Origin of the sequence: Aeromonas sp. S2(2024) (assembly GCF_041402505.1) — a bacterium.
In the GTDB taxonomy this organism is placed as follows: Bacteria; Pseudomonadota; Gammaproteobacteria; order Enterobacterales; family Aeromonadaceae; genus Aeromonas; species Aeromonas media.
This window is the reverse complement of sequence record NZ_JBGLRL010000023.1, coordinates 1-56,190: the sequence shown is the minus strand read 5'-3', so window position 1 is coordinate 56,190 and position 56,190 is coordinate 1. Positions and strand designations below refer to the sequence as shown.

The following is a 56,190-nucleotide window of genomic DNA, read 5'->3' as shown; positions in this document are numbered from 1 at the left end:
GACCGAATGGGGCAGGCGGGCTGCCCTCAGCTTCCGCTGACCCTCTGCCTATATGACAAGGAGAGTTCCCGCAAGATATCAGACAGGCTCGCCACCCTGACCCCATAGTGACTGTCTCCACAGTTCAGGTTTCACCGCTCCGTTTGTTAGGTCTTTTATTTATATAAAAGACCTTTTTTTCTATTTATCGCTCTAAAAGCCCTGGTTTGCCGTTGTTAGATAAAAAAGTGCTTAGCAAAGGCGTTATTGGTGTTTGTTGTCACTGGCGGTCGTGAGCAGAATCAGCGTATCGAAAGTTTTTATAACAAACGGATGTGTTATGCGATTAAGTTCTTATTCCGTCCTCCCTGGTCTGGGACCGACCCTGGGCTTCAGTCTGCTCTATCTGAGCATACTGGTACTGTTGCCCCTCTCGGCACTGGTGCTGTTCGCGGTCAACAACCTGACGGCCGCCGAGTTCTGGCAGGTGATAGGCTCCCCCCGGGTGCTCGCCTCCTTTCGCCTCAGCTTCGGGGCCGCTTTTATCGCCGCCTTGCTCAACAGCCTGTTCGGGCTGATCCTGGCCTGGGTGCTGGTGCGTTACAGTTTCCCCGGTCGCCGTTTGGTGGATGCGCTCATCGACTTGCCGTTCGCCATGCCGACTGCCGTCTCCGGCATTGCCCTGTGCGCCATCTTCGCCCCCAACGGCTGGATAGGTCAGTGGGTTGCCCCCTTTGGTATCGAGCTCGCCTACAACCCCATAGGGGTGGTGATCGCCCTCACTTTCATCGGCTTGCCCTTCGTGGTGCGCACCCTGCAGCCCGTGCTGCGGGAGGCTGAGACCGAACAGGAGGAGGCCGCCGCCAGCCTTGGCGCCAATCGCTGGCAGACCTTCGCGCGAGTGTTGTGGCCTACCCTGATCCCGGCGCTGCTCACCGGCTTCGCCCTGGCGTTTGCCCGCGGGGTAGGGGAGTACGGCTCCGTCATCTTTATCGCCGGAAATTTGCCGATGGTGTCGGAAATCGCGCCGCTGATGATCATGAGCCATCTGGAGGAGTATGACTACGCCGGGGCCTCGGCCATCGCCTCCGTCATGCTGCTGATCTCGTTTGTTTTGCTGTTGATCATCAACAAGTTGCAGGCCTGGAGCTGGGCACGAATCGGAGGACGCCGCATATGAACGCATCCAACGCAAGCCTGGATCTGGCCCTCGATGGAGTGCCTGCCACTCAAGTGCGCCAGCCTGCCGTGACCCGTGAGCCCGTCTGGGTGAAGTGGCTGTTGATCAGCGTCGGACTGGGCTGGTTCGCCGCCCTGCTGTTGCTGCCGCTTGCCACCGTCTTTATCCAGGCACTGAGCCCGGGTCTTGCCTTCTTCTGGCATGCCATCAGCGAGCCGGATGCCCTGAGCGCCCTCGGCCTGACGGCCCTGGTGACCCTCTGCTCCGTGCCCCTCAACCTGCTGTTCGGGCTGGCGGCCGCCTGGGCCATAGCCCGCTTCCGTTTCCCGGGCCGGCAACTGCTCATTACCCTCATCGATCTGCCGTTCTCGGTCTCGCCCGTGATAGCAGGCCTGATGTTCGTGCTGATATTCGGTAGTCGCGGCTGGTTTGGCGACTGGCTGAGCGAGCACGACATCAAGATCATCTTCGCCACCCCGGGGATCATATTGGCGACCACCTTCATTACCGTGCCCTTCGTGGTGCGTGAGCTGTTGCCGCAGATGGAGGCCCGCGGACCGGAAGAAGAAGAGGCCGCCATCATGCTGGGGGCGAACGGCTTGCAGATGTTCTGGCGGGTCACCCTGCCCGGCATCCGCTGGAGCCTGATGTACGGTCTGCTGCTATGTACCGCCCGGGCAGTGGGGGAGTTTGGTGCCGTCTCCGTGGTCTCCGGCCATATTCGCGGTCAGACCAACACCCTGCCGCTGCACATCGAGATCCTCTACAACGAGTACCAGACCGGCGCCGCCTTCGCGGTGGCGAGCCTGCTGGCCCTGTTCGGGATCTTCACCCTGTTGGGAGAGACCCTGCTGGCCCGGCTGCGCGCTCAGCCCACCCAGTCCCATTGATATGGCCTGGTCTGCCTGCTGGCAGGCCAGCCCGGATAACCATGAATCCGGTTTAACGGTTTAGAGAGGCAGCCATGAGCATTCAGGTTCAACGACTCAACAAGCATTTCAATCAGTACGCGGCCCTGGCCGACATCAACCTCGATTTTCACGACGGTGAACTGGTGGCGCTGCTCGGCCCCTCCGGTTGCGGCAAGACCACACTGCTGCGGATCATCGCCGGGCTGGAGCAGGCCGACAGCGGCAACGTCATCATCCGCGGCGAGGATGCCTCGGATCTCCACGTGCGCGAGCGCAACGTCGGATTCGTGTTCCAGCACTATGCCCTGTTCAGGCACATGACGGTGTTCGAGAACGTGGCGTTTGGCCTCAGGGTCAAGCCGCGTTCCGATCGGCCGAATGAAGCCAGCATCCGCGCCCGGGTCAAGGAGTTGCTGGATCTGGTGCAGCTCAGCCACGTGGCCGGACGCTATCCGACCCAGCTTTCCGGTGGTCAGCGCCAAAGGGTCGCCCTGGCGCGTGCTCTGGCAGTGCAGCCCAAGGTACTGCTGCTGGACGAGCCTTTCGGCGCCCTCGACGCCCAGGTGCGCAAGGAGCTGCGCCGCTGGCTGCGGGAGCTGCACGACGAGCTGCACGTCACCAGCCTGTTCGTGACCCACGATCAGGAGGAGGCCCTGGAGGTGGCGGATCGGGTGGTGCTGATGAACGCAGGGCGGGTCGAGCAGATCGGCACCCCGGCCGAGGTCTATGACCAGCCCGCCACCGCCTTCGTGCACAGCTTCCTCGGCAGCGTGAACCTGTTTCGCGGTCGGGTGGCCGGGCAGGGGCTTGGCATAGGTGAGCAGCAGCTGGGCGGCCCCATCAGCTCCCAGCTGGCACAGGGCAGTGCGGCCATCGCCTATGTGCGCCCCCACGAGCTGGAGATACTGCCGGCGGATGCACCGGGTGGCATCAGCGCCACCATCACCCGTCTGCTGCCCATGGGGCCGCGGATCCGGGTGGAGTTGCGCGGGGATGGCGAGACCAGGGGGGCTCACTACGAGGCCGAGCTGAGCAAGGAGGCCGCCCGTGCCTTCGCTCCCGGCCAGGGGGTGCGTCTGGTGGCCCGACATGCGCAGCTCTATCCCGACTACCAGATTTGAGGGCGAGGGCCCAAGACGAGACTCTTTTCAGGCTTGCAGCCGGATCCTGATCCGGCCATCCAATAATAAGAGGACGGTGGCAGCATCCACCGCCACTCAGCGCAGGAGGCGATGAGGTGAATTTTCAGCAATTACGCATTATCCGGGAGGCATCGCGGCGGGATTACAACCTGACCGAGGTGGCCAATGCCCTCTTTACCTCCCAGTCCGGGGTCAGCCGCCATATCCGCGAGCTGGAGGAGGAGCTGGGGCTCGCACTCTTCATCCGTTACGGCAAGCGGCTGCTCGGCATGACGGAGCCGGGCAAGGAGCTGCTGGTGATCGCCGAGCGCATCCTGGGGGACGCCGACAATATCCGCAAATTGGCCAGCACCTTCGCCAACCGGGATTCGGGGCGGCTGCTGGTAGCGACCACTCACACCCAGGCGCGCTATGCCCTGCCCCGTGTGGTGAAGGCGTTTCGCGAGCAGTTCCCCCTGGTGCAGCTGGAGCTGCGCCAGGGCAGCCCGGAGGAGATAGTGCGGCTGGTGCAGACCGGCGAGGTGGACATCGGCATCAGCAGCGAACAGCTCGACAAGAGCGAAGGCGTGGTGGCCTTTCCCTACTACCGCTGGCACCACAATATAGTGGTGCCGGAGCAGCACCCCCTCACCGCCGAGCGGGAGCTCACCCTGGCGGCCCTGGCCCACTGGCCCATAGTGACCTATCAGGCCGGTCTGACTGGGCGGGTGCGGGTGGATGAGGCCTTCGCCGAGGCGGGGATACATCCGCAGATCCTGCTGACCGCCCAGGACTCCGACGTCATCAAGACCTATGTCGAGCTGGAGATGGGGGTGGGCATACTGGCTGACATGGCGTTCGATCCCCAGCGGGACAAGGGGCTGGTGCAGCTCGACGGCAGCCGGTTGTTTGCGCCGCACACCGCCTGGATAGGCCTCAAGCAGGGGCAGTTCCAGCACAACTTCACCTGGCAGTTCATCCAGCTCTGCAACCCCGAGCTGGCGCTGGCGGAGATCCAGGCCAGGGCCATGAGCAACGAGCCGCTGCTCGATTACCAGATCTGAATGTGGCGCATGGTCTGAAAAAACAGGGAGCCGATGGCTCCCTGTTGCTTATTCGGCTCTTCAGCCAGGCCCAGAGCCTCACTCATTGGTTAGCGCCCGCTCTGGGGACCCAACATGCGATACAGGGTGCGATCCCCCTTGATCCTGTGATAGTAGAGGGCGGCGGCCACGTGCAGCAGGACCAGCGCCGCCAGTAACAGGCAGCCGAGGCGATGCACGCCGAAGAAGAAGGCGTTGACCTCAGGTACATCGATGGGGTTGCCGACCGGGTAGAGCCAAAACAGGGAATAACCCTGCTCCAGCATCAGGAAGCCGCTCAACAGCACGATGCACATCAGGCCGTAGAGCAGGGCGTGAGCCAGCCTGGCGGCGGGATGGTGAGGCTCGGCCTTATCTTCGGGCAGGGGTGTGCGCCAGTGCCGCCAGCCCCAGCGTAGCAGGAAGAGCGGGGTGATCAGGGTCGCCATCGACATGTTCAACACCGACAGAAACTGAAACAGCCTGGGGTGGCTGTCGATCACCAGGTGCATCAGGTAGCCCGCCAGGGTGGCGTAGAGGATGACGGCGGCCATCAACCAGTGCAGCAGGCGGCTCAGGGGGTCATAGTAGTCTTTCGTCATGGGATTTTTCCGACTGGGGTCCAGGGTGCTGCAAGGCACCGGGAACCCGGATGACAGGCACAAAAAAGAGGCCGCTCGGGCCTCTTCTGATTGCGGGGATCAGTTCACCAGGGTCCAGGCATCCTGCCAGTTGGTGCCCACACCGGGCTCATACTGGGTCGCAGTGCTCGTCCAGATGGTGCACCAGCCGCTGTAGGGGTAGGGCTTGCACTGATAGATCTTGCCATCTTTCGGCTGCAGTACCTTGGTGCCTGCCGCATAGGATTTGAGCCCCTCCGGGAAACTGTACTGGTAGTCACCGCCGCTGGCCGGATCCTTGAACATCAGATCCACGGTCTGCTGCAGAGGGGCGCCGCCCGCCTTCGGCTTGCCCTCGATCACCAGTTGGTGGTGACCGGCGCTCAGACCGCTGACCTCCATGGTGAAGCTCTGGCTGCTGTCCTTGATGTCGGCACTGGTTTGACCCTTGGCGGCGCCACCGTGGTCATACAGGGTGTTGGTGACCGCGAGATCCCCCTCGGCCGTGACGGTGAAGTTGAGGGTGACCTTGCCGTTGTCGAGCAGGTATTCGTTCTCCAGCCCGCTCACGCTGATGCCGTCATTCACCGGGGGTTGCTGCTGCTCGAGCTGGACCTCGACCCGCTGCAGGTTGCTGCCTGCCTTCAGGTAGACGGGATTCTGGCCGTAGACCGGGTTGAACTGGCCATCGGAGCCTTGCTGACCAGCGCGGATCTGGCTCTGCTCGGCGTTGATCTTGGCGGCCAGATCGTGGGCCCAGTTGTTCTTTTGACCCTGCTCGGCGGAACCTATGGTCAGCACTGTCTGGAGATCGGTGCGCTCGCCGTTGGCGTCGAATACCCGGGTCTTGGCCTTGTCGCCGGCAACCAGATCGGTGGAGGGGTAGATGGTCCCGCCCTGGCTCCAGGTCAGCGGTGGCTGGGTGCCGCCGTCGAACTGGACATCGATCAGGTTGTAGAAGCTGTTGGCGGTATCTCCCACTTCCCAGACGCCGAGGATGACCTGATGACCGGTGCGCGCCGGCAGAGTGCACTGATGGGTGACCTGTTTGGGCGGTTGCACCATGCCCCCGTCGATGACACAGAACGGATTGAGATCGAAGGAGTCCCTGGTCAGCGGCTGGTTCGGATTCCACTCCTGCTTGGTGAGGTAGTAGCGCCAGTTGCGGGTGACATGGTTGGCGGTGAAGGTCCAGCCGATGGCGAAGGGGCCGGCCTGCACCTGTCGCTTGGTCCAGCGATCGCTGGTCTGGGCGTTGAGCTCAGCGAATTGTGGATGACCGGCCGAGGCGATCTGGCCGTCGGCGGGGCCGCCATTGGGGAAGCCAGACGGCGCCTCCAGGCTCTGTGGCTCCCATTGAATGGCGCCGCACTGGCTGTTGCCGCCGGTCTTGCACAGATAGTTGCGCCCTTCCGGCTGGCTGATGTAGCCGTGGGCGAGCACGCCGCCACTGGCGAGCAGCGCCAGCGCGGTGGCCACATGATTGAGTTTGAATTTTGCTGCCATACATTCCTCTGTTCGGTGATGTGGGCAGTCAAGTTGGCAGGGGAATTCCCCGTGACACACCTGAGTGTGGCAACCCCGCTATCCTGGACGACATGTCTTTAGACCGGAGGCTTTGCGTCCTGGCCTTTCAACCAGTTTGCCAAATGACTACATAAAGGGTCAGGGTGCCGCCTTTGATGACGACACAGTCATGATGGCTTTTTTTGATTAAATTATTAAGTATGAATCTTTGCAACTTGATCTCATCGGAGTAGAGCAATAACTTAACTCATTGTTTTTAAATTTATATTTAATCCATCAAGTTGGGGTTAGTTCGCCCATTTTGTTGAAAAGATGCGAGGTGGTGACATTTTTCATTGATGAAAAAATCCCCTGTCGGCGGGGCCGGCAGGGAATGGGACTGGGTCAGGTGGTCAGTGGTGCGGGTTCTGGTCTGTGCGGCGGGAGGGCGAGGGGCGCGGAGCCTGACCGGGCGACAGATCCCGGGATAGGCCATTATCGAGCCTGAACACCGCCAGCCGCTCGTCCAGGCTGCGGGAGAGTCCGGCCAGCAGCTCGCTCTCCCGGGCCAGCTGGGACGCGGCCTGGGACATCTCCAGGGCCGAGTCATTGATGCCGCTGACGTTGCGGTTCATGTCCTCGGCCACCATGCTCTGCTGCTCCGCCGCAGTGGCGATTTGGGTCGCCATGTCGCTCACGTGCTGGATGTGATTGACGATGAGGGAGAGATCCTGCCCCGCCTTTTCGGACTGGCCGACGCTGCTCTCCGCCAGCTTGCGGCTGGCGTCCATGGCGCTGGCGGCGGTCATCGCCCGCTGCTGCAACTGGGTGATGGTGCTCTGGATCTCCTCGGTGGAGTGGCGGGTGCGGCTGGCCAGCTGGCGCACCTCGTCGGCCACCACGGCGAAGCCGCGACCCTGCTCGCCGGCGCGGGCCGCCTCGATGGCGGCGTTGAGGGCCAGCAGATTGGTCTGATCCGAGATGGCGCTGATGACGGCCGTCACCTCGCCTATCTGCATCACCCCCTCCTTGAGCCGATTGACCTGATGGGTGGCCTGCTCCACCTCGGTGGCGAGTGCCTGGATGCCGTGCACGCTGGCGTGGACGTCTTCGTTGCCGAGTCCGGCCTCGCTGGTGGCGTCCTGGGTGTCGCGAGCCGTGTTCTCGGCGTGACCCGCCACATCCGAGATGGTGGCGCTCATCTCGTTCATGGCGGTGGCGAGCTGGGCCAGCTGATCCCGCTGGCTGTTGACCGCCTGGTTGGTCTGCTCGGCGGAGGCGGCGATGCGCAGGGCGGCATCCGCCACGTTGCGGGCTCCCTGGCTGGCTTCCAGCAGGGCGCGGCGAATGGCGTCCAGCCCCTTATTGGTGCTGGTGGCGACGGCCCCCAGCTCATCCTTGCCATGCACCGGGATGCTCACCACCAGATCCCCGGCCGCCACCTGGGCCATGGCCCCCTTGATCTCGGCCAGTGGCTTGACGATGGAGCGGCTGATGGCCATCCCCAGCCATCCCATCAGCAGGATCACCAGCAGGGTGGCCCCTCCCATCAGCTCATACTGGGACCAGATGGTGGCCTCGATGTCTTGCAGCAAGAGACCGGAGCCCAGGATCCAGCCCCAGGGCTGGTAGCCAGCCACCAGTGACATCTTCTGGGCCACCTCGCCGGAGGGGGAGATCCATTGGTATTCAAGACGACCCTGATGGCCTCCCTTGCCCAGATCCACCATGCGTTGCCAGTGGGCGTCGGCGGGGGCGGCGTCGGGCGCGCCCATCTGCTGGCCGACCAGCTCGGGCTTGGCAGGGTGCACCACCACACGGCGATTCTCATCCAGTACGAACAGATAGTTGTCGCCATCGAAGCGCATGCTGTCGAGCATGGCCTTGGCCTCGGCCTGCGCCTCTGGGGCGGGCAGGGTGGCGGCGAGGGTCTGGATCCGGCTCATGGCGAGATCCAGCACCGCCTGTAATCGGGCTTCCCGCTCACTCATCAGGTTGCGATGCAGGGCACTGGCCGAGATGAGCAGCAGTGCGATGAAGCCGACCAGCGCCACCGAGAGCAGCAGCATCAGTTTGCGACTCACGGCGATATCACCGAGCTTGAACATAGTCTTTTCCTTCTTTCCCGTGCGGATCTGGTGAGGGCCAGTCAGTTGGCTGGCCTCGACTGTTTTTGATTAACATTTATTTAACTTTCAATGGGTTGTGATGATTGACCACCAATTGAGTTTTTTGGCAACCAGTATAGCCAGCAGACAGGAACCCTCGCTTTTGATAGCGTGGTCTGGCGCATCCCGGCGCACCATTTGCCGGCCCTATTTGCAGGAAGTGTGAATGAGTTGGCATTTCACCAAAAAGGAGTGGGCACCCCTGTGGGTGACCCCATAACAAGAGGGAATTTATGAGTTCCATTGCCAGGAATTACTTGAACCAGCTCAACGCCGACTACCTGAGAGTACACAGGCGCAAGGAGGATCTGTTCTGGTCCACCTACATGGGTACCAGCGACGATCAGGCCGGTTTCACCGCCGCCGAGCAGGCCTACAAGGCGTTCTGCGCCGATCCGGCCAGGCTGCCCGCATTGCGGGAGATGCAGGCCCAGGCCGAGGAGCCCGCTCTCAGGCGCGGCCTGGCGGGCTGGGTGGCCTTCTTCGAGTGCAACGTCATCGAGGAGCCGGCCGCCGCTGCCCTGATGGACGAGCTGGTGGTCGCCGAGGCGGATCTCTTTGCCCGCCGCAAGGGGTTGAAGCTGACTTTGCTGGACGAGCAGGGCCGCCAGGTGGCCGGCAGTCTGCCCGCCGCCAGCACGGCGCTGGCCGCCAGTGCCGACGAGGCGGTGCGCCAGAGTGCGCTCGCCATGTTCCACACCCTGGAGCAGTGGGTGGTCGGCAACGGCTTCCTCGAGGTAGTGGCCCTGCGCAACCGCTTCGCCCGCGCCATGGGTTATCGGGACTACTTCGACTACAAGGTGCACAAGAACGAGCAGATGAGCCCGGAGCAGCTGTTCGCCGTGCTCGATGACTTTATCGTCCGCACCGAGCAGCGGGTGCACCAGAGTCTGGCGGAGCTGAAAGCCGCCAAGGGGGAGGCGGCCCTGCTGCCCCACAACCTGCGCTACAGCGTGAGTGGCGATGTGACCCGCCAGCTTGACCCTTACGTGCCCTTCTCGCGGGCGCTGCAGGATTGGGTACAGAGCTTCCGCCGCCTCGGCATCCAGTATCGCGGAGCCACCCTCACCCTGGATCTGCTGACCCGGGAGGGGAAATACGAGAACGGTTTCTGCCACGGCCCTGTGCCGAGCTTCTGGCAGGAGGGGGAGTGGGTGCCGGCGGTGGTCAACTTCACCAGCCTGGCGGATCCGGCCCAGGTGGGCAGCGGCTGGAGCGGCCTCAACACCCTGTTCCACGAGGGAGGCCACGCGGCGCACTTTGCCAATGTCACCGGCAACGCCCCCTGCTTCTCCCAGGAGTTTCCCCCCACTTCCATGGCCTATGCCGAGACCCAGTCCATGTTCTGCGACAGCCTGCTGGACGACGCGGACTGGCTCAAGCGCTATGCCAGGAATGGGGAGGGGGAGGCGATTCCCGACGAGCTCATCAAGGCGATGATCGAGGCGCGCCAGCCGTTTCGCGCCTTCAACGAGCGCCAGATTGCGCTGGTGGCCTACTTCGAGCGGGATCTCTACGCCATGGCAGACAGTGAGCGCACTCCCGAGGCGGTGCTGGCGCTGGCCCGGCGCTGGGAGCGCACCATCCTGGGTGTGGAGAGCCCGCGCCCGCTGCTGGCGATCCCGCACCTGCTCAACCAGGAGTCGGCCTGCGCCTATCACGGCTACCTGCTGGCGCTGATGGCGGTGGAGCAGACCCGTGCCTACTTCCTGGGGCGCGACGGCTACCTCACCGACAACCCGCGCATCGGGCCGGATCTGGCCGCCCATTACTGGGGGCCGGGCAACGGCATGACCCATGACGAGACGCTGCAGAGCCTCACTGGCGAAGGCTTCAGTGCCGTTCCCCTAGCCGAGGCGTGCAACCAGAGTGTGGCGCAGGCGTGGGCGACGGCCGCAGCCTGCATGGCGGCGGCGCGCCAGCGCCCACCGGCAGGAGAGGGGACGCCGCTCGACGCCCACATCCGGGTGATGCACGGCGCCGAGCTGATTGCCGACAACCGCGAGTCGGAGGGCCGCATGCTGGCCGACTTCGAGACCTGGATCCGCCAGCATTATCAGCGTGAGTCCGCCGCCGCCCTGTGAGGCGCTCCTCCACCATCAAGCCCTGCCCCTCGGCAGGGCTTGTTCATTTCAGCAGGAAGCAAGCTTGGTCAGGTGGGGCGGGATCTTTGCCGCGGCGCAAGATGTGCCTGTTTTTTGCGCCATCTATCTGTTTTGACTATTAATTATGGTGATGCGCAGAGGCTTTGGCTGAGCGCTGGCGAGGCGGGTCACAGATATGTTTCTCTGGATATATTGAGTATTCACGGCGATCCCATATCATGGCGCTCGCTCGCCGCCAGAGAGTGGCGACATTCAGATGATTAGCTAAATACAAAGCCCTGAAGGCTTGTCGAGGGATGGAAATTGAGAGCCGTATTGTTGTGTTTGCTGGGGCTGTGGCCCGCATTGAGTTTTGCCACTCTGTCCGCCGACATGGTGGTGGTCAAGAAGTCGAGTTATAGCCTGACCCTGATGAAGGATGGCAAGCCGGTCAAACGCTATTGGGTCGCCCTGGGTCCGGCTCCCAAGGGGCACAAGCTGCAGGAAGGGGATCAGCGTACCCCGGAAGGGCGCTACACCCTCGACTACAAGAAGAGCAATTCCGGCTTCTACAAGGCTATCCACATCAACTACCCGAATCTGGACGACATCAAGCGTGCCAATGAGCTGGGAGTGCGCCCGGGCGGCATGATCATGATCCACGGTCAGCTCAACCGTATGGGGGATCGCAGGGTGCAGCCGTCCAACTGGACCAATGGTTGCATCGCCGTGCTCAACCACGAGATGGACGAGATCTGGAACGCCGTCGAGCCCGGCACCCCCATCATCATCGAGCCCTGATCCTCGCCCCTCACGCCCGCTGCCCAGCGGGCGTTTTATTTCCTCCCTGGATGGCGTGACAGTCCATCCCGCACCGTGCTAGTTTTTCCGGTTCGCGTTGGCAGTCACAAGGATGATCCCATGATGTCAGGAACGAGCCTCCCCGTGCCCGAGCGCACGGGTGTGCTCTGGTGGCGCGCCACCCTGGATATTCTCCCACTCTCCATTTCCGTGATCCCCTGGGGGATACTGTGTGGCGCCCTGGCGTTGCAGGCGGGCCTGAGCCCGGTGCAGGCCCAGCTGATGTCGCTGCTGGTCTATGCAGGTGCCGCCCAGCTCTCGGCCACCACCTTGTTCGGGGCGGGCACTCCCCTGCTGCCCATCATGGGTTCCACCATGGTCATCACCTCCCAGCATCTGCTCTACGGCTTCACCTTCCGCCGGGACGTGCTGCCGCTCTCTCTGCGCTGGCGCGCCAGCCTCGCCTTCTTCCTGACCGACGAGATGTTCGCGGTGGCACTGAAAGACAGGGAGCGCCACGGCGTCTTCAACCCCGCCTATGCCCTGATCGCGGGCTTCGTGTTCTACCTGTTCTGGAACCTGGCGACCCTGCTCGGCATCGCCGCCGGCCAGTACATCGAGGGGCTGGACAAGATGGGGCTGGACTTTGCCATCGCCGCCACCTTCATCGCCATGACGATCCCCGCCATGAAGAACCTGCCCATGGTGGCGGCGACTGTGGTGAGCGGCGGCACAGCACTGCTCACCAAGCCGCTGCTGGCGGAGATCCACATCATCATCTCGGCCCTGGCCGGCATGGTGGTGGGCTATGTATTGCACCGGATGAGGAGATGACCATGGGCTGGCTGATGATTGGCCTGCTGGCCCTGATCACCTTTTTCAACCGCTTCGCCTTCTTCTCGCGGCTGACCCGCTATCAGCCCGGTGCCGAGATGGGGGCCTTCCTCAGCTTCTCGGCCCAGTCGGTGCTGACCGCCATCTGGCTGCCCATCGTCTTCAGCTATAAGCCAGGCAAGGGGCTGGACTGGGATCCGGACTACCTGGCCGCCACCCTGCTGGTGACCGCGCTGACCCTGCTGCGCCTGCCGACCCTGGTGGTGGTGGTGGTCGGTATGGGGTGCTTTTTCCTGTTGCGTTGGCAGGGGGGACTGGCGGCGCTGCTGCCCTGGTTGGGTTGAGTCGTGATCCAACATAACGGATGTCTCTATCAAACATCCGTTATGTTGTGAATGTCACTTTAAAAAAGACCTCTCAAGTGTGAGGATTTAGGGACTGTCCGCCAAGGAGCTCCCCATGTCTTTCACCGAAACCTGTCAGCGCATAGTGCGCGACCCCCTGCTCTCACCCGCTCAGAAGAGCCATGCCCTGGCGCTCGCCGCCGAGAATGCACTGCCCTATCCCGCGCTGCCTGCCGAGGTGACCGAGGCGATGGCGCAAGGGGTGCTGTGCGACATGTTCGAGGGACATGCCCCCTACAAGCCACGCTATGTGCTGCCGGACTACGAGAAGTTCCTGCGCCAGGGCTCTTCCTGGCTGGAGCTGGCGCCGCCACAGGATTTCGACGAGGCACTCGATGCCCTGCGCATCCTCTATCACCATGTGCCCTCGGTCACTGGCATGCCGGTCTGGTTGGGGCGCCTCGATCACCTGCTGCTGCCCTTCGTCGGGGAGCTGGATGACGAGACGCTGTACCGCAAGCTGAAGGGGTTCTGGATCTACCTGGACAGGGTGCTGCCGGATGCCTTCATGCACGTCAACATAGGCCCGGATGACAACAGGATCTGCCGCCTGCTCCTGCGCATCGACGGCGAACTCAAGCAGGTGGCGCCGAACCTCAGCCTGTTTCACGATCCTGCATCGATCCCGGACAGTCTGCTGATGCAGGGGGTGCAGAACATAGCCCTGTGCGGCAAGCCCCACATAGTCAACTACCCGATCCACAGGGAGACCTTCGATGAGCGGGGCTTTGGCATCGTCAGCTGCTACAACGCCCTGCCGCTCGGAGGCGGCGCCAATACCCTGGTGCGCCTCTCCCTCAAGGGAATGGCCGAGCAGAGCGCCGACCTCGAGGAGTTCATGACGCGCTGGCTGCCCCACTATTGCGAGCAGGCCTCCCGCCTCATCGAGGCAAGGGCCGCCTTCCTGCACCAGGAGTCCGGTTTCTTCGCCAGCTTCCTGGTGGAGGAGGGGCTGATCGAGGAGGCGCGTTTCGTCCCCATGTTCGGCATCTTTGGCATGGCAGAGGCGGTGAACCTGCTGATGGATAAGGCGGGGTTGCCCGGGCGCTATGGCCACGACGAGGGGGCCAACCAGCTCGGCCATCGCATCTCGGCCCGGCTTTCGGCCTGGGTGACGGCCCGGCCCCAGCCCCATGCCTGGGGCGGGCGTGCCCTGCTGCACTCCCAGGGCGGGCTCAGCCTGGACCAGGGGGTCACCCCCGGGGTGCGCATCCCTTATGGGGAGGAGCCGGATCCCGCCAGCCACCTGCTGGCCCTGGCCCCGCACCACGGCTACTACCACTCCGGGATCAGCGAGATCCTCACCCTGGATCCCACCATACGCCAGAACCCGCAGGCGCTGCTGCAGCTCTGCAAGGGGGCTTTCGCCCTCGGCATGCGCGAATTCAGTGCCAACGTGGTGGACAGCGACCTGGTGCGGGTGACCGGCTACATGATCCGCAAGAGCGACCTGGCCCGCTTCGCCGCCGAAGGGTCGCGGTTGCAGACCACCTGCCTCGGCGCCGAGGCGAGCGAGCTGACCGGGATCCGCCAGCGGGCGCCGCGGGTGGTCGCCCTTGAGGCGACCCAGTGTGACCACTGACAGTGACAAGGGGGCGCGCACCGCGACGGTCAGTCGCTGGTTGCCCTTCTCCTGCGTGGACGGGCCGGGCAATCGGCTGGTGCTCTTCCTGCAAGGGTGCAACTTTCGTTGCCCTGGTTGCCACAACCCGCACACCATAGGGCTGTGCGATCACTGTGGCGACTGCGTACCCGGCTGCCCAAGCGGGGCCCTGACGCTCGTCGAGGGCCGCCCTGGCGAGAGCCGAGTGCGCTGGCAGGCGTCGCTCTGCACCGACTGCGACCGCTGCCTGGATGCCTGTCTCCGCAGGGCCAGCCCCAAGACCCACCAGATGTCGGTGGCCGAGGTGCTGGCCCTGCTGCGCCGCTACGGCCCGCTGCTAACCGGCATCACAGTCTCCGGCGGCGAGGCGACCACCCAGCTGCCGTTCGTGACCGACCTGTTTACGGCCATCAAGGCCGCGCCGGATCTGGTCCATCTGAGCTGCCTGCTGGACAGCAACGGATCCCTTGGTGAGGCGGGCTGGCAGCGGCTGCTGCCGGTACTCGACGGTGCCATGATCGATCTCAAGGGGTGGCGTGAGTCGGTGCATCATGCGCTCACCGGCCAGGGCCGAGAGCGGGTGCTGGCCTCGCTGCAACTGCTTGCACGAGTGGGCAAGCTGGCGGAATTACGGTTGCTCCATGTACCGGGGCGCACTGATTTCATCGATGCCGATGGCAAGCTGGAGGCGGGCCTGGTCAGCTTTCTGCAGAGCCTGGGACCCGTCCCCATTCGTCTCAACGGGTTTCGCCACCACGGGGTGTGCGGGGAGGCGCTGGCCTGGCAGGAGGCCGCCATGGACGAGCTGGATGGGCTGTCCAACGCATTGAAGGTGAAAGGATTTGGCCCAATCTCCCTGCCGCCATTGTGACGAGGCCGGCATGTTTTTCCTCCTGAGTCCCGATATGACGCAACTGTGATGTCTGTCTATTTGGTGCGCGGAAAGTGGCGGCTAGAATGGGAAAACCGCCCATCATCAACAGATACCCATGAGTGAAACCAACGCCTTATATCGAGTGCAGTTTATTTGTCACAACGAGCGTTACGAGGTCTATGTCAAGGACGTGAATCAGGGCCAGCTGTTCGGCTTTATCGAGATCGCGAACTTCGTGTGGGACAACCACACGGCGCTCATCGTCGATCCCAGCCATGAGAAGCTCAAGAGTGAGTTTGCCGACGTCAACCGCACCCTGATCCCCATGCACCAGGTGCTGCGCATCGATCAGGTGCGCAAGCAGGGGGCTGCCCGCATCACGGATCTGGGCAGCAACGTCGCCTCCTTCCCGAGCCCCATCTACACCAAGAAGCCCTGAGCCGTCCGGGTACTAGGTACTCAGCTCCCGTGCGAGCTGCAGGATCCGCTGGCGGAACCAGTGCAGGGCGGGATCTTCTCCCAGGGGGCCGTACCACACCAGACTGTGGGTCACGGCGCCGTAGTCGAACGGGACGGGCCGGCTCACCAGCCCGGACGGCCTGGCCTGTCCGGCCCAGCCGTCGATGGCGGTGAGGATGAGATCGCTCTGGCGCAGCAGGGCGGCCGCACTGCCAAAGTCCGGCAGGGTGGCACCGATCTGGCGTCGAACCTGACGCTGGGCCAGGCTCTGCTCGAAGAAGGGGTCGGCCAGCTCGCTGTCGCGAATGACGACATGGCGCCAGCTTAAGTAAGCATCCAGATCCCAGGGCCCGGCCAACGCCGGGTGATCGTCCCGCAGCAGGCAGACCAGCTTGTCTTCCCGCAACGTCTCCCATACCAGGCCAGGCTGGCTGGGCAGGGGCTGGCTCTGGTCATGGGGCAGGATCACGAAGTCGAGCTTGCCTGCCGCCAGCGCCGCCAGTCCCTGCTGATCCTTGTTCCAGATGACGGGCACCAGCCCGGGCACTTCCTGCATCAACTTCCCCAGCACGGGCCCCATGGGCCAGATCATGCTGCTTTCCCGCATCGCCAGATTCAGCTCCCCCTGCCAGCTGGCGGGGTTGAAGCCCTCCGGACTGGTGAGGCCGTTCAGCTCGCTCAGCAGCCGGCGCAGGCTGGGTCCAAGCCGCTCGGCGAACGGGGTCAGCAACAGCTGGTTGCCCTGGCGATAGAGCAGCTGATCGCCGAGCAGATCCCGCAACTGGTTGAGGGTCTTGCTGACGGTGGAGGGGGTGGTGCAGAGCCGCTCGGCGCTGCGGGTGACGCTCTGGGTATCCAGCAGCAGGTGCAGGGTCACCAGATGACGGCCGCCGAGGCGTGAGAGCGCGATGAGATCCATAAAACCTCCCGGGATGAAGCCCGTGCGGGCGAGGATGAGGGGAACGTCTGGCAGCCGGGATTGCCCCTCCAGACGGAACAAACAAAAAGCCCCGCTTGAGCGGGGCATGGGGATTACCCCTTTAGCACGGCGGCCATGGCGTCGGCCACGTAGTCGACGTTGCGGCTGTTGAGGCCCGCCACGCACATGCGACCGGAGCGCACCAGATAGACGGCGAACTCCTCACGCAGGCGATCCACCTGCTCCGGGGTGAAGCCGGTGTAGCTGAACATGCCGCGCTGGCTGATGAAGTAGCTGAAGTCGCGGCCCGGCACCTTGGCGCTCAGCACCTCGAACAGCTTCTCGCGCATCGCCTTGATGCGGGTGCGCATCTCGGTCACCTCGCCAACCCACATGGCGTACAGGCTGGCATCGTTCATCACGGCCGCGGTGATCTGGCCGCCGTGGGTGGGCGGGCTGGAGTAGTTGCGGCGCACGGTGGCCTTCATCTGGCCCAGCACCCGGCTCGCCTCTTCGGCATCCTGGCAGATGACCGACAGTCCGCCACAACGCTCGCCGTAGAAGGAGAGGTTCTTGGAAAACGAGTTGCTGACGAAGAAGCTGACGCCGGCGGCCACCATGGCGCGAATGGCGTAGGCATCCTCTTCCAGCCCGTCGCCGAAGCCCTGATAGGCGATGTCCATGAAGGGGATCAGGTTCTTCTCGACCACCAGCGCGATCACCTGGTCCCACTGGGCACGGGAGAGATCCACCCCGGTCGGGTTGTGGCAGCAGGGGTGAAGCAGCACGATGCTTTTCGCCGGCAGGCTGCTCAGGCAGTCGATCATGGCGTCAAACTGCACGCCGCCGGTGGCCGCATCGTAGTAGGGGTAGTCGTGCACCTTGATGCCGGCGCCCTCGAACATCGCCTTGTGGTTGTCCCAGGTGGGATTGCTGACCCACACCTCCGAGGTCGGGAAGTAGCGCTTGAGCAGATCGGCGCCGATCTTCAGCGCGCCGGAGCCGCCGATGGTCTGGATGGTGGCGATGCGGCCCGCCCTGACCGCTTCGTGGTCGGCGCCAAACAGCAGGTGCTGCACCGCGCTGCGGTAGTTGGCGGCCCCTTCCATCGGCTGATAGGGGCGCGGCGCGGGGGCGGCGGCACGCTGGGCTTCGGCCTGCTGCACCGAGGGCAGCAGCGGAATGCGGCCCTGCTCGTCGTAATAGAGGCCGATCCCCAGGTTCACCTTCTGCTCGCGGGTGTCTTTGTGGAAGGTTTCGACGAGCGTCAGTATGGGGTCGCCAGCATAGGCATCGACGTGTTCAAACATGGGGGGTCCTTGCGAAGTGGAATCCAGAGTATGGCGATCAATGATCGGCGGTCATGATGGCGTAAAGCGGGCGAGGGCTCAAGTCTGAAAGGGGCGGAGAGCGGTGGACTGGAGCCACTCTGCTGTAAAGAGGGTGGTGTGCTGCAGAGTGGGGGCAGCTTATCTGCCCCGCACCTGCCGGCGTTATTTCAGATAGGAGCGCAGCACCCTCACCACCTGATCCAGATCTTCCAGCCGCTCGGCCGGGGTCGCTTCCGCCGCCCCCAGATGCTCGCGCATGTGGCCTTCCAGCACCTCCAGCATCAGGCCGTTGACGGCACCGCGGATGGCGGCAATCTGCTGCAAGATGGCGGCGCAGTCCGTCTCCTGCTCCAGGGCACTCTCCAGGGCGCCGGTCTGTCCCTTGATGCGTCTGACCCGTGCCAGCAGCTTCTTCTTGTCGTGAACCGTGTGTGACATACAGGATCCTCTCGCGCATTAAAACTATACTGGGGTATAGTATATTGCATTGTCGCTCTCAGGAGAAATTCATGTCATCCCTCGCTTCATCCCACTGCCAGCAACCCGTCGTTCATGAAGGGAATCCGCTGGCCGAACAGAAAACCCGTTGGGCCGTGCTGCTCACCCTCATCATGATGGTGGCGGAAATCGGCGGTGGCTGGTTCTACAACTCCATGGCGCTGCTGGCGGATGGCTGGCACATGAGCTCCCACGCCCTGGCCCTCGGCCTCTCCGTCGTGGCCTATCGTGCCGCCCGTCACTTCGCCCGGGATCACAGATTCAGCTTCGGTACCTGGAAGATAGAGGTGCTGGGAGGCTTCAGCAGCGCCCTGCTGCTGGTGGGGGTGGCGGGTCTGATGCTGTTCGAGTCGGTGGCCCGGCTGCTGGATCCCAGCCCTATCCACTATCAGCAGGCCATCGGCATCGCCATCGGCGGCCTGTTGGTAAACCTGGCCTGCGCCTGGTTGCTCAAGGACGATCACGGTCATCACCACGGTCACGGCCATCATCATGACCACCATGACCATCATGGTCACCATCACCACGGCCATCAGGATCTGAACCTGCGTGCCGCCTATCTTCACGTGCTGGCGGATGCGGCCACCTCTGTGCTGGCCATCTTCGCGCTGGTGGGGGGCATGCTGTGGGGAGCCGACTGGCTGGATCCCCTGATGGGCATAGTGGGGGCCGTGCTGGTGGCGGTCTGGGCCCGGGGGTTGCTGAGGGACACGGGTCGCGTGTTGCTGGATGCGGAGATGGACGCCCCCCTGGTGGCGGAGATCCGCGAGGTGATAGCCGAGCTGCCTGACGCCGAGATCCGCGATCTGCACGTCTGGCGGGTGGGGCAGGTGCAATATGCGGCCGTGCTCTCCTTGCGGATGGCGGTCCCCATCCCGGCACAGGCGATCCGTGAACGGCTCGCCATCCACGAGGAGCTGGTGCACCTGACCATCGAAATCGCTCAGGGATAGGAAATAGGATGGCGCCCGGTGCCTATCCCAGGGCCTTGATTCAGTGCGGCGGGCGTTCGTTCTCCCCTTTGGCTTGATCCTGCCAGAGCGAGCCCAGCATCAGTTTGAGCAGCAGCCCTGGTGGGTCATCCAGCAGCCGACCGGGTTCCAGCAGCAGGTGACCGTCTGCGCGAAAGCCCAGGCTGGCGTGGGTCGCTCCCTCGTCATCCAGGATCTGGATGATGCCGATCAGGGTTCCCCGCTCACCGGGCTGACAGCGAAGCCGCAGTTCGCGCGGCTCACCCAGCAGGGTGAAGGCCCGGCAGAGGGGCGGCGTCTCTTCGTAATCGGGCCAGCTGAAGAAGTGATACTGCTCGGCGAGTCCCCCGGCCTGCTGACAGAATTGGTGAAACAGCTGGGCAATCCCCTGATACTCCTGATCCAGCCGCTTCGCCTGCTCCTCGATCCGTTTCATCGGTCATGACTCCTTGCTATCCATTTGATCGGAAATTGATTTTTTCCGGCATGAACCCGTCGCTCTGCTGGTATGGGCCCAAAGCGGGGGCGGGTCTGTGAGCGCGATCCAATTTTCGTTATGAAAACGTTATCTTGTTGAAACGGGTTGGTTTTTTTTGCCCGGCCGCTCACATTTACAACAATCTCCGCTGATTAATATGGCATCGCTCGGTTACGACCGGGTACCTCGAGTATCGAGACCAACTACAGCGGGAATTATAAAAAAATGGATATGAAAAAGACCAAGGTGGCGCTGGTAACAGCCTCACTGCTCGCGCTTTTGTCAGGCTGTAACGACAACAGTTCTTCACCCTCCACCCCTCCGACTCCCCAGGATGAGCCCGTCGCTCGTCTTCCCAATGTGCAACCTCCGGCCGAGCAACTGGTGGCCGGCCCCAATCAGGCGGTGATCGCCCTGGTCGACACCCAGAGCAGTGCGGCCCGTGGCGTCGACGGTCCCTTCGCGGGCCACAGCCTGCACCTGTGGAACAACGATGCCTGCAACGCAACGGCAGAGGCAGGTCTCAATACCGGCTGGGATGACAAGAGCAAGACGCCGTCAGCGGCAGACAGCTTCGGCCCGGCCTGGGTGGTGCCGCTCAGCAAGATGGAAGGCTGCATCAACTTCATTGCCCGCAACGGCGATCTGGCGAACCTGACCGGCAGCGACATGAAGGTCATCTTCAGCGAGCACCCGGATCGCACCGTGGCCATCGTCGCGGGCAAGAACGAGATCTTCGGCAGCCGTGCCGAGGCCTTCACCGCCGCCTTCGGCGTGGCGGGAGCCAGTGCCCACCTGATCGACGGCAACACCCTGATCTGGCAAGGGGGCAAGGACAAGCCCCATGTCCGTCTCTATTACACCGAATCCGGCACCATAGCCGCCAACGGCGAAGGGGTATTCGACTTCCCCTACCTCAAGCTGACCCCGACCAGCCTCAGTGCCGAACAGCAGGCCAAGTATCCGCACCTCAAGGATGCCGCCGCTTTTGCCCTGCCGTCAGGGAAAGACCTCAAGCCCCTGCTCAAGGGAGAACTGGTGGCCATCGGCACCGATGCCGACGGTATTTTGCAGGGGGCGACCCTGGTGCAGAGCGCCGGTGCCCTCGATGCCCTCTACAGCGAAGCGGCCACCAAGCTGACTTACGGCGCCATCGTGGAGGGAGGCAATGTCACCTTCCGGCTGTGGGCACCGACTGCGAAGTCGGTCAAACTGGCGCTGTTCGACGAGCAGCACAACGCCATCGGCGAGCGCGCCATGACACAAGACGAGGCCAGCGGCAGCTGGAGCGTGCAGGGTGGCAGCGATCTGGTGGGCAAATACTATCGCTACGACATCCAGGTCTATCATCCGGTCAGCCGCAAGCTGGAATCCTACCAGGTGACCGACCCCTACTCCCTGAGCCTGGCCATGAACTCCGAGTTCAGTCAGGTGGTGGATCTCGACGATCCTGCCCTGAAGCCCGATGGCTGGGACAGCCTGAAGGCGCCCCACAGCCAGCAGAATCCCGCCGACATCACCATCTATGAGGCCCATGTCCGGGATCTGACCGGCAATGACCCCTCGACCGATGAAGAGAAGCGTGGCAAATTCCTCGGGCTGACCCAGCCCGACAGCGTCCCCGTCACTCACCTCAAATCCCTGGCCAAGAGCGGCGTCAGCCACCTGCACCTGCTGCCGGTGTTCGACATCGCTACCGTCAACGAGGATCCGGCCAAGGTGGCGAACATCAGCGATGACTTCAGCAAGCTGTGCGAGGTCAACGCCGAGGTCAAGAACTCCAAGTTCGCCAGCCACTGCGGCGGCGGTGAGACCATCGCGGCGGTGCTGGAAGATCTGCAAGCCAGCGACAGCAAGGAGAACCCTGTGGTGCAGGAGCTGTATGGCTATCTGCGCGGGGTGGACTCCTTCAACTGGGGTTATGACCCTTACCACTACACCACCCCGGAAGGCTCCTACGCCACCAATGCGGAAGGGACGGCCCGGATCAAGGAGTTCCGCGAGATGGTCATGGCCATCAAGCAGAACATCGGCATGAACGTGGTGATGGACGTGGTCTACAACCACACCAACGAGGCCGGCCTCGGCCCGAAATCCGTGCTCGACAAGATAGTGCCCTGGTACTACCAGCGTCTGAACCCGGAGACCGGCTCGGTGGAGAACTCCACCTGCTGCTCCAACACGGCGCCGGAACACGCCATGTTCGCCAAGCTGATGGATGACTCCCTGGTCACCTGGGCGCGGGACTACAAGATCGATGCCTTCCGCTTCGACCTGATGGGCCACCACCCGAAAGATCAGATGGTGCAGGCCCTGGCCGAGGTGAAGAAGGTCAACCCGGACATGTACTTCTACGGCGAGGGGTGGAACTTCGGCGAAGTGCAGGATGACAAGCGCTTCGTGCAGGCGACCCAGAAGCACCTGGCTGGCACCGGTATCGGCTCCTTCTCCGACCGGCTGCGGGATGCGGTGCGTGGCGGCAGCCCGTTCGACGGCGGTGACGCCATCCGCAAGACCCAGGGCTTCGGCAACGGCGCCCTGGTGGATGCCAACGAGGTGGACGGCGTCGATCTCGCCACCGCCCTGCACCAGTCCGACCTGGTGCGCCTCGGCATGGCGGGCAACCTCAAGGAGTTCGTGCTGACCGACAAGGATGGCGTGCCGAAGAAGGGGGCCGACATCGACTACAACGGTCAGAGCGCGGGCTATGCCCAGGATCCGACCGAAATCCAGAACTACGTCGACAAGCACGACAACCAGACCCTGTTCGACAACCTGGTTTACAAGGCGCCAGCAGGGGCCGATCTGGTGCGGATGCAAGGGGTATCGCTGGCCACCGCCATGCTGGGGCAGGGCATTCCCTTCACCCATGCCGGGGTCGAACTGCTGCGCTCCAAGTCCATGGAGCGGGACAGCTATGACTCCGGTGACTGGTACAACCGGGTCGACTACACCCTCGGCGACAACAACTTCGACAAAGGCTTACCACGCAAGGATAAAGACGGCGACAACTACCCCTTGATCGAGCAGGTGCTCGGCCAGCACGCCAAGCCGGGCTCGGCCGAGATGCAGCAGATGGTCAGCTTCTACCAGGAGCTGTCCGAGTTGCGTCAATCCTCCCGCCTGCTGCGTCTGGGCAGCGGTGCCGAGGTGATCAAGCGGGTCGACTTCCGCAACACCGGGCCGGATCAGACCCCGGGCCTCATCGTGATGACGGTGGATGATGGCAGCAAGGCTGGCGCGGATCTGGATCCGGCCATCGACGGTCTGGTGGTGATGATCAACGCCACCAGCCAGAGCCAGACCATCGGCGACTTCCGTGACGGCGACGATCAGCCCATCGACCTCTCCGGCATGGTGCTGAGTGGTAAGCATCGCGGGGTCGACAGCATCGCCAGTGGCGCTGCCGTGGGTAACGGTGAGCTGACCCTGGGAGCCTGGTCTGCTGCCGTCTTCGTCAAGCCGCAGAACGGCGCCCAGGGCGCAGGCCTGCCGGTGAGCAAGAAGACGGATCTGAGCACCCTGCCTCCCTTCGGTGATACCGAGGTGTTTGTCCGCGGTTTCCTGGGGGCCTGGGATCCGGTCAACAAGATGAACTTCAGTGGCAACTATACCTATGAGTTCACCACCGACGTGACGACGGATCAGCTGGGAACGACTCAGGTGAAGATCGCCGGTAGCGACTGGGGTGGTCCCGTCAACTACGGCAAGTGCAGTGATACCGACCAGCTGGCGACCGGCCAGGTCAGTGCGCTCTGTGCCAATGGCGGGGATCTGCCGTTCAATGTTGACAAGGCGGGCAGCTACAAGTTCGTCTTCACCGCCATGAACAAGGACAAGCCGACCTTGAGCGTCAGCTACACCGAGCCGGTGCAGAGCTGCAAGGTGCTGGATACCGTCGCCGGTAATCCGCTCGGCTTCCCGCTCTATGTGCGCGGCAGCCTGAGCGACTGGAACGCACAGCCGACCTATCAGCTGAACTACAAGGGGATGGAGGGCAATCTCGCCATCTATCAGGCCGCCTTCAACTACGCGGGCAGCTTCGACTTCAAGTTTGCCAACGACGACGGCAACTGGAGCAAGCAGTTCTTCGTCAAGGATGCCGGCGGCACCCTGATCGCCCTGGAGCCTGAGCAGTCCTATCCGCTGCAGCACGGCGATGGCGGCATGGGCAACAACAGCATGACTCTGGCCCAGGGCCTGTGGAGCTTCCTGGTCAAGGTCGATCCGACCAAGACCTCTGGCGAGGTGGGTACCGTCATCGTCCAGGAGTGCAGCGCCAAGTAAGCAACCCCATCGAGCCCTGGGCTGACTCGGCACCCCAGGGTTGAATTCCACCTCGCCAAGGGTGGGATAACTCCGAGAGAGTAAGCAAAGCGCGACTGCCGACCGGCAGCCGCGCTTTTTCTTTGTCGTGGTGGGCGAGGCAATAAAAAAGCCGCCCTGCTGGGGCGGCTGTTGGTTGTACCGTTAACGGCCGGCTTAGCGCTTGCGCAGCAGGCGCAGGGCGTTGGCGGTGACCAGGGCGGTGGCGCCGGTATCGGCGAGCACGGCTATCCACAGGCCTGTGATGCCGAGCAGGCTGGTGACCAGAAAGATGGCCTTGAGCCCCAGCGCCAGCGCTATGTTCTGGTGGATATTGGCCAGTGCCGCCCGCGACAGCCGGATCATGGCGGCCAGGCCGCCGAGCTGGTTGTGGGTCAGGGCCGCATCGGCGGTCTCCAGCGCCACGTCGGTGCCGCCCCCCATGGCGATGCCGATGCTGGCCCGCTTCATGGCCGGCGCGTCGTTGATGCCGTCGCCGATCATGGCTACCTTGCGGCTGCTGGCGAGCAGACCAATCTCCTCTACCTTGCCTTCCGGCAGCAGGCCCGCGCGCCAGTCCATGCCCAGCTCGGTGGCGATCGCCTCGGCGGCGCGCGGGTTGTCGCCGGTCAGCATGATGCTGCTTAACCCCAGTTCCTTGAGCTCGCGCAGCGCTGCCGCGGCGTCTGGCCGGATCTGGTCGCGTAGCGCCAGCAGGGCCGTCGGGGCGGCATCAGGCTGACCGAGCACCACCACCGTCTTGCCCTGGTGCTCCAGGGTGGCGATCCGGGCATTGAGGTCATTGTCCAGCGAGTCAATCCGGCTCGGGGCCAGCAGTTGCCAGAGGGTGCCTTCGACGCGCCCCTCCACCCCCATGCCGGGCAGGGCGCGCAGATCGCTTGCTGTGGCCAAGCTCAGCCCCTGTTCGCTCGCTGCCGCCACCACGGCGCGGGCCAAGGGGTGGTGGGAGCCCTGCTCGATGGCGGCGGCCAGCGCCAGCAGTTCGGTCTGTGGCTGGCCATTGAGGCTGATGAAGTCGGTCAGCTGCGGCTTGCCCAGGGTCAGGGTGCCGGTCTTGTCAAAGGCCACTGTATCGATGTGGGCCAGCCGCTCCAGGGCCGCACCGCCCTTGATCAGGGCCCCCTGCCGGGTTGCCGCCGCCAGGGCCGAGGTAACCGCCGCCGGGGTGGAGATCACCAAGGCGCAGGGGCAGCCGATGAGCAGCAGCGCCAGGGCGCGATAGATCCACTCGTCCCAGCTCTGGCCGAAGGCTAGCGGTGGCACCAGCATCACCAGCAGGGCGACCAGCATCATGGCCGGGGTGTACCAGCGGCTGAAGCGGTCGATGAAGCGCTCGATGGGGGCGCGCTGGCTCTCGGCCTCCTCGATGAGGTGCAGGATGCGGTCGATGGCGTTGTTGCCGGGCTCGGAGACCACCTCCAGGCGCAGCACCCGATCCGCCGCCAGACTGCCGGCGGGCACCTTGTCCCCCTGACGGCGCTCCACCGGGATGGACTCGCCGGTCAGGGCGCTCTCGTCAAACGCACCGAGCTCATCGAGCAGGCGGGCATCTGCGGCCAAGCGGGCGCCCGGGGCGATTTCGATGATGTCGCCGGGGCGTAGCATCTCGGCGGCAACCTCTTCCCGTACGTCACCTTCTGCTGTGGTACGAATGCGCAGCGCCTTGTCGGGCACCAGGGCCATCAGGGCGGTGACCCCGGCGCGGGCGCGACCGGCGGCGTAGGCCTCCAGGTGTTCCCCCAGCATGAAGAGCAGCAGCACCATGGCCGCCTCGGCGGTCTCCCCGAGGAAGAGGGCGCCGAGCGCCGCCACCGTCATCAGGGTCTCGATGGCGAAGGGGGAGCCGCTTCGGGTCAATGCCCACGCCTTGCGGGCGACGGGCCAGAGCCCCCAGAGTGTCGCCAGGGTAAAGAGCGGCTGGCCGAGCTGGGCCGGCAGCAGGGCGGCCACCCCCATCAGGCCGGCCAGCGACAGAGGCTGCCAATATCTGGTGAGCATGGCCATCTGTGGGCTGCGGCGTTTGGCGCTGTCGTCCCCGGGTTGAATTGCCCCCTTGAGCCGGAAGCCTGCAGCCAGCACGGCGGCGGTGACAGGGTCGGGGGAGAGGCCGGGGGCGAGATCCACCACCAGCTTCTCGGTGGCGAACAGCACGCGAGCCTGGGTGACACCTTCGACCCGGTTGACGGCCGTCTCTATCTTGCGGGCGCAGCTGGGGCAGTCCATCCCCAGCACCTGCCAGCTGTGGCGGCGACTGTCGCGGGTCGGGGCGGGCAGAGGCCCCTCGGTCACTGCTCCATGGGCGCGATGATCATGGTCGTGTGGATGGGAAGGCTTGCCTCCGGCGTCACGGCCCCTGGGGGGGTCTTCATCCCCGGGTCCCTCGTCGACCCCGTGCGCCTGGTGATCCTGGGGCGCCGGGTTGGCGCAACCGCTGGCAGATGCGACCTTGTCGCAGCAGTGGCTGTCGTGCCTGTGCTGATGGGGGGTGGCCTTGCCGATGGCCTTGATGGGGGCGGCATGGGAATGGTTGCAGCAGGATTTGCTCATGATGAGTCCCTCTTGAGTGGATCCCGCCCCTGCGGGATCGCCTATGTCTGAGCCCAGTGTAAACCTTGGTGTTAAGTCCAAGGTCAAGCCCTTCTCTTTCCCACCTCAGCGGGACAGGCGAGACAGGGCCGCAACAAATCCCTCTTGTTAGCGGGTGTTTGTCCCCTGCCGCTGGGCCTATACTGGGAACCCTGGATCCCCCATCGATAATCAAGGACCTAACATGAGCAATACCGTCACCCTGCAAGGCAACCCCGTCTCCGTCTCCGGCCACTTCCCCGTTGCCGGTGAGCAGGCCAAGCCCTTCTCCCTGGTTGCTGGCGATCTGTCCGATGCGACCCTGGCGACCTTCGCCGGCAAGCGCAAGATCCTGAACATCTTCCCGAGCGTCGACACCCCGACCTGCGCCACTTCCGTACGCAAGTTCAACGAGCAGGCCAGCGCCCTGAGCAACACCGTGGTGCTGTGCATCTCCGCCGATCTGCCGTTCGCCCAGGCCCGTTTCTGCGGCGCCGAGGGTCTGGACAAGGTAGTGAACCTCTCCACCCTGCGTGGCGTCCCCTTCCTGCAGGACTATGGCGTGGCCTTCTCCTCCGGTCCCCTGGTGGGCCTGGCTGCCCGTGCCATCGTGGTGCTGGATGAGCACGACAAGGTGCTGCACAGCGAGCTGGTGGCCGAAGTGGCCGACGAGCCGAACTACGCCGCCGCCCTGGCCGCTCTGTAAGTTTCGTCTTGCGCTGATTGCCGACGGCCTGCTGATGCAGGCCGTTTTTATTGCGGGCGCAGTGACCCTCAAGGTTGAGGTGATCAGACTCGCTGGCCCATATTCCCCTGCTTCTTCTCACCGGCCTTTTACTTATGGGGTCAGGCTGGCTAGACTTCGCCTCCCACTTCTTCTTGCCGCGTAGCCCCATGACCTTTAGCGAACTCTCCCTCCATCCCACCCTGCTGGCCGCACTTCCTGCCGAGCTGCATACCCCGACCCGCATCCAGCAGCTTGCAATCCCGGTGGCATTGGCGGGCCAGGATCTGCTGGCGCTGGCCCAGACCGGCAGTGGCAAGACTCTGGCGTTCGGCCTGCCACTGCTGCAGGGGCTGGACGCGGCCTCCGATCGGGTACAGGGGCTGGTGCTGGTGCCGACCCGGGAGCTGGCTACCCAGGTGAGCGCAGCGCTGCAAGGGGTGGCCGAGGCGCTGGGGCTGCGCACTCTGACCCTGTGTGGCGGCGTGCCACAGGAGCAGCAACAGGCCGAGCTGGCCCTGGGGCCGCAACTGCTGGTGGCGACACCGGGGCGACTGCGGGACTTGCTGGCCCAGCGGCGGCTGGGCTTAAGCAACTTGCGCACCCTGGTGCTGGATGAGGCGGATCGCCTGCTGGAGATGGGCTTCTGGCCCGATATCCAGTGGTTGTTGAATGCCATACCGACGGCGCGACAGACCCTGCTGTTCTCCGCTACCCTGCCCCTCGAGCTGGAGAGCCTGGCTACCGATCTACTGACGAACCCGATCCGGATCGAGGCCAATCCGCTCAACAGTCTGGTGAGCGAGATTGAGGAGCGGCTCCATCTGGTCAACAAGAGCAGCAAGGTGCCTGCACTGATCAGCCTGCTCAAGGCGCAAGACTGGCCCCAGGTGCTGGTGTTTATCAGCGCCAGGGACGATGCCGACGGGGTGGCCAGAAAGCTGGCCAAGGCGGGCATCGCGGTGGCCGCCCTGCACGGCGAGAAGGATCAAGGGGCGCGGGAGCAGGCGCTTGCCGATTTCAAGGGGGGCAAGGTACGGGTGCTGGTGGCCACGGATCTGATGGCGCGGGGCATCCACGTGGAGGCGCTGCCCGTGGTGATCAACCTGGATTTGCCTGCCAATGCCCCCGTCTATGTGCATCGCATCGGCCGCACCGCCCGCGCCGGGCAGAAAGGCCTCGCCCTCTCCCTGGTCTGCCATGGGGAGGCCGAGACGCTGGCGGCCATCCGCACCCTGACCGGTCGCGCACTACCGCTGGAGGGGCTTGAGGGCTTCCCGGTGACCGACCTGCCTGCGAGCGGGGAGGGCAAGCGGGCCCCCCGGGACAAGCAGGCCAACCGCCGCACCCAGGCCAAGCGCAGCGTCAGGCAGTTCAAGGGTAAGGCCTAGGGGCGACGCTGCCCGGTTGGGCAGTATCAAAGAGCGCCTGTTTCGGTATGCTCCATGGAATGGACCATGGAGGATAGCGGATGACGACCCTGGTAATGGGGCCCCTGCTGGGGCTCGAATCGGAGACACAATACAGCATCTGTTTCCTGGCGGTGGCGGGCTTCAAAGGGGCCAGCGTCAAGATCAATGGCAAGCTGCTGAGCGCCAGCAAGCAGGCGGATACCCCCAGAGGGGTGTTCTGGCGCGCCGTCTGGTCGGCGACCCCCAAGGCCCTGGCCAGCACGGTCGATTACGAGATCCTGCTGGACGGTGTGTCCGCCCGGGATCTGGCCGGGGCCAGCCAGTGGCAGTTTCATCTGCCGGGGCAGGAGGAACGGGTGCGCATCGGGTATGCCTCCTGCAACGGTTTCTCCGACTTCAAGCTGCTCACCTCCACAACCCAGCCTTACGTAATGTGGGACAGGCTGGCCGCCGAGCACAGGGATCACCCCTTGTCGCTGCTGCTGATGGGGGGCGATCAGGTCTATGCCGACTCCCTCTGGACCTCGGTTCCGACCCTGAAGGCCTGGAACGAGCTGGATCGGGTGGACAAGGTCAAACGCAAGGCGACCCGGACCATGGTGGAACAGCTCGATCGCTTCTATTGCGAACTCTACTGCCGGCAGTGGAGCCGCCCCGAGGTGGCCACCATGTTGGCCCGGGTGCCGAGCGTCATGATGTGGGACGATCACGACATCTTCGATGGCTGGGGCAGCTATCCCGCCGACTTGCAGGACTGCGAGGTCTATCAGGCCATCTATGCCGCCGCCGCCAAGTATTTCAGGCTGTTCCAGCTGCGCTCCGCTGCCAATGTCTCCCTGCTGGATCCGGTGCACCTGACCCATCACTCCTGGCGATTGCGTTTTCGGGGCTACCAGATCCTGGCGTTGGACAACCGGGCGACCCGCAGCCAGAACCAGGTGATGAGCCGGGAGCAGTGGGATCAGATCAACGGGGCGCTGGCCGATTGCGGTGAGGGACACCTGTTGGTCATGACCGGGGTGCCCGTGGTCTATCGGGATTTCTCCTTCACCGAGGCGGCGTTCGATGCGACCCCCTGGGAGGAGGAGCTGACCGACGATCTCAAGGATCACTGGCGCGCCAAGTCACACCAGGGGGAGCGGGCCCGCCTCATCATGCGGCTGCTGGACAATGCCAGGCTGCGGCGCCAGGCCGTCAAGGGAGAGGATCAGGTGCTCCCCAAGACCCTGATCCTGTCAGGGGATGTGCACGTGGGTTGCCTCGGGGTGATCCAGGACCGGCGGGGGGAGGGGGTGATGAATGTGCACCAGTTGGTCTCCTCCGGCATAGTCCATCCCTGCCCCACCCAGTTCCAGTGGACGGGGATCCTCGCCATGACCAACGACGCTCCCGAATACCTCGACGAGAGCCGGCTGGTCCGTGCCGAGCTGCTCAAGCCGTTTGGTGCTCCTGTCTATCTGCGCACCCGCAACTTCGCCACCCTGCAGATGGGTAGCGACAACAAGCTGTGGGTCAACTGGCATTGCGAGAACGATCTGGCCGCCAGCTATCCGCTGGCCTGATGCCGGGGAAATGCGAAGGGCCCTGGCGGGCCCTTTTCTTTTCAATCTCAGCTTCCCCAAGCCGTTGTCTGCTCAGGGCTGGTCTTGCGTCTGGGCGAAGAAGTCGCGCCTGAACTGACCGAGCACCTCCTCTCTGTACTGCTGCCAGCGTTCGGGGGTCATGGCCCCCTGACGGGCCGCCAGCTGCAGCTCCAGCTCGGCCAACTGCTGCTGGTAGTGGCCGCGTTGATCCAGCTGCTGCTGGCGGGTGGCGGCAAACTGCACGGTCGCTTCGGCCTGCCCGGTCGGCAGGAAGTGGCGGGCCAATGTCTCCAGCTCCTCGTCCCCCCACAGCTGGCGCGCCTGCTGCAGGCGGGCATCCGGGTTGAACAGATCCGCCGCCAGATCCGGGTGATCCGCCACCCACTCATCCTGCAGCCGGGTCAGGGCCGCCAGCCGCTCGGCCAGCGGTAACTGCTCGTTCTTCTGCGCCAGCTGCTCGAGTGCCTGGGCGTAGCGCCCTTGCAGCCGAAACAGACTCTCCCCCTCGCTCATCCATCCAGTCTCCATCGCCTCCAGATTGGCCAGCCGCTCGCTCAGCGGCTGATCGCTGTCCGTTATCTCGCTGGCGAGCTGGTGGCTCATTTCGTCCGGCATGGCCCGCCAGCTGGCGTGCAGTGGCTCGGTTGTGACGGGCCCTGAGGCGGCGGCAGTCTGGCCGGCAGCGGGCAGCCGCGGTGCCGATGCCTGTGGCGAAGAGGCAGCGGTGACAGGGCTTGGCCCGCTTGCTGGCACTGGCTGGTCCGGATCATCCTGCCCGCCGAGGTTGAGCAGCAACAGCGCCAGCACCGCCAGGGCCAGAAAGCCGTAGCGGCGCTTCATCGGCTGATCTCTCCCTTGACCGGGAAGTGATCGGAGAGGTTGCTGGCGGGCCAGAGGTTGCCATCGCTGCTGCGCGGGATCCAGACGCTGTTGAGGTTGTGGCGTGCGGCACCGTACTCCCGGCTCACCACCAGATAGTCGAGGTACTCGACGTTGGCACCGCCCGAGAGGGGCCCGCCGGCGTAGGGATGGAGCCTGGGATCGAAGGTGGCCTCGGTGTAGCCGCCATAGGCCGGCTCATCGGCGTCGAGGTTCGCCAGCATACCGGCGTAGTCGTCGGCGAACTTGCGCTTGTTGACGTTGAAGTCACCGCCGTAGATGACGGTGTCGCTGGCCGGGATCTCGAGGCTGGCGGCCAGGGTGCGGATCTGGCCGAACTGGATCTGGCGCAGCCGTCTCGCCTCGTCGGTGTCGAAGCTGGCGGTGTGGGTGGCGAACAGATGCCAGGCCTTGCCCCCCTTGATCACCTCTGCGTACATCACCCCCTTGTCGGCGAAGCAGTCGGTGCCGGTGCACTGGGGATAGACCAGCTGGGCCTCCCGCACTATGGGATAGCGGCTGACGATCACCACGCCGCCGTCGTGGATGTTGACCCCCGGCTTGTCGAGCACCCTGGTCTGGTACGGGTACTCCTTGGTCAGCGCCTGCAGGAAGCCCTCGCGGCGGCCGTCGAACACCTCCTGCAGCAACAGGGCGTCATAGCCCTTGAGGTACTCGGGCAGCAGGGTCAGCCGCTCGCCGATGCTGGCGGCGATCACCGGCAGGGCCCAGACGTTGTAGCTGGCGACCTTGAGCTTGTCCTCCGCCGGCTCCGGCTGCTCCCGCCTTTGTGGTGGAGTGAGCATATAGTGCAGATCGTCGTAGCGGCCGGTGAACTTGGCGGCGAAGGCCAGCTCCTGCGGGCCCGCCAGGCGATGGATGGCGCGATCGCTCTGCCAGCCGGAGCCGTCTGCCGGCGTCTCGCCGCCGTGTTGCAGGGTGCTGTTCCACCAGGTGCCCTCCATCAGCTGGTTGAGACGATAGGTGTCGCCCCCGGCAGTGGTGACCCGGGTTTCGAACAGATAGCTCTTGCCCGCCTTCACCCCCTCGTAGCGGTTGAAGCTGAGCACCATGGCGCTCTCCCAGGGGCCCAGTTCCGTCCTGTGCTGAGTCCACTGGCTGCCCGCCTGCAGCTCGCCGGAGCCGCTCTGGTGGATCGTCAGTTGCAAGGGCTCGGGGCCGTTGTTGGTGAGGTAGACATCGGTATCGGCCAGCGCCTGCAACGGAAACTGGCTGGCCAGCAGCAGGGCGGCATAGCTGAGGGGCTTGTGCATCATGAAGTCCTTTTGGTTGAGGCACGATGGAAACTGACTGTTATGGCGGACGTCGGGGTTATTTCATTTACATTTTTGTTACAAGTAAATGAAAGGCCCCATATGGGGAGGAAAAACCTGGGGGGAGGGAGCGCAACCGGATAGGGCTGGCGTCGGGCATCAGGGGATGGTGGCAGCGTCATCACAGCGCGTCCAAGGACGCGCCTGGCTACACGGAGGGCAATCTCAGTCGTGGAACTGGTTGATCAGGCGGGAGAGGTTCTGCAGCCGCTCCACCAGCAGGGTGATGCCATCGAGGGCTTGTCTGCTGTTGTCGGCGGTGTGGCTGGCCAGCTGGTGGATCTGGTGGATCCCCTGATCCAGGGTGCTGGTCACGTCCGCCTGCTGGCTGACGGCCTGGGCTATCTCGTCACTGGTGTGGGTCACCTGAGCCAGCATCTGGTTGATCTGGTCGAGCACCTCGGCGGTTGCCCCCATGTGCTGCTGACAGAGAACCGAGGTCTGGGCGCCCTGGGTCATGCCATCGGAGAGCTGCCGGGTACTCTGTTGCAGCGCCCCTATCATGTCGCTGATCTCGCCGGTGGAGCTGCGGGTCTTTTGGGCCAGCGCCCGGATCTCGTCGGCCACCACAGCAAAGCCGCGCCCCTGCTCGCCGGCCCGGGCTGCCTCTATGGCCGCGTTGAGGGAGAGCAGGTTGGTCTGATCCGCAATCTGCCCGATCACCTCCAGGATCCCGCTTATTTTCTGGCTGTCCTGGGTCAGGCGCGCCAGCACGCCCTGACTGGCATCCAGCTCCTGGTGGAGTCGGTTGACCGAGGCGCGGGTGGTCGCCAGCGCCTGCTGGCCGCTGGCCGACACCTGCTGCACCTCGCTCACCAGGGCGTTGGCCTGATGGGCGTTGTCGGCCACGTCGCGGATCGACTGGCTCATCTGGGTGATGGCGGCAGCCAGCTGCTCGCTCTGGGCCCGTTGCTGTTGCAGGTGGGTGTCTATGGTCTGGATGTGTCCCCTGTCATCCTCCGCCGCCTGCAGTATCTGCTGGTTGGTGTCGGCGCTGCGCCCCACCACGGCCCTGAGCTCGGCCTTCTTCATGCGCAGCACGAGTTCGAGGGCCGCCAGGCTGTCCCGCCGTCTGGCGTAGAGCACCTGACAGAGGGGGGTGCCCAGTTCTTCGCCCGCCATGGCCTGCAGCCGGGCCAGTCGCCGTTGCAGGTGCCAGCCATGCCCCATCTGGGCCAGCAGACAGAGCAGAGTGAGGCCACCCCATCCGGCCTGGCCCGTCATCAGGCTGGCCCCCATGCCGACCAGGGCTGTGCCCGAGAGCAGCAGACTGAGTTGCCCCGGCTCCAGGGTGACGCGACTCTGCCAGGGCAGTGCCTTGCCCGCCCGGATCCGGGCATAGAGTCGTTCCGCCCAGGCGATGTCGTGATCCTGGGGGCGGGTGCGGACCGACTGGTATTCGATGATCTGCTGCCGTTCGTTGAGGATGGGGGTGACATAGGCATTGACCCAGTAGAACTGGCCGCTCTTGGCGCGGTTCTTCACCAGTCCCATCCAGCTCTTGCCTTGCTGCAGTCGCTGCCACATATCGGCGAAGGCGGCCCTGGGCATGTCGGGGTGGCGAACCAGGTTGTGGGGGACCCCTTCCATCTCGGCGGCGCTGTAGCCAGCCACGTCGCAGAAGTGCTGATTGGCATAGGTGATGTGGCTGGTGGGGTCCGTGGTCGAAATCAATGATATGTGGTCGGGGAAACGGATCTCCCCTTCTTGCCGGGTGGTGGTCATGTGCGCATCCTGAATGAGCCAAGTAACTGATAAATTTATTTTTATTGTGTGTTGTCGTTACGGCTTCATTGTAGGGGCGACCCAAGTGGTTATCTTGGCTTGGGTCAATAAATCAACACTATGACGACTGAAAAAAGTAGTAGATGGGGGGCGACTTCAGCGCGAGGTCAACTGCGGGGGGTGAAGTCGTGGATCTCTCCCGTCCTGGGTTGGAAGCGGGGATCCCGACCCTGATCACGGGAGACCCAGGCCATGGCCTGGCAGAAGCTCTCCTGCTTGGCGAACTCGTCACGGGCCTGATCGATGGCCCGCTCGGCGTTGCGCCGTTCCATCTTGCTGGCCTTGCGATCGCTGAACTGCTTCTGCTGGCTCAACATCCATTCGAGGAAGGCCTGGCGGCATTCGGTTTCATTGGCGGCCTTGGCAGGGAGGGCAGAGAACAGGGCAAGCAGGAGCAGACAACGCATAGGGAGATCGATTCAACGGGCTGATGGACGAAAAGAGGCGGCATTTTATGCCGGGAACTTGAATTGGAACAGTGCGAAGAGGGGGCCAGTCGCGCCGGCCCCCTCTGACTCAGTGCTTGACGAGGTAGAGCTGGCGGCTGTAGGCCACGTCTTCCGGGTTGTTGATGGGGTAGCCCTTGAGCCAGGGCTTGATCAGACGGGCGTTGGTGTATTGGTAGATGGGGGCGATCGGTGCCTCCTCCTGCAAGATGGTTTCGGCCTCGTCGAACAGGCGTGCCCGTTCACCCTCATCCCGGCTGCTGGCCGCCCGGGTCAGCAAGGCGTCGTAACCGGGGTTGGCGAAGCGGGCCATGTTGCCGCTGTGGTGGGAGCCCCACAGACCGAGGAAGGCGGAAGGGTCATTGTAGTCGGCGACCCAGGAGGAGCGGATCACCTCGAACTGGCCGCTCTGGCGGCTGTCGAGGTAGGTCTTCCACTCCTGATTGGTGAGCTCGACCCGAGCCCCCAGCTTCTGCTTCCACAGGTTGGCGATGGCCAGCGCCATCTTCTTGTGAATTTCCGCCGTGTTGTAGAGCAGGGTCAGCTCAAGGGGTTTGTCCGGGCCATAGCCTGCCTCTTTCAGCAGCGCCCTGGCCTTCTCGTCCAGCGTCTGCTGACTGCTGGTGGAGAGCAGGTTGGGCTTTGGAACAAACCCGGCGGTCACATCCGGGGTGAAGTGATAGGCGGGTTTTTCCCCCGTGCCCAGCACCTTGTCGGCGATGAGCGCCCGGTCGATGGTGTAGGAGAGCGCCCGGCGGACCCGCACGTCATTCAGGGGCGGGCGCTGGGTATTGAAGGCGTAGTAGTAGGTACCGAGTTGCTCCGGGGTATAGACCTCTCCCGGGATCTGGGCCATCAGGCTTTGGTACTGCTCCTTGGGGAAGGATTCGGTGATGTGCAGATCCCCGGCCAGATAGCGGTGGGTGGCGGCACTCTCCTGGTTGATGGGGACGAAGGTGACGCGGGTCAGCACCGTATGGGCGCGATCCCAGTAGTAGGGGTTCGGAGTCAGCTCCAGCTTCTCGTTCACTACCCGGTGGCTCAGTACGAAGGCGCCGTTGCCCACCAGCTTGCCGGGCTGGGTCCACTGGTTGCCATATTGTTCCATGCTGGCCCTGTGCAGGGGAGACAGGCTGGGGTGGGTCAACAGGCTCAGGAGGTAGGGCACTGGCTGGGAAAGCGTCACCTGCAGGGTATGGTCATCCACGGCTTGCACCCCGAGCGCTTCGGGAGGCAGCTTGCCCTCGACTATCTCGTCCACCTTGTCGAAGTGGGCCAGCTGGGCAAACCAGGCGAAGGTGGCCGCCTCCTTGGGATCCACCAGCTTGCGCCAGCCGTAGACGAAGTCGGCGGCGCGTACCGGATCCCCGTTGGACCAGCGGGCATCCGGCCGCAGATGGAACGTGAACTGCCGGTTGTCCTTGTTCTCCCAGCTTGCTGCCACACCGGGCAGCACCTTGCCGTCCGCCCCCTGAGTCAGCAGCCCCTCATAGAGGTCTCTGAGCACTTGCAGCTCGGGCAGGCCGACCAGCTTGAGCGGACTCAGGCTGGTCGGTTCGTCCTTGAGATGACGCACGACGGCCTGTTCGGTGGCGAGTTGGGTACCAGCCGGTACATCGGCGGCCTGGACACAGGCACAGCCCAGCAGGGCCAGCAGGGGGCTCCATCCTTTCATGGCGAATCCTTCAAATTGTGTGAAGCGAGGAGAAAACTCGGCGAGAATTCATCGCCGGCAGACGGGGAATCATGATATCCCCTTTGCTGGTCAGACCGCCAGAGTGAGTCCCATCATATCCGGGACGGCAACCCTATGTGCGTCCGCCCCGAGCGCGGGCAAGAGGAGCAAACGATGAGAGTATGGATGTTATTGGCCTGTGTGCTGAGCCAGGGTGCCTGGGCGCTGGCCCCTTGCGAGAAGGGCAGCCAGGTGGGGAGCTGGTGCGAGGTGAGCATAGATCAACTGCATCCGACTCAGGGCGGGGTGGGGCAGTTGCAGGTCGACACCACGGTGCGGGAACTGGCGGACAAGAGCGAGAAGCAGCTCGACAAGCTGATGAAAAAGAAAGAGATCCCCATCGTCATCGCCCCCGATGGCGGCTACTGGCTGGTCGACAGGCACCACCTGACCAAGGCGCTGTGGCAACAGGGGGTGAAGGCGGTGAGGGTCAAGGTGATCGCCCGTTTGCAGGACAGGAGCAGTTTCTGGAGTCAGATGCAGAACAACCACTGGGCCTGGCTGAAGAATGAGCGGGGTCAGCCGCTCACTCCGGAACAGCTGCCCGGCCATATCGGTGAGCTGCCGGATTATCCCTACCGTACCCTGGCGGGCCTGCTGCAGGACGCGGGCTACTTCAGCAAGCAGGATCAGGTCTACTTCGTCGAGTTCGCCTGGGCCAGCTGGCTCGGCCAGCAGATGGCGTGGCAGCCGGTCAATGCCGCCAATCTGGCGGATCGCCTCGCCGAGGCCAAGCGCCTGGCCTGCAACAGCAAGGCCAGTGCCTTGCCCGGCTATCCCGGCAAGCAGTGTCGCCTCAACCCGCCACGCAGCGGCAGCTGACGCGGGATCAAGAAGGGGCGCCCAGGCGCCCCCTCGTCACTCTTCCTGGCTGGCTCCTTGCCAGCGGGCGGCGGCCTGTTCCAGCAGAGCCACCTCTCCTTGCTGGATCAGCGGCAGCAGGGCCTGCACCTTGTCATCCGGCCAATCCCACCAGGCGAGCGCCCGCAGCCGGGCGATGTCGTCGTCGCCAAAGCGCATCCGCAGCACTTTGGCGGGCGTTCCGGCCACCATGGCATAGGGCGGCACATCCTGATTCACCAGGGTGCGCGCCGCTATGATGGCGCCATCGCCGATGGTGACGCCCGGCATGATCATGGCTTCCATGCCTATCCAGACGTCATTGCCGATGCGGGTATCACCCGCGGGTCTATAGCTGCGCTTGAGCGCCTCCACCTCGGCAAACGGATAGGTGCTGATGAAGTCGGTGTTGTGGGTGTGGTTGCCCCCCATCAGGATCTTCACCCCGGCGGCGATTTGCACATAGTCGCCGATGTGAAGCTGGTCGATATGCCAGAGCGGATCCCAGCCGGTGTCGGGGTCACGGCTAAAGCTGTCGCCATGGAGATAGCGGACGACTTTCTCTTCGAACAGGCCGTCCCAGGCGCCTGAGTAGTAGCTGTGTAGCCCCTTGAGGCAGATGTTGGGATTGGTCACCGTCAGGTGCAGGTATTCGACCTGCGACCAATGTTGGCAGATGGTCATGGCTGTGTTCCTCGTTGAATGGATCTGGATTGGATGCGCGGTTTGGCGCAGCTAATAGATCCAGACCAGCAGGCGGGGCACGCACAGGGTGGAGCAGCCCAGCGCCTGGGATGAACGGGGTCGTTGCATGAAGAAGGGCTCCTGGCAGAAGAGGCCAGATGGTAAGGGATAGGAGGGATTATGCCAAGGGGAGGGGGATAGTCTGGTCAAAACCTGCACAAAGCGTCTGGTTGATATTTATTCTCGATTGGCCATGATATGGGCTCCACTCGTATCGGCAGGAGAGAGGACCATGACGAATCAGAACTGGCAGCGTTACATGCTGGAGGCGGAGAATGCCCTTGGCATAGGAGCACTGGGCACGGCCATCTGCCTCTATCAGCAGGCCCTGGGGGAGGTGTATGAGCTGGCGTCCGGGGATCTGGACGAACTGGCCAGCATGCGGGTCGCCACCTGCCACCGCATGGCTGACTTCTGGCGCGCCATGGAGGAGCCCGCCTATGAGCTGCGCTATCTCAAGCTGGCCTCCGAGCTGGTGACGGCGCTGGTGCCCCAGTGCCCGAACCGGGCGTGCGAATCTCTCGTTAGCGAGCTTGGCTGCTGCCGCGCCGCCCTGCTCTCCTTCTTGAAGCGCCACCCCAACCCCGAGATCGCCAGGTTGATCCAGGTGCAGGACAAGGTGCAGGGCTGCGAGCTGATAGGCCGGTTCCGCCTCAACTAGCGGCTGTGCGCCCGAGCCGCCGTGCGATGCGGCTCTGTGCTTCCTCCCCTTGCAGGGCGAGGGAGAAGGCGCGGGCCTCCAGATCGATGACGAAATGCACCGCCTGCCTGAGCTCCTGCTTGAGCAGCGCCTTGCTCTTTTGCAGCGCCTTGGGCGCTTTGGCCGCGAGCTTCAGCCCCTGTTCGCGGGCAAACGCGAGCAACGTATCGGCGGCCACCACCCGGTTGGCGAGCCCGAGCCGCAGCGCCTCTCCGGCGTCGATGGCCTCCGCCAGCAACAACAGCTCTGCCGCCTTCAGATGGCCCACGGCACGGGGCAGCAGCAGGCTGGAGGCAAACTCCGGCACCAGTCCGAGCTCGACGAAGGGCAGTTGCAGCCTGGCGTTGTCCCCCAGATAGACCAGATCGCAGTGCAGCAGCAGGGTGGTGCCTATACCCACCGCAGGGCCGCCCACGGCGGCGATCACCGGCTTGGGGAAGTCGGCCAGGGTGTGGAGGAACTGCAGGATGGGGTCATCCGCTTCCAGGCTGCTCTTGCCCATGAAGTCCGCGAGATCATTGCCCGCGGTGAAGCACTCCTGCTGCCCTTGCAGCAACACCACATGCACGCTCTCGTCCTGGGCAGCCTGCTGAAAGGCCTCGGTGAGGGCCAGGTACATGTCGGTGTTGAGGGCATTGCGCTTGTCCGGCCGGTTGAGGGTCAGCAGGAGCAAGCCATCCTGCTGCTCGGCCAGAATTGTGAGGGCCATGTCTGAATCCTTGTGTTCGGGGGCTGTCAAAAGCTTGCCACAGGGGTAAGCTTTGCGTCGTTTAACAACATCATAAAAGGATTTCAACCATGTTTAAACGTGCGTTTTATTCCACCCTGGCCCTGCTCCTGGCAGCCCCCGCACTGGCCAAGGTCGAGGCCGTCGACGGTTATGTGCGCTTGCTCCCCCCGGGTTCACCCAACACCGCTGCCTTCATGGTGCTCAAGAATGACGGGGACAAGCCGGTGGCCCTGACTGCGGTTGCCTCCCCTGACGCTGGCCGTGCCGAGCTGCACACCCATCTGCACGAAAATGGCGTCATGAAGATGCGCCAGGTCGAGAGCATCGAGATCCCGGCCAGGGGTGAGGCCGTTCTCAAACCAGGCAGTCTCCACATCATGCTGTTCGACGTGCGTGAGCTCTCCCAGGACACGCCCTTCCCGCTGACGCTGACCCTGGATGATGGTCAAACCCTCAGTCTGAGTCTGCCGGTGAAGCCGGTCGAGCCGATGAAAGGCATGCAGCACTGACATTAATGGACGCTTGTTCAGCTTTTTACTCTAGGTATTCCTTGCTCACCGGGTAAAATGATGGCCTTTCCAGTCCACAAGGGAACGATATGATGAAAAAGACTTTGATTGCCGCCAGCCTGCTGGCCCTCTTCAGTCAAGCCGCCATGGCTGCCGATGACTGGCGTTTCGCGGCGGGTGTCGATAGCTGGAACTCCCAGGGCAGCGGCAGCATCCATGGTGTGGATGCCAACGGCAGCTATGATGACCAGTACAACTGGACTGGCTACCTGCAAGTCGAGCACGACATCTTCCTGCTACCGAACGCCAAGTTCGAGATCACCGATTTCAGCACCAGTGGCGGTTCATTCAACAACGATCTCGAAGCCTATGATCTGACCCTCTACTATCGTCTGCTGAACAACGACCTGTTCAAGATCGATCTGGGCCTGACCGGTCGTCAATACGACGGCAAGTTCCACACCCTGAACGAATCCTACGACGAGGGTGAGCTGATGGCTTATACCGGCGCCGAAGTGATGCTGCCGGGCACAGGTTTCTCCTTCTTCGGCGACGCTCGCATCGAGAACGGCGATCACTATGACTACCGTCTTGGAGCGGCTTATCAGTTCTCCTCCATCCCGGTGCAGATCCGTGCCGGCTGGCGTGATGCCGCCATCGACATCGCCGATATGGATCAGGGGATAGAAGGCTGGTTCATCGGCGGCGCGTTCCGCTTCTAAAGGCGGCACGGTTAAGGACAGCGAACGTGTGGCACATCTCTGGTGACGGGCGTATGTTCCGGCCTGAGCCGTGCCCAGCGGCTGGAATAAGCCCATGATGGGTACGTCGACAGAACCGTCCATTGCCAAGGGGTAAGGATATGGGCCATATCATAGTGACTGGCGCGGGCTCCGGCCTTGGGCGTGCTCTGACCATCGGACTGGTAGAACGCGGTCATCGCGTCTCCATGATGGGGCGCCGTTATCAGCGACTGCAGGAGCAGGAACAACTGCTCGGCAGCGCGGTGATCGGCATCGCTGCCGATCTGGCGCACCATGAAGAGGTCGACGTTGCCTTCGCCGCAGCGGTGGAGTGGGGCGGCCTGCCCGACATGGTGATCCACTGCGCCGGAGTCGGCGAATTCGGCCCGGTTGGTGTCTATACCGCCGAGCAGATCCGCCGGGTGGTGGAGAGCAATCTCATCTCCACCATTCTGGTGGCCCAGCAGACGGTGCGGCTCATTGGCGACAAGGGCGGCGTGCTGGCCAATGTGCTCTCCTCCGCCGCCCAGGTGGGCAAGGCCAACGAGAGCCTCTACTGCGCCTCCAAATGGGGCATGCGCGGTTTTCTGGAGTCGTTGCGGGCCGAGCTGAAAGGCTCGCCGCTACGGCTGGTGAACCTCTATCCGAGTGGGATCCGCAGCGAATTCTGGGACAACTCGGATCACGTGGACAGCAGCGGCTTCATGACCCCGGAAGATGCGGCGGCCTACATGCTCGACGCACTGGAAGCGAGAAGCAGCTGCCATGTGACCGATCTCTTTATCGGTCGCAACGCCTGAGGAGCTACTCCATCATCCGGTTGCTATCGTCAGAATACAGAAACAAAAAGCGCGCCAAATGGCGCGCTTTTCTATTCAGGCAAGGAGGCGGAATTAACGGCCCAGCTTGGCCTTGAGCAGGGCGACGATGTCTGTGATCGCCACTTCCTGCTTCTCGCCGGAGCGGCGGCACTTGTACTCCACCACACCGTTGTCCAGACCGCGATCGCCGATGACGATGGCGTGCGGGATGCCCAGCAGCTCCATGTCGGCGAACATCACGCCCGGGCGCTCTTTACGGTCATCGAACAGCACATCCACACCGGCGGCTTTCAGCTCGGCGTAGAACTGCTGTGCCTGCTCGGCCACGCGCTCGGATTTGTGCATGTTCATCGGCACTATGGCCACTTCGAACGGGGCGATGGCGTCCGGCCAGATGATGCCGTACTGGTCGTTGTTCTGCTCGATGGCCGCAGCCACCAGACGGGAAACCCCGATACCGTAGCAACCCATCTCCATGGTGACGGACTTGCCGCCTTCGTTCAGCACGCTCGCCTTCATCGCTTCGGAGTACTTGGTACCCAACTGGAAGATGTGGCCCACTTCGATACCGCGCTTGAGCAGCAGCTTGCCCTGGCCGCACGGGCTCGGGTCGCCTTCCACCACGTTGCGCAGGTCGGCAACTTCGTAAGAAGCGATATCGCGATCCCAGTTGGCACCGGTCAGGTGGAAGCCGGTCTCGTTGGCACCGCAAACAAAATCGCTCAGCTGGGCGGCGCTGCGATCGACGATGATGCGACCGGCAAAGCCGACCGGGCCGATGGAGCCTGCATCGCAACCGGCGGCAGCTTTGATCTGCTCGTCGTTGGCGAAGGTCAGCGGGTTGGCAACGCCAGCCAGTTTCTCGGCCTTGATTTCGTTCAGCTCGTGGTCGCCACGCAGTACCAGCGCGATGACGGCCTGTTTGCCGTGATCGTCTTCCTCTGCCAGTACCAGCAGGGTCTTGGCGATGGCGGTCGGTGCCACGTTCAGGAAGGCGGCCACTTCGTCGATGGTGTGAACATTCGGGGTAGCAACCTTGGTCAGGGCCGCGGTAGCAGCTGCGCGCTCACCAGCCGGCGCCAGCGCTTCGGCCATCTCGATGTTGGCGGCATAATCAGAGCTGTCGGAGAAGGCGATCAGGTCTTCACCGCTCTCGGCCAGCACCTGGAATTCGTGGGAACCGGTACCCCCGATGGAGCCGGTATCGGCCTGCACCGGACGGAAGTTCAGACCCATGCGGGTGAACGCCTTGCAGTAGGCGGCGTGCATCTTCTCGTAGGTATCGACCAGAGACTCTTTGTCGATGTGGAAGGAGTAGGCATCCTTCATCAGGAATTCACGGCCACGCATCACGCCGAAACGGGGGCGTACTTCGTCGCGGAACTTGGTCTGGATCTGGTAGAGGTTGAGCGGCAGCTGCTTGTAGCTGTTCACTTCGTAACGGATCAGCGAGGTGATCACCTCTTCGTGGGTCGGGCCCAGCACGAAGGGACGGTTGTGGCGGTCGGTCAGACGGCACAGCTCGGGACCGTAGTCATCCCAGCGGCCGGATTCCTGCCACAGCTCGGCGGGTTGCACCACCGGCATGGAGACTTCGATGGCACCAGCATTGTTCATCTCTTCGCGAACAATGTTCTCGATTTTTTTCAGAACCCGCAGACCGGTTGGCAGCCAGGCGTACATGCCGGAGGCCAGTTTGCGGATCATGCCGGCGCGCAGCATCAGCTGGTGGCTGATGACTTCAGCGTCGGAGGGGGTTTCCTTGAGAGTGGAAAGCAGATATTGGCTGGTACGCATCGCGGTAGACCTTCGCTAGTTCGGGCCCTTGGCCCTGGAAAATTTCAAGTGCGGAATTTTAACAGGCTGAGCCCCGTGGCCCAAGGGCTAAATTCAGCCAGGCGGAGGGAAAGGGGCCGCTTTGGCACGGGCCCTGGAGCCCGGGCAGGGGAGGGCGAACGGGAGATCGCGGGGCAAGCCCTATGCTGGATACTTATCCAGTTATTCTTTATGCTATGACCCAATTTGCAAGAGTCTGCGTGGCGAGGAAGAGAACATGATCGGTCGCTTGAGAGGCGTCATCATCGAGAAACAACCCCCTGAGGTCCTGATCGAAGTGGGGGGGTTGGGTTATGAGGTGCATATGCCCATGAGCTGCTTCTATGATCTGCCCGAACTCGGGAAGGAAGCAGTCATTCACACCCACTTCGTGGTACGCGAAGATGCTCAACTGCTGTATGGCTTCAACCACAAGCAGGAGCGGGCGCTGTTTCGCGAGCTGATCAAGACCAACGGGGTCGGTCCCAAGCTGGCGCTGGCCATCCTCTCCGGCATGACCGCCACCCAGTTCGTGCTGAGTGTGGAGCGCGAGGAAATAAGCTCTCTGGTCAAGCTGCCCGGGGTGGGCAAGAAGACCGCCGAGCGGCTGGTGGTGGAGATGAAAGACAGGCTCAAAGGCTGGGTCAGCCACGATCTCTTCTCCCCTGCGGAAATCACCCTGCCTGTCCAGGAGAGCCAGCTGCGTGCGCCCGATGCGAGCGAAGAAGCGGCCAGCGCTCTGGTGGCGCTCGGTTACAAACCCCAGCAGGCGAGCCAGATCGTGGCCAAGGTGGCCAGTGAAGGCATGTCGGTCGAAGCCATCATCCGCGAATCCCTGCGCAGCCTGGTGTGAGAATGACAATGAAGCAAGCGGATCATCCTGCATCACTCGACGGTGGCAGTGGGGACACAGAGCGTGAGGTAGCCCATGATTGAAGCGGATCGTCTTATCTCGGCCGGCGCCGCCCGCGAGGACGAAGTCATCGATCGGGCCATCCGGCCCAGGAAGCTGGCGGATTACACCGGCCAGGATCACGTCTGTGACCAGATGGAGATCTTCATCGAGGCCGCCCGCCAGCGCGGGGAGGCCCTCGATCATCTGCTGATCTTCGGCCCGCCCGGGCTCGGCAAGACCACGCTGGCCAACATCGTCGCCAACGAGATGGGGGTCAGCATCAAGACCACCTCGGGGCCCGTGCTGGAAAAGGCGGGGGATCTCGCGGCCCTGCTCACCAACCTCGAACCGAACGATGTGCTCTTCATCGATGAAATTCACCGCCTCAGCCCCGTGGTGGAGGAGGTGCTCTATCCGGCCATGGAGGATTATCAGCTCGACATCATGATAGGGGAAGGGCCTGCCGCCCGTTCCATCAAGCTGGACCTCCCCCCCTTCACCCTGATTGGAGCCACCACCCGGGCCGGCTCCCTGACGAGCCCGCTGCGGGATCGTTTCGGTATCGTCCAGCGGCTGGAGTTCTACAACGTCAAGGATCTCACCGACATCGTCTCCCGCAGCGCCCGCTGTCTCGGGCTCGACATGTCGGGGGATGGTGCGCTGGAGGTCGCTCGCCGCTCCCGTGGAACCCCGCGGATTGCTAACCGCTTGTTAAGACGGGTGCGGGATTTTGCTCAGGTGAAGTCCGATGGGCGTATTGATGGACCCATAGCTGCCCGAGCCATGGACATGCTGGACGTTGACAATGAGGGGTTCGACTTCATGGACCGCAAGCTATTGTTGGCCGTCATCGACAAGTTTATGGGGGGACCCGTGGGCCTCGACAACCTGGCCGCCGCCATCGGTGAGGAGAAGGACACCATAGAGGACGTGCTGGAGCCTTATCTGATCCAGCAAGGCTATCTGCAACGTACACCCAGAGGGCGGATCGCGACACCGAGAGCTTATGTTCACTTTGGCCTGCAACGGCCAGATGAGCAGTAAAAGCAGCCTTTGAACGACAAACCGCCCCAAGGGCGGTTTTTTATTATCCGGGTAAAAAAAAGCCCACGGCGGATGCGGTGGGCAAAGACAATTCAGGATGGATGTTCACAGACAGTGAGTGCGTCTGCAGACCGGTCGGAAAAAAACAAAGGAGCCGTCGCGAGGCCTCAGAGTCGGTTCATTTGATAGAGTTGAACGAACGAAAGCTTGTAGTAGCGGATGGTCTTGGCAACAAACTTTTTCATCATTAATCCCAACAAACAGGTTCGAAATGTTCATCGAATACGTACCGGGAACCCGGAATGACCGGCCTGTATCCAGAGGTATGCCCTCACTGCGAGGCGCATTGTAGGAGCTCTTGTCGGGTGGAACAAACAAGAAAATCTATGGGCTTTTGATTAGATAAAGTAATGAATTAACGGAAGTGAATTACTCGCATAAAGATGTGTTTTTGTTGGTTTTAAATTGCTTTCTTGATGAGGCGGGCCATTTTTTAAATTATGGAATAATGAGCGCGCTGCTTATGGCGTTCACTATTTCATTAACAGAATTGAAACCATTTGGTTTCTTTTTAAAATTGATTTAAATCAATAATTTATGTGTTTATTCTTTTTGTGATGAGGCTCGCACAATTAATATTTGTCGGCTCTTAAGTTACCTTGAAAAGGCATGTATTGATGATGGTTTTACATTGATTTCAATCAAATAAAGGTGATATAAAACAGCGATCATTATAGGCGAGAATAGAACCGCAGTTATTGTTTTAAAGATGTTAAACATTAGCTTTTTTTGTTCTCGTATATTGCCTTGTTGTTAATGTGGTGGCAGTCGAATCCGATCGGTCCGCGAGGCGTGACCGACCGTTCGGGGACTTCCAATGGAAGCTTTGTCCTTAAAACTTAAAATAGCCGTGCCAATAATCGGTGAGGAAACATCATGATTGCTGAGCATGTGGTAGACCTATCGCGGTTCCAATTCGCTGCGACGGCCCTTTATCACTTCCTGTTTGTACCCCTGACGCTGGGAATGGCCTTCATTCTGGCGATCATGGAGTCTGTCTATGTGATGACCAACAACACTGTGTACCGGGACATGACCAAGTTCTGGGGCAAGTTGTTTGGTATCAACTTCGCCCTTGGGGTCACCACCGGGCTCACCATGGAGTTTCAGTTCGGTACCAACTGGGCTTATTACTCCCACTATGTCGGCGACATCTTCGGGGCCCCGCTGGCCATCGAAGGCTTGATGGCCTTCTTCCTGGAGTCCACCTTCGTCGGCATGTTCTTCTTCGGCTGGGATCGCCTCAGCAAGCGCCAGCATCTGGCGGCAACCTGGCTGATGGCACTCGGGACCAACCTCTCCGCCCTCTGGATCCTGGTCGCCAACGGCTGGATGCAGAACCCGGTCGGTGCCGAGTTCAACTTCGAATCCATGCGGATGGAGATGGTGAGCTTCGCGGAGCTGGTGTTCAACCCGGTGGCCCAGGTCAAGTTCGTCCACACGGTGGCGGCGGGCTACACCACGGGCGCCATGTTCGTGCTGGGCATCTCCTCCTACTACCTGCTGAAGAATCGTGATGTGGCCTTCGCCCGTCGCTCCTTCGCCATCGCGGCCGCGTTCGGCATGGCCTCCATCCTCTCCGTGCTGATCCTGGGTGACGAGTCCGGCTACGAGACCGGGGAAGTGCAGAAGGTGAAGCTGGCGGCCATCGAGGCCGAGTGGAACACCGAGCCGGCTCCCGCATCCTTCACCCTGTTCGGCATCCCGAACCAGGAAGAGATGCGCACCGACTACGCCATCAAGATCCCCTACGCCCTCGGCATCATAGCGACCCGTTCCCTGGACGGTCAGGTGACCGGTCTCAAGGATCTGAAGAGCGAGCATGAACTGCGCGTGCGCAGCGGCATGACCGCCTACGATCTGCTGACCAAGCTGCAATCCGGCGACAAGTCAGACGAGACCCGCGCTCGCTTCGACGAGGTGAAGCAGGATCTGGGCTACGGTCTGCTGCTCAAGCGTTACACCGCCAACGTGACCGACGCGACCGACGATCAGATCAAGGCCGCCGTGGATGACTCCATCCCGCAGGTGCTGCCGCTGTTCTTCGCCTTCCGCATCATGGTTGCCTGCGGCATGTTGATGCTGGTGCTGATCGGTCTGGCCTTCTATGACAGCACTCGCCACAAGATCGGTGAGCGCAAGTGGTTGCTCAAGGCGTTGCTGTACGGCATCCCGCTGCCCTGGATCGCCATCGAGGCAGGCTGGTTTGTCGCCGAGTACGGTCGCCAACCCTGGACCATCGCCGAGATGCTGCCGACCTCAGTCTCCGCATCCAATATCCCTGCGTCCGAGATCTGGTTCTCCCTGATCGGGATCTGCCTGTTCTACACCGTACTGCTGATCATCGAGATGTACCTGATGTTCAAGTATGCGCGTCTGGGCCCAAGCAGCCTGAAGACGGGCAAGTACCATTTCGAACAGAGCAAGGCATAAGGAGAGTAACCCATGTTTGATTACGAAATGTTGCGTCTGGTCTGGTGGGTGTTGGTCGGCGTGCTGCTGATCGGCTTCGCCATCACCGACGGCTTCGATATGGGGGTCGGTGCCCTGCTCCCCTTCGTCGGCAAGAAGGATGTGGAGCGTCGGGTGATGCTCAACACCATGGGGCCGCACTGGGAAGGCAACCAGGTCTGGCTGGTCACCGCGGGCGGTGCCCTGTTCGCGGCCTGGCCCATGGTCTATGCGGCGGCCTTCTCCGGCTTCTACATCGCCATGATCCTGACCCTGATGGCGCTCTTCTTCCGTCCGGTCGGCTTCAAGTACCGCTCCCTGCAGGAAGGTGCCCAGTGGCGCACCAGCTGGGACTGGGCGCTGTTCGCCGGTAGTGCGATTCCCCCCGTCATCTTCGGGGTGGCCTTCGGCAACCTGCTGCAAGGGGTTCCGTTCAGCTTCAACCAGTTCCTGATGCTGACCTACCACGGCAACTTCTTCGGCCTGCTCAACCCGTTCGGTCTGCTGGCCGGTCTGGTGAGCCTGTTCATGATAGTGACCCAGGGTGCTGCCTGGCTGATGATGAAGACCGAAGGTGAAGTGCTGGCCCGCTCCCGCACCGCCGCCATGATCTTCTCCCTGCTGACCCTGGTGCTGTTTGCCCTGGCCGGTGTCTGGGTGAGCGGCATGGATGGCTATGTGATCGTGGGCGCCGTTGCCACCGATGCCGTCACCAACCCGCTTCACAAGGAAGTGGTGGTGCAGGCCGGTGCCTGGATGCAGAACTACAACCTCTATCCCTGGATGATTGCCGCCCCCGTGCTGGGTCTGGTGATGAGCCTGCTGACCGCCCTTGCGGCCAAGCTGGGCAAGGGCTGGATGGCGTTCCTGTTCTCCTCCCTGGCCATTGCCGGCATCATCCTGACCGCGGGCTTCTCCATGTTCCCGTTCGTGATGCCCTCCAGCCTGGAGCCGTCCCAGAGCCTGACCATGTGGGATGCCACCGCCTCCTTCAACACCCTCAAGGTGATGACGGTAGTCGCAGTCGTCTTCGTACCGACAGTGCTGGCTTACACCATCTGGACCTACATCAAGATGTTTGGCCGGGTGAGCAACAAGCACATCGAAGACAACCAACAATCGCTCTACTAAGAAGGTGCCCTGATATGTGGTATTTCACCTGGATCCTGGGGCTGTTGCTGGCCTGTGCGTTTGGGATCATCAATGCGCTCTGGCTGGAGCACACCGAGAACCTGGATCGTCAGATCGATGAAGACAAGTGACAGGCTAGCCCGGCTGGCCGCTCCCCTGGAGCGCCAGCCATGGCAAGGTCTGATGTTGCTGGCGGCTGCCCTGCTGGGCGTCGCCATCTTGCAGGCACCGAATCTGATCGCCGCCAACACCAGTGACCACGGTCTCTGGCTGGCCCCTTGGCTGATGTGGGCGGTCTGCTGTGGCGTCATGCACGGACTGGGGTTCCACCCCCGCAGCCTGGTCGGGCGCGTGCTGTTTTTCCCCTGGCTCGCCTGGCCAAGCCTGTTGTACGGGCTCTGGCTGACCAGCAGTTATTACCTGCCATAAACACCGAGGGAGGCCAGACATTTTCTGCCTCCCTCTGCTTTTGTACCCCGCAGCGTGGCTGTGGTTTTGCCCCCGGCGGATCGGTCGTTATTGCCTGCCATAAAAAACAGGGGGAGATGGGATTTCCCTGTCTCCCCCTGCTTCTTTCCTATTCAGCCCTGCGCTATGATAGCCCCCCATCTGACTGTCGAATGGATCACAGATTTTTATGGGGGAAGTCTCTGAGTTTCCGGTACGTGTCTACTACGAAGACACAGACGCCGGAGGCATCGTCTACAACGCCAATTATCTCAAGTTTATGGAACGGGCTCGCACCGAGTTCCTGCGCGCCGGCGACATCGAGCAAGATGTCCTGTTGCAGGCGGGGATCGCCTTCGTGGTGAGTCGCACCGAGATCGATTTCCGCTCCGCGGCCCGCTTCAATGAACTGCTGACCGTATTGACGCAAGTGACTGAAGTGAAACGTGCCTCCATGCGCTTTTCACAGCAGATCCTGGCGGCTGATGGACGACTGATCACCCAGGCCATGGTACAGATTGCCTGTGTCAGTCATCCGCAAATGAAACCTGTTGCAATACCTGAAAAAATCAAGGGAGTGCTGTTAAGTGCACGCTGAAATTTCGTTTATTGGTCTGTTCTGGCAAGCCAGTCTGCTGGTGAAACTGGTCATGATGACCCTGATGGGCATGTCGGTCGTCTCCTGGGCGCTGATCATCCAGCGTTCCAAGATCATCAAGGCGGCCAACCTCGCCTCGGAGCAGTTTGAAGACAGATTCTGGTCCGGCGTCGACCTCAACCGTCTCTATCAGGAGTCCTCTTCCCGCCGCGATGACATCGAAGGCATGGAAGACATCTTCTATTCCGGCTTCAAGGAGTATGCCCGCCTGCTCAAGGCCGGCGCCCGTGGCCAGGATGCGGTGATGGACGGTACTTACCGCGCCATGCGCGTCTCTCTGTCCCGTGCGGTGGACGAGCTGGAATCCAACCTGCCAGTGCTGGCGACCGTCGGCTCCATCAGCCCCTATATCGGCCTGTTTGGTACCGTATGGGGCATCATGAACGCCTTTATTGCCCTGGGTCAGGTGCAGCAGGCGACGCTGCAGATGGTGGCACCGGGCATCGCGGAGGCGCTGATCGCCACCGCCATGGGGCTGTTTGCGGCCATTCCTGCGGTCATCTTCTACAACCGGTTCACCAACAAGGTAGAGAAGTTGGAGAACGCCTACGCCAACTTCATGGACGAGTTCACCACCATACTGAACCGTCAGATTGCACAGCAGCAGGGTGAGAAGTAAATGCAAACCTATCAGCGGATCCGGCGCAAGAAGGTCGCCGAGATCAACGTGGTGCCCTATATCGACGTCATGCTGGTGCTGCTCATCATCTTCATGGCGGTGACGCCGGTGATCACGCAAGGGGTCAAGGTAGATCTGCCCCAGGCGGAGTCCGAGCAACTGCCCGAGGATGCCAAGCCCCCCTTCATCGTCAGCGTCAACACCGAGGGTGAGTATGTCATCAAGGCCGGTGAGGCGGATGACGAGCCAGTGCCAAGCGGCACGCCCGAGGCGATGCAGCAATACATCACCGAGAAGGCCATGGGCTATCTGGCCATCAACCAGAACGCGCCCGTGGTGGTAGCGGGTGACAAGTCCGTGCGTTACGAAGAGGTGATCCTGCTGATGGTGGCCCTCAAGAAAGCCGGTGTGCCTCAGGTTGGCCTGATGACGGATCCGGTGAACTGACGGAGATGGATGTGAAGCGTGGTATTTCCGGTTATCTCGTCGCGTCGCTGCTGCTGCATCTGATCATCGGCATCATTCTGCTGGTCGGGGTCGACTTCAGCAAGCCCAAGCGCCCCGAGTCGAAGGGACAGATCGTCAATGCAGTGATGCTGGACAGCGAGTTCCTGGAGCAACAGGCACAGCAGATCCAGCAGCAGAAAGCTCAGCCCAAGGCTGCCCAGCAGCAGAAAGAGAAGGACAAGGAAGACGCCGATCAGGCCCGGCGCGAGCTGGCGAAGGAGCAGGAGCGTCTGCGCATCGCCGAGACCAAGCGCAAGGAGGCCGAAGAGGCCACCCGCAAGGCCGAGACCGAGAAGCAGAAGAAGGTAGCCGAGCAGAAGCAGGCGGAAGAGCAGGCCCAGAAGGCCGAGGAGGCCCGCAAGCTGGAGGCGCAGAAGACCAAGCAGGCTGAAGCCAAGCGCCAGGAAGAGGAACTCGCCAAGGCGCTGGCGCTCAAGAAAAAGAAAGAAGAGCTGGAGAAGAAGCAGGCCGAAGAGAAAGCCAAGGCGAAGGCGGATGCGGCCAAGAAGGCTGAAGCCGACAAGAAGGCCAAGGCCGAGGCTGAGAAGAAAGCCAAGGCGGAAGCCGAGAAGAAGGCCAAGGCTGAGGCAGAGAAAAAGGCTGCAGATGAAGCCGCAAAGAAGGCAAAAGCTGACGCAGAGAAGAAGGCGAAGGCCGAGGCTGACAAGAAGGCCAAGATAGAGGCGGAGCGCAAGCGCAAGGCGGCCGAGGAGGCCAAGCTGCAGAAAGAGATGGAAGCCATGATGCAGCAGCAGCTGGAGGCTGAGGCCAGTTCCCGCAGCCAGGCCGCATCGGCTGCCGCTCAGGGGGAAGCCCAGAAATATGCCGCCCTCATCGCCGCCACGGTGGAGCGCTATATGATTTTGGATCCCACCATGCGGGGCAAAACCTGTACTATCGGTGTCAAATTGGCCAGTACCGGCTTCGTCATCTCGGTGGACAACGGCCAGGGTGACCCGGCGGTCTGCCGCTCCGGCAAGGCGGCGGTCTTGAAGGCGAATCAGTTGCCGGTGCCGAAGGATCCGGCGGTATTCGAGCAGTTGAAGGAACTTAACCTCAAGTTAGAACCGAGCATCTAGACGTGATAAAACGGGGTCATTGACCGTGGTTGGCAGCATCTGCTGATAAAGGAATTTCACCTCTCATTTTTATTGGAACAGAGTATTTAAGCCATGATAAGAAAAGTGTTTTTTGCTTTGGTTGGCTGCCTTCTGCTAGGCCAGAGCGCTCAGGCGGCCTTGGACATCGTCATCACCGGCGGTATTGACAGTGCGCGCCCCATCGCCATCGCTCCTTTCAAGTGGGAGGGCAATGGCCAACTGCCACAGGACATCGCAGAGGTGGTCTCCAACGACCTGATGCGCAGCGGCAAGTTCAAGCCGCTGGCCCGTGGCCAGATGCCACAGACCCCGAGCACCAGCGGCGAGATCAACTTCGCCCCCTGGGCGTCCCAGGGTGTGGAGGCCGTGGTGGTCGGTTCCATCGCGGCGGTCGGTGATGGCACCTACAAGATCAACTTCGAGCTGGTCGACGTGCTGAAGGGCCAGCTGGCCAAGACCCAAGGCGGGGAAGCGAACGGCTACATCCTCGACAGCCGCATGGCGACCATACCGGGTGCCCAGATGCGCCAGTTCGCCCACCGCATCTCCGACATCGTCTACGAGCGTCTGACCGGTGAGCGTGGCGCCTTCCTGACCCGTCTGGCCTATGTCTCCGTCCAGCAGGGGACCCAGTTCCCGTACCAGCTGCGGATCTCAGATTACGATGGCTACAACGAGAAGACCCTGCTGCGCTCCCGCGAGCCGCTGATGTCACCGGCCTGGTCGCCGGATGGCAGCAAGCTGGCCTATGTGAGCTTCGAGAACCAGAAGTCCGAGATCTATGTGCAGGACATCTATACCCAGCAACGCAGCCTGATCACCAGTTTCCGCGGCATCAACGGTGCCCCCGAGTGGTCACCAGATGGTCGCCGTTTGGCTATTGTTTTGTCCAAAGATGGGCAGCCTGATCTCTATGTTGTTGATGTTGCTAGCAAGCAACTCACTCGAGTCACAAATAACCGTACCATCGACACCGAACCCTCCTGGATGCCGGACGGTCAAACTTTGCTGTTCACCTCTGAACGTGGTGGCAAACCCCAGATTTATAGCGTAAATTTGGCGACTGGCGTCACTCGCCGGATGACCTGGGAAGGGGATTCCAACCAGGGGGCATCCATCACGCCGGACGGCAAGTCCATGGTGGTGGTGACCCGGGTTCAGGGACAATATCGCATCGCTCGCCAGGATATGGAGAACGGAGCCATGTTGGTACTGACTCAGAGTGCTCTGGATGAGTCGCCAAGTGTGGCACCCAATGGCAGCATGATCATTTATGCCACCATCTATCAGGGTCGTAAGAGTCTTGCTTTGGTGTCGACCGATGGTCGCTTCAAGGCAGTGCTTCCGACCAGTAGCGGTGAAATTCGTGCACCAGCTTGGTCGCCCTTCTTGAATTGATAAAAAAATCGATTGTTTTTTGTTTTGTTATAAAGGTTTAAGGAAATAGCATGCAACTCAATAAACTGCTCAAGGGTCTGGCCATCGCACTGCCACTGTTCACCCTGGCTGCCTGTAGTTCTTCTTCCGACTCCGACGCCGCTGGCGCCGAGTCTGGCATGACCGACGGCATGGGCGGTGTACAAACCGGTGGCGCCAACGGCATGTTGTCCCCGGAAGAGCAGATGCGTCAGAAGTTCGAAGCTCTGCAGCGCGATAACGTGATCTACTTCCCGTACGATGGTTACGACATTCAAGGTCAGTACGCCGACCTGCTGGATGCCCACGCCAGCTACCTGCGTGAGCGTCCGAGCGTCAAGGTATTGATCGAAGGCCACGCCGATGAGCGCGGTACTCCGGAATACAACATCGCCCTGGGTGAGCGTCGTGCCAAGGCCGTTGCCAAGTATCTGCAAACCCTGGGTGTGCAGGCTGAGCAGCTCTCCATCGTCAGCTATGGCGAAGAGAAGCCGCTGGATCTGTCCCACACCGAGGATGCCTTTGCCAAAAACCGCCGTGCGGTCCTGGTTTACTAAGGTTTGAACCGAACGAAGTTCGTTTATATGCAAGCGGCCATTTCGATGGCCGTTTTATTTGCACTAAACGCCAAGGTTTGATCCGAATGAAATCTGTATAAGCGAGCGACTATGGCGCTGGCCGTTTTATTTGCACTAAACGCTAAGGTTTGATCCGAATGAAATCTGTGTACAAGCAAGCTGTTGTTGCGCTGGCCGTATTGGTTGCTCTGAATGCGCATGCGGCGGCTCCTGTCAGCGATCTGGGCGGTGACTCGGGTGGTGGGGTTGTCCTTAGCGGCAACAACGGCGCTATCGTGCCTACCGGTAGCCTGGAGGACAGGGTCGCCCTGCTGGAGCGCACCCTGAATGCCCGTCTGCGCTTGCAGGCCGAGCTGCAGCAACAGGTCGACTCTCTGCAAGGGGAAGTCTCCGAACTGCGTGGTCAGCTGGAGCAGCAGACTTACCAGATGGAGCAGTCGCAAGAGCGTCAGCGCCAGCTCTATCAGGAGCTCGACAAGGTGGCCAACAGCCAACCTGCCGCCGCAGCGCCCGCGACCCCGGCAGCCGGCGCCACGACACCTGCCGCCGCGGCCAACTACTCGACCAATCAGGACGAGAACCAGGCCTATGACGCCGCCGTGAACATGGTGCTCAAGGAGAAGAATTACGACAAGGCCATTCCTGCCTTCGAAGGGTTCATCAAGCAGTTCCCAAGCTCCAGCTATGTTCCCAATGCGCACTACTGGCTCGGCCAGCTGATGTTCAACAAGGGTGACAGAGCCGGTGCCGCCAGCCAGTTCTCCACTGTGGCGAACAAGTACAGCAAGTCGCCCAAACGGGCCGATGCCCTGCTGAAACTCGGTATGCTGGCGCAGCTTGATGGCAAGAAAGCAGAAGCCAAGGCCTTCTATGAGCAGGTGATCAAGGGTTACCCCAATACCTCTCCGGCCCAGTTGGCCAAGCAGAGCCTGAGCAAGTTGTAACATTGCTGCATGTCACTGTTTTCGTAACAGTCTTGTAAATATGCCTCTGCTTTGTATGCGCAGTGAACAAACAGATTTAATTTAAGATTTTTCTATTGCGCCAGGATGATAAATCCGTAATATAGGCCGCCGTCAGAGCCGGTGCAGCAGTGCGCTCGGAGCTGGTCGTGGTGAGGGTCGTTAGCTCAGTCGGTAGAGCAGTTGACTTTTAATCAATTGGTCGCTGGTTCGAATCCAGCACGACCCACCATTTCTTCACAATGGGTGAAGACAGAATTCCCAGGTCGTTTAGCTCAGCTGGGAGAGCACCTCCCTTACAAGGAGGGGGTCACTGGTTCGAGCCCAGTAACGACCACCAGTTTTAACACGGTCTGCCACGGCAGGCAGTGACAGGTTCAAGGTGTGGGTCGTTAGCTCAGTTGGTAGAGCAGTTGACTCTTAATCAATTGGTCGCTGGTTCGAACCCAGCACGACCCACCAATCTTGAACAAAGAATACCCCAGGTCGTTTAGCTCAGCTGGGAGAGCACCTCCCTTACAAGGAGGGGGTCACTGGTTCGAGCCCAGTAACGACCACCATGTTTTAACACTGCCCGCCACATGCGGTTGGTGACAGGTTCAAGATGGGTCGTTAGCTCAGTCGGTAGAGCAGTTGACTCTTAATCAATTGGTCGTAGGTTCGATCCCTACACGACCCACCAATCTTGAACACAGAGTATCCCAGGTCGTTTAGCTCAGCTGGGAGAGCACCTCCCTTACAAGGAGGGGGTCACTGGTTCGAGCCCAGTAACGACCACCACTTTCTTGAAATAGAAAGAAAAAATGAT

The 56,190-nt window shown here is 62.2% G+C and carries 51 protein-coding genes, 6 tRNA genes and 1 riboswitch (1 of these 58 only partly in view); of the genes, 41 read left to right on the top strand and 16 right to left on the bottom strand.

All coding sequences use genetic code 11. The features are described from left to right. The 5 genes from ACB039_RS18330 to cbl form a co-directional block, all read left to right on the top strand. On the top strand, positions 1–40 hold the end of the coding sequence (locus tag ACB039_RS18330) for an alpha/beta hydrolase (RefSeq protein ID WP_139751366.1). The gene continues 536 nt to the left of window position 1, outside the view; the window shows 40 of its 576 coding nt (coding positions 537–576); its start codon lies beyond the left edge, outside the window; it ends in the stop codon at positions 38–40. A 279-nt stretch (positions 41–319) separates the two neighbouring features. Beyond that, the gene (cysT, locus tag ACB039_RS18325) at positions 320–1,159 is read left to right on the top strand and encodes a sulfate ABC transporter permease subunit CysT (protein WP_139751365.1); all 840 of its coding nucleotides are present in this window, start codon (positions 320–322) and stop codon (positions 1,157–1,159) included. Continuing rightward, on the top strand, positions 1,156–2,049 hold the full coding sequence (gene cysW, locus ACB039_RS18320) for a sulfate ABC transporter permease subunit CysW (protein ID WP_371166177.1): 894 nt from the start codon (positions 1,156–1,158) through the stop codon (positions 2,047–2,049). Before cysT ends, cysW begins: the two co-directional genes overlap by 4 nt. Before the next feature lie 74 nt (positions 2,050–2,123). Further along, the gene (locus ACB039_RS18315; RefSeq protein ID WP_171272623.1) at positions 2,124–3,191 is read left to right on the top strand and encodes a sulfate/molybdate ABC transporter ATP-binding protein; all 1,068 of its coding nucleotides are present in this window, start codon (positions 2,124–2,126) and stop codon (positions 3,189–3,191) included. Between the two features lie 116 nt (positions 3,192–3,307). After that, positions 3,308–4,255, top strand: coding sequence for an HTH-type transcriptional regulator Cbl (cbl, locus tag ACB039_RS18310; protein WP_005332399.1), 948 nt, complete (start codon positions 3,308–3,310; stop codon positions 4,253–4,255). An 89-nt stretch (positions 4,256–4,344) separates the two neighbouring features. Here cbl and ACB039_RS18305 read toward each other — a convergent pair whose 3' ends face one another. From ACB039_RS18305 to ACB039_RS18295, 3 genes are all read right to left on the bottom strand, one after another. Then, positions 4,345–4,875 carry a cytochrome b gene (locus ACB039_RS18305; RefSeq protein ID WP_257498031.1) on the bottom strand — a complete coding sequence of 177 codons (531 nt, stop codon included), beginning with the start codon at positions 4,873–4,875 and terminating at the stop codon, positions 4,345–4,347. A 99-nt stretch (positions 4,876–4,974) separates the two neighbouring features. Continuing rightward, the gene (gene gbpA, locus ACB039_RS18300) at positions 4,975–6,399 is read right to left on the bottom strand and encodes an N-acetylglucosamine-binding protein GbpA (RefSeq protein ID WP_139751362.1); all 1,425 of its coding nucleotides are present in this window, start codon (positions 6,397–6,399) and stop codon (positions 4,975–4,977) included. Positions 6,400–6,464: 65 nt separating this feature from the next. Beyond that, a riboswitch (cyclic di-GMP riboswitch) is annotated at positions 6,465–6,550 on the bottom strand. 262 nt (positions 6,551–6,812) lie between these two features. Then, entirely contained in the window at positions 6,813–8,507 is a 1,695-nt protein-coding gene (locus tag ACB039_RS18295) for a methyl-accepting chemotaxis protein (protein WP_371166176.1), read from the bottom strand. Between the two features lie 293 nt (positions 8,508–8,800). On the opposite strand from ACB039_RS18295, the gene ACB039_RS18290 reads away from it, so the two are divergent. From ACB039_RS18290 to ACB039_RS18260, 7 genes are all read left to right on the top strand, one after another. Continuing rightward, entirely contained in the window at positions 8,801–10,651 is a 1,851-nt protein-coding gene (locus tag ACB039_RS18290) for a M3 family metallopeptidase (RefSeq protein ID WP_139751360.1), read from the top strand. 324 nt (positions 10,652–10,975) lie between these two features. Continuing rightward, complete coding sequence (locus tag ACB039_RS18285) at positions 10,976–11,452, top strand: murein L,D-transpeptidase family protein (protein WP_041206757.1); 477 nt, start codon at positions 10,976–10,978, stop codon at positions 11,450–11,452. A 120-nt stretch (positions 11,453–11,572) separates the two neighbouring features. Beyond that, entirely contained in the window at positions 11,573–12,286 is a 714-nt protein-coding gene (locus ACB039_RS18280; RefSeq protein ID WP_041206756.1) for an AzlC family ABC transporter permease, read from the top strand. Between the two features lie 2 nt (positions 12,287–12,288). Next, positions 12,289–12,630, top strand: a complete 342-nt coding sequence (locus tag ACB039_RS18275) for an AzlD domain-containing protein (RefSeq protein ID WP_139751359.1) — start codon at positions 12,289–12,291, stop codon at positions 12,628–12,630. Positions 12,631–12,745: 115 nt separating this feature from the next. Next, positions 12,746–14,272: a YjjI family glycine radical enzyme gene (locus tag ACB039_RS18270; RefSeq protein WP_270824555.1), complete on the top strand. Its 1,527-nt coding sequence runs from the start codon at positions 12,746–12,748 to the stop codon at positions 14,270–14,272. After that, the gene (locus ACB039_RS18265; RefSeq protein WP_371166175.1) at positions 14,262–15,164 is read left to right on the top strand and encodes a YjjW family glycine radical enzyme activase; all 903 of its coding nucleotides are present in this window, start codon (positions 14,262–14,264) and stop codon (positions 15,162–15,164) included. The genes ACB039_RS18270 and ACB039_RS18265 overlap by 11 nt, the downstream gene beginning before the upstream one ends. 118 nt (positions 15,165–15,282) lie before the next feature. Continuing rightward, on the top strand, positions 15,283–15,606 hold the full coding sequence (locus tag ACB039_RS18260; RefSeq protein WP_043133393.1) for a DUF1820 family protein: 324 nt from the start codon (positions 15,283–15,285) through the stop codon (positions 15,604–15,606). Positions 15,607–15,618: 12 nt separating this feature from the next. On the opposite strand, the gene ACB039_RS18255 is transcribed toward ACB039_RS18260, so the two are convergent. The 3 genes from ACB039_RS18255 to ACB039_RS18245 all read right to left on the bottom strand — a co-directional run bounded on the left by ACB039_RS18255 (position 15,619) and on the right by ACB039_RS18245 (position 18,314). Continuing rightward, positions 15,619–16,545 (bottom strand): LysR family transcriptional regulator, encoded by a 927-nt coding sequence (locus ACB039_RS18255; protein ID WP_139751356.1) that lies wholly within the window; start codon positions 16,543–16,545, stop codon positions 15,619–15,621. A gap of 113 nt (positions 16,546–16,658) precedes the next feature. Beyond that, entirely contained in the window at positions 16,659–17,855 is a 1,197-nt protein-coding gene (locus ACB039_RS18250; RefSeq protein ID WP_371166174.1) for an aromatic amino acid transaminase, read from the bottom strand. Positions 17,856–18,038: 183 nt separating this feature from the next. Next, entirely contained in the window at positions 18,039–18,314 is a 276-nt protein-coding gene (locus tag ACB039_RS18245) for a metal/formaldehyde-sensitive transcriptional repressor (protein ID WP_005326467.1), read from the bottom strand. Between the two features lie 71 nt (positions 18,315–18,385). Between ACB039_RS18245 and dmeF the strand changes: the two genes are divergently transcribed. Further along, on the top strand, positions 18,386–19,327 hold the full coding sequence (gene dmeF / locus ACB039_RS18240) for a CDF family Co(II)/Ni(II) efflux transporter DmeF (RefSeq protein ID WP_043133386.1): 942 nt from the start codon (positions 18,386–18,388) through the stop codon (positions 19,325–19,327). 40 nt (positions 19,328–19,367) lie between these two features. Here the strand turns inward: dmeF and ACB039_RS18235 are convergent, their stop codons facing one another. Then, positions 19,368–19,781, bottom strand: coding sequence for a hypothetical protein (locus ACB039_RS18235; RefSeq protein ID WP_005326471.1), 414 nt, complete (start codon positions 19,779–19,781; stop codon positions 19,368–19,370). Between the two features lie 267 nt (positions 19,782–20,048). Here ACB039_RS18235 and pulA point away from each other — a divergent pair, with 267 nt between their 5' ends. Beyond that, positions 20,049–24,110 carry a pullulanase-type alpha-1,6-glucosidase gene (pulA, locus tag ACB039_RS18230; RefSeq protein ID WP_270824544.1) on the top strand — a complete coding sequence of 1,354 codons (4,062 nt, stop codon included), beginning with the start codon at positions 20,049–20,051 and terminating at the stop codon, positions 24,108–24,110. A gap of 195 nt (positions 24,111–24,305) precedes the next feature. Here the strand turns inward: pulA and ACB039_RS18225 are convergent, their stop codons facing one another. After that, complete coding sequence (locus ACB039_RS18225; protein ID WP_270824543.1) at positions 24,306–26,696, bottom strand: zinc/cadmium/mercury/lead-transporting ATPase; 2,391 nt, start codon at positions 26,694–26,696, stop codon at positions 24,306–24,308. A gap of 223 nt (positions 26,697–26,919) precedes the next feature. On the opposite strand from ACB039_RS18225, the gene tpx reads away from it, so the two are divergent. The 3 genes from tpx (at position 26,920) to ACB039_RS18210 (ending at position 30,412) form a co-directional block, all read left to right on the top strand. Further along, entirely contained in the window at positions 26,920–27,420 is a 501-nt protein-coding gene (gene tpx, locus ACB039_RS18220; protein ID WP_270824542.1) for a thiol peroxidase, read from the top strand. A gap of 188 nt (positions 27,421–27,608) precedes the next feature. Then, complete coding sequence (locus ACB039_RS18215) at positions 27,609–28,829, top strand: DEAD/DEAH box helicase (RefSeq protein ID WP_371166173.1); 1,221 nt, start codon at positions 27,609–27,611, stop codon at positions 28,827–28,829. A gap of 80 nt (positions 28,830–28,909) precedes the next feature. Then, positions 28,910–30,412, top strand: coding sequence for an alkaline phosphatase D family protein (locus tag ACB039_RS18210; RefSeq protein ID WP_371166172.1), 1,503 nt, complete (start codon positions 28,910–28,912; stop codon positions 30,410–30,412). Positions 30,413–30,484: 72 nt separating this feature from the next. Here ACB039_RS18210 and ACB039_RS18205 read toward each other — a convergent pair whose 3' ends face one another. The 5 genes from ACB039_RS18205 to ACB039_RS18185 all read right to left on the bottom strand — a co-directional run bounded on the left by ACB039_RS18205 (position 30,485) and on the right by ACB039_RS18185 (position 36,552). Beyond that, complete coding sequence (locus tag ACB039_RS18205; protein WP_371166171.1) at positions 30,485–31,273, bottom strand: hypothetical protein; 789 nt, start codon at positions 31,271–31,273, stop codon at positions 30,485–30,487. Continuing rightward, positions 31,270–32,586, bottom strand: coding sequence for a sphingomyelin phosphodiesterase (locus ACB039_RS18200; RefSeq protein ID WP_371166170.1), 1,317 nt, complete (start codon positions 32,584–32,586; stop codon positions 31,270–31,272). The genes ACB039_RS18205 and ACB039_RS18200 overlap by 4 nt, the downstream gene beginning before the upstream one ends. A 225-nt stretch (positions 32,587–32,811) precedes the next feature. Continuing rightward, positions 32,812–34,371, bottom strand: a complete 1,560-nt coding sequence (locus ACB039_RS18195) for a methyl-accepting chemotaxis protein (protein WP_371166169.1) — start codon at positions 34,369–34,371, stop codon at positions 32,812–32,814. 167 nt (positions 34,372–34,538) lie between these two features. After that, a complete protein-coding gene (locus tag ACB039_RS18190) occupies positions 34,539–34,838 on the bottom strand; it encodes a hypothetical protein (protein ID WP_005331508.1) in 300 nt (99 codons plus the stop codon). Positions 34,839–34,947: 109 nt separating this feature from the next. Then, positions 34,948–36,552 (bottom strand): ABC transporter substrate-binding protein, encoded by a 1,605-nt coding sequence (locus tag ACB039_RS18185; RefSeq protein WP_182787592.1) that lies wholly within the window; start codon positions 36,550–36,552, stop codon positions 34,948–34,950. A gap of 174 nt (positions 36,553–36,726) precedes the next feature. Between ACB039_RS18185 and ACB039_RS18180 the strand changes: the two genes are divergently transcribed. Continuing rightward, on the top strand, positions 36,727–37,434 hold the full coding sequence (locus ACB039_RS18180; protein WP_182787594.1) for a ParB-like protein: 708 nt from the start codon (positions 36,727–36,729) through the stop codon (positions 37,432–37,434). 36 nt (positions 37,435–37,470) lie between these two features. Here the strand turns inward: ACB039_RS18180 and ACB039_RS18175 are convergent, their stop codons facing one another. Next, positions 37,471–38,136 carry a CatB-related O-acetyltransferase gene (locus tag ACB039_RS18175; RefSeq protein WP_182787596.1) on the bottom strand — a complete coding sequence of 222 codons (666 nt, stop codon included), beginning with the start codon at positions 38,134–38,136 and terminating at the stop codon, positions 37,471–37,473. A 292-nt stretch (positions 38,137–38,428) separates the two neighbouring features. Here ACB039_RS18175 and ACB039_RS18170 point away from each other — a divergent pair, with 292 nt between their 5' ends. After that, positions 38,429–38,857 (top strand): DUF2753 family protein, encoded by a 429-nt coding sequence (locus ACB039_RS18170; RefSeq protein ID WP_005331514.1) that lies wholly within the window; start codon positions 38,429–38,431, stop codon positions 38,855–38,857. On the opposite strand, the gene ACB039_RS18165 is transcribed toward ACB039_RS18170, so the two are convergent. Beyond that, positions 38,850–39,605 carry an enoyl-CoA hydratase-related protein gene (locus ACB039_RS18165; RefSeq protein ID WP_005331516.1) on the bottom strand — a complete coding sequence of 252 codons (756 nt, stop codon included), beginning with the start codon at positions 39,603–39,605 and terminating at the stop codon, positions 38,850–38,852. The two genes, ACB039_RS18170 and ACB039_RS18165, sit on opposite strands and share 8 nt — an antisense overlap. Before the next feature lie 89 nt (positions 39,606–39,694). Between ACB039_RS18165 and ACB039_RS18160 the strand changes: the two genes are divergently transcribed. From ACB039_RS18160 to ACB039_RS18150, 3 genes are all read left to right on the top strand, one after another. Continuing rightward, a complete protein-coding gene (locus tag ACB039_RS18160; RefSeq protein ID WP_005331518.1) occupies positions 39,695–40,135 on the top strand; it encodes a copper chaperone PCu(A)C in 441 nt (146 codons plus the stop codon). Positions 40,136–40,227: 92 nt separating this feature from the next. Then, entirely contained in the window at positions 40,228–40,857 is a 630-nt protein-coding gene (locus tag ACB039_RS18155) for a TIGR04219 family outer membrane beta-barrel protein (protein WP_041206747.1), read from the top strand. A 140-nt stretch (positions 40,858–40,997) separates the two neighbouring features. Further along, on the top strand, positions 40,998–41,678 hold the full coding sequence (locus ACB039_RS18150; protein WP_005331522.1) for an SDR family oxidoreductase: 681 nt from the start codon (positions 40,998–41,000) through the stop codon (positions 41,676–41,678). A 93-nt stretch (positions 41,679–41,771) separates the two neighbouring features. Here the strand turns inward: ACB039_RS18150 and ACB039_RS18145 are convergent, their stop codons facing one another. Beyond that, the gene (locus ACB039_RS18145; protein ID WP_371166168.1) at positions 41,772–43,496 is read right to left on the bottom strand and encodes a proline--tRNA ligase; all 1,725 of its coding nucleotides are present in this window, start codon (positions 43,494–43,496) and stop codon (positions 41,772–41,774) included. 256 nt (positions 43,497–43,752) lie between these two features. Here ACB039_RS18145 and ruvA point away from each other — a divergent pair, with 256 nt between their 5' ends. The 19 genes from ruvA to ACB039_RS18050 all read left to right on the top strand — a co-directional run bounded on the left by ruvA (position 43,753) and on the right by ACB039_RS18050 (position 56,162). Beyond that, positions 43,753–44,367, top strand: coding sequence for a Holliday junction branch migration protein RuvA (ruvA, locus tag ACB039_RS18140; protein WP_371166167.1), 615 nt, complete (start codon positions 43,753–43,755; stop codon positions 44,365–44,367). A 75-nt stretch (positions 44,368–44,442) separates the two neighbouring features. Next, on the top strand, positions 44,443–45,453 hold the full coding sequence (gene ruvB / locus ACB039_RS18135; RefSeq protein WP_005331532.1) for a Holliday junction branch migration DNA helicase RuvB: 1,011 nt from the start codon (positions 44,443–44,445) through the stop codon (positions 45,451–45,453). A gap of 936 nt (positions 45,454–46,389) precedes the next feature. After that, positions 46,390–47,946 (top strand): cytochrome ubiquinol oxidase subunit I, encoded by a 1,557-nt coding sequence (cydA, locus tag ACB039_RS18130; RefSeq protein ID WP_041206745.1) that lies wholly within the window; start codon positions 46,390–46,392, stop codon positions 47,944–47,946. Between the two features lie 12 nt (positions 47,947–47,958). Next, positions 47,959–49,095, top strand: a complete 1,137-nt coding sequence (gene cydB / locus ACB039_RS18125; RefSeq protein ID WP_042650005.1) for a cytochrome d ubiquinol oxidase subunit II — start codon at positions 47,959–47,961, stop codon at positions 49,093–49,095. Between the two features lie 14 nt (positions 49,096–49,109). Next, entirely contained in the window at positions 49,110–49,226 is a 117-nt protein-coding gene (gene cydX, locus ACB039_RS18120) for a cytochrome bd-I oxidase subunit CydX (protein ID WP_005331536.1), read from the top strand. Further along, positions 49,213–49,524 (top strand): cyd operon YbgE family protein, encoded by a 312-nt coding sequence (locus ACB039_RS18115; protein ID WP_041206743.1) that lies wholly within the window; start codon positions 49,213–49,215, stop codon positions 49,522–49,524. Before cydX ends, ACB039_RS18115 begins: the two co-directional genes overlap by 14 nt. Before the next feature lie 208 nt (positions 49,525–49,732). Next, on the top strand, positions 49,733–50,140 hold the full coding sequence (ybgC, locus tag ACB039_RS18110; RefSeq protein WP_005331541.1) for a tol-pal system-associated acyl-CoA thioesterase: 408 nt from the start codon (positions 49,733–49,735) through the stop codon (positions 50,138–50,140). A 1-nt stretch (position 50,141) separates the two neighbouring features. Beyond that, on the top strand, positions 50,142–50,819 hold the full coding sequence (tolQ, locus tag ACB039_RS18105; protein WP_214006101.1) for a protein TolQ: 678 nt from the start codon (positions 50,142–50,144) through the stop codon (positions 50,817–50,819). Continuing rightward, positions 50,820–51,266 (top strand): protein TolR, encoded by a 447-nt coding sequence (gene tolR, locus ACB039_RS18100; protein ID WP_005331545.1) that lies wholly within the window; start codon positions 50,820–50,822, stop codon positions 51,264–51,266. It abuts the gene before it with no gap. Between the two features lie 5 nt (positions 51,267–51,271). Then, entirely contained in the window at positions 51,272–52,405 is a 1,134-nt protein-coding gene (tolA, locus tag ACB039_RS18095; RefSeq protein ID WP_371166166.1) for a cell envelope integrity protein TolA, read from the top strand. A 93-nt stretch (positions 52,406–52,498) separates the two neighbouring features. Then, positions 52,499–53,824 (top strand): Tol-Pal system beta propeller repeat protein TolB, encoded by a 1,326-nt coding sequence (tolB, locus tag ACB039_RS18090; protein ID WP_043128866.1) that lies wholly within the window; start codon positions 52,499–52,501, stop codon positions 53,822–53,824. 50 nt (positions 53,825–53,874) lie between these two features. Then, positions 53,875–54,399: a peptidoglycan-associated lipoprotein Pal gene (gene pal, locus ACB039_RS18085; RefSeq protein WP_005331552.1), complete on the top strand. Its 525-nt coding sequence runs from the start codon at positions 53,875–53,877 to the stop codon at positions 54,397–54,399. A gap of 158 nt (positions 54,400–54,557) precedes the next feature. Beyond that, complete coding sequence (gene ybgF, locus ACB039_RS18080; protein ID WP_043128867.1) at positions 54,558–55,364, top strand: tol-pal system protein YbgF; 807 nt, start codon at positions 54,558–54,560, stop codon at positions 55,362–55,364. A gap of 174 nt (positions 55,365–55,538) precedes the next feature. After that, positions 55,539–55,614, top strand: a tRNA-Lys gene (locus ACB039_RS18075). 32 nt (positions 55,615–55,646) lie between these two features. Further along, a tRNA-Val gene (locus ACB039_RS18070) sits at positions 55,647–55,722 on the top strand. A gap of 46 nt (positions 55,723–55,768) precedes the next feature. Continuing rightward, positions 55,769–55,844 (top strand) — tRNA-Lys (locus ACB039_RS18065). Positions 55,845–55,866: 22 nt separating this feature from the next. Further along, positions 55,867–55,942, top strand: a tRNA-Val gene (locus ACB039_RS18060). Between the two features lie 46 nt (positions 55,943–55,988). Beyond that, positions 55,989–56,064, top strand: a tRNA-Lys gene (locus ACB039_RS18055). A 22-nt stretch (positions 56,065–56,086) separates the two neighbouring features. Next, positions 56,087–56,162: transfer RNA gene (locus ACB039_RS18050), tRNA-Val, on the top strand. Positions 56,163–56,190 lie beyond the last annotated feature (28 nt).

Coding starts and splice junctions, on each gene's coding strand:
- cysT (WP_139751365.1), top strand. CDS start 320: ATGCGATTAAGTTCTTATTCCGTCCTCCCTGGTCTGGGACCGACCCTG.
- cysW (WP_371166177.1), top strand. CDS start 1,156: ATGAACGCATCCAACGCAAGCCTGGATCTGGCCCTCGATGGAGTGCCT.
- ACB039_RS18315 (WP_171272623.1), top strand. CDS start 2,124: ATGAGCATTCAGGTTCAACGACTCAACAAGCATTTCAATCAGTACGCG.
- ACB039_RS18305 (WP_257498031.1), bottom strand. CDS start 4,875: ATGACGAAAGACTACTATGACCCCCTGAGCCGCCTGCTGCACTGGTTG.
- gbpA (WP_139751362.1), bottom strand. CDS start 6,399: ATGGCAGCAAAATTCAAACTCAATCATGTGGCCACCGCGCTGGCGCTG.
- ACB039_RS18295 (WP_371166176.1), bottom strand. CDS start 8,507: ATGTTCAAGCTCGGTGATATCGCCGTGAGTCGCAAACTGATGCTGCTG.
- ACB039_RS18290 (WP_139751360.1), top strand. CDS start 8,801: ATGAGTTCCATTGCCAGGAATTACTTGAACCAGCTCAACGCCGACTAC.
- ACB039_RS18280 (WP_041206756.1), top strand. CDS start 11,573: ATGATGTCAGGAACGAGCCTCCCCGTGCCCGAGCGCACGGGTGTGCTC.
- ACB039_RS18275 (WP_139751359.1), top strand. CDS start 12,289: ATGGGCTGGCTGATGATTGGCCTGCTGGCCCTGATCACCTTTTTCAAC.
- ACB039_RS18270 (WP_270824555.1), top strand. CDS start 12,746: ATGTCTTTCACCGAAACCTGTCAGCGCATAGTGCGCGACCCCCTGCTC.
- ACB039_RS18260 (WP_043133393.1), top strand. CDS start 15,283: ATGAGTGAAACCAACGCCTTATATCGAGTGCAGTTTATTTGTCACAAC.
- ACB039_RS18255 (WP_139751356.1), bottom strand. CDS start 16,545: ATGGATCTCATCGCGCTCTCACGCCTCGGCGGCCGTCATCTGGTGACC.
- ACB039_RS18250 (WP_371166174.1), bottom strand. CDS start 17,855: ATGTTTGAACACGTCGATGCCTATGCTGGCGACCCCATACTGACGCTC.
- ACB039_RS18245 (WP_005326467.1), bottom strand. CDS start 18,314: ATGTCACACACGGTTCACGACAAGAAGAAGCTGCTGGCACGGGTCAGA.
- dmeF (WP_043133386.1), top strand. CDS start 18,386: ATGTCATCCCTCGCTTCATCCCACTGCCAGCAACCCGTCGTTCATGAA.
- ACB039_RS18235 (WP_005326471.1), bottom strand. CDS start 19,781: ATGAAACGGATCGAGGAGCAGGCGAAGCGGCTGGATCAGGAGTATCAG.
- pulA (WP_270824544.1), top strand. CDS start 20,049: ATGGATATGAAAAAGACCAAGGTGGCGCTGGTAACAGCCTCACTGCTC.
- ACB039_RS18225 (WP_270824543.1), bottom strand. CDS start 26,696: ATGAGCAAATCCTGCTGCAACCATTCCCATGCCGCCCCCATCAAGGCC.
- tpx (WP_270824542.1), top strand. CDS start 26,920: ATGAGCAATACCGTCACCCTGCAAGGCAACCCCGTCTCCGTCTCCGGC.
- ACB039_RS18215 (WP_371166173.1), top strand. CDS start 27,609: ATGACCTTTAGCGAACTCTCCCTCCATCCCACCCTGCTGGCCGCACTT.
- ACB039_RS18210 (WP_371166172.1), top strand. CDS start 28,910: ATGACGACCCTGGTAATGGGGCCCCTGCTGGGGCTCGAATCGGAGACA.
- ACB039_RS18205 (WP_371166171.1), bottom strand. CDS start 31,273: ATGAAGCGCCGCTACGGCTTTCTGGCCCTGGCGGTGCTGGCGCTGTTG.
- ACB039_RS18200 (WP_371166170.1), bottom strand. CDS start 32,586: ATGCACAAGCCCCTCAGCTATGCCGCCCTGCTGCTGGCCAGCCAGTTT.
- ACB039_RS18195 (WP_371166169.1), bottom strand. CDS start 34,371: ATGACCACCACCCGGCAAGAAGGGGAGATCCGTTTCCCCGACCACATA.
- ACB039_RS18190 (WP_005331508.1), bottom strand. CDS start 34,838: ATGCGTTGTCTGCTCCTGCTTGCCCTGTTCTCTGCCCTCCCTGCCAAG.
- ACB039_RS18185 (WP_182787592.1), bottom strand. CDS start 36,552: ATGAAAGGATGGAGCCCCCTGCTGGCCCTGCTGGGCTGTGCCTGTGTC.
- ACB039_RS18180 (WP_182787594.1), top strand. CDS start 36,727: ATGAGAGTATGGATGTTATTGGCCTGTGTGCTGAGCCAGGGTGCCTGG.
- ACB039_RS18175 (WP_182787596.1), bottom strand. CDS start 38,136: ATGACCATCTGCCAACATTGGTCGCAGGTCGAATACCTGCACCTGACG.
- ACB039_RS18170 (WP_005331514.1), top strand. CDS start 38,429: ATGACGAATCAGAACTGGCAGCGTTACATGCTGGAGGCGGAGAATGCC.
- ACB039_RS18165 (WP_005331516.1), bottom strand. CDS start 39,605: ATGGCCCTCACAATTCTGGCCGAGCAGCAGGATGGCTTGCTCCTGCTG.
- ACB039_RS18160 (WP_005331518.1), top strand. CDS start 39,695: ATGTTTAAACGTGCGTTTTATTCCACCCTGGCCCTGCTCCTGGCAGCC.
- ACB039_RS18155 (WP_041206747.1), top strand. CDS start 40,228: ATGAAAAAGACTTTGATTGCCGCCAGCCTGCTGGCCCTCTTCAGTCAA.
- ACB039_RS18150 (WP_005331522.1), top strand. CDS start 40,998: ATGGGCCATATCATAGTGACTGGCGCGGGCTCCGGCCTTGGGCGTGCT.
- ACB039_RS18145 (WP_371166168.1), bottom strand. CDS start 43,496: ATGCGTACCAGCCAATATCTGCTTTCCACTCTCAAGGAAACCCCCTCC.
- ruvA (WP_371166167.1), top strand. CDS start 43,753: ATGATCGGTCGCTTGAGAGGCGTCATCATCGAGAAACAACCCCCTGAG.
- ruvB (WP_005331532.1), top strand. CDS start 44,443: ATGATTGAAGCGGATCGTCTTATCTCGGCCGGCGCCGCCCGCGAGGAC.
- cydA (WP_041206745.1), top strand. CDS start 46,390: ATGATTGCTGAGCATGTGGTAGACCTATCGCGGTTCCAATTCGCTGCG.
- cydB (WP_042650005.1), top strand. CDS start 47,959: ATGTTTGATTACGAAATGTTGCGTCTGGTCTGGTGGGTGTTGGTCGGC.
- cydX (WP_005331536.1), top strand. CDS start 49,110: ATGTGGTATTTCACCTGGATCCTGGGGCTGTTGCTGGCCTGTGCGTTT.
- ACB039_RS18115 (WP_041206743.1), top strand. CDS start 49,213: ATGAAGACAAGTGACAGGCTAGCCCGGCTGGCCGCTCCCCTGGAGCGC.
- ybgC (WP_005331541.1), top strand. CDS start 49,733: ATGGGGGAAGTCTCTGAGTTTCCGGTACGTGTCTACTACGAAGACACA.
- tolR (WP_005331545.1), top strand. CDS start 50,820: ATGCAAACCTATCAGCGGATCCGGCGCAAGAAGGTCGCCGAGATCAAC.
- tolA (WP_371166166.1), top strand. CDS start 51,272: ATGGATGTGAAGCGTGGTATTTCCGGTTATCTCGTCGCGTCGCTGCTG.
- tolB (WP_043128866.1), top strand. CDS start 52,499: ATGATAAGAAAAGTGTTTTTTGCTTTGGTTGGCTGCCTTCTGCTAGGC.
- pal (WP_005331552.1), top strand. CDS start 53,875: ATGCAACTCAATAAACTGCTCAAGGGTCTGGCCATCGCACTGCCACTG.
- ybgF (WP_043128867.1), top strand. CDS start 54,558: ATGAAATCTGTGTACAAGCAAGCTGTTGTTGCGCTGGCCGTATTGGTT.